Origin of the sequence: Mycobacterium sp. NPDC050041, assembly GCF_049541695.1 — a bacterium.
In the GTDB taxonomy this organism is placed as follows: Bacteria; Actinomycetota; Actinomycetes; order Mycobacteriales; family Mycobacteriaceae; genus Mycobacterium.
On the sequence record NZ_JBMVDG010000007.1, the window covers coordinates 224099 to 280600 of the forward strand.

At 69.9% G+C, this 56502-nt stretch carries 51 protein-coding genes (1 of these 51 running past the window's edge); 28 read left to right on the plus strand and 23 right to left on the minus strand.

All coding sequences use genetic code 11. The annotated features are described in order from the left end of the window. Positions 1 to 468: a VOC family protein gene (locus ACPCHZ_RS21545; protein WP_423486594.1), complete on the minus strand. Its 468-nt coding sequence runs from the start codon at positions 466 to 468 to the stop codon at positions 1 to 3. A 27-nt stretch (positions 469 to 495) separates the two neighbouring features. Here ACPCHZ_RS21545 and ACPCHZ_RS21550 point away from each other — a divergent pair, with 27 nt between their 5' ends. Further along, the gene (locus ACPCHZ_RS21550) at positions 496 to 1323 is read left to right on the plus strand and encodes a DUF6597 domain-containing transcriptional factor (protein WP_423486595.1); all 828 of its coding nucleotides are present in this window, start codon (positions 496 to 498) and stop codon (positions 1321 to 1323) included. Positions 1324 to 1327: 4 nt separating this feature from the next. Here the strand turns inward: ACPCHZ_RS21550 and ACPCHZ_RS21555 are convergent, their stop codons facing one another. Then, a complete protein-coding gene (locus ACPCHZ_RS21555) occupies positions 1328 to 1819 on the minus strand; it encodes a DNA-deoxyinosine glycosylase (RefSeq protein WP_423486596.1) in 492 nt (163 codons plus the stop codon). A gap of 43 nt (positions 1820 to 1862) precedes the next feature. On the opposite strand from ACPCHZ_RS21555, the gene ACPCHZ_RS21560 reads away from it, so the two are divergent. Next, positions 1863 to 2990 carry an adenylate/guanylate cyclase domain-containing protein gene (locus ACPCHZ_RS21560; RefSeq protein ID WP_423486597.1) on the plus strand — a complete coding sequence of 376 codons (1128 nt, stop codon included), beginning with the start codon at positions 1863 to 1865 and terminating at the stop codon, positions 2988 to 2990. A gap of 63 nt (positions 2991 to 3053) precedes the next feature. Here the strand turns inward: ACPCHZ_RS21560 and ACPCHZ_RS21565 are convergent, their stop codons facing one another. The 4 genes from ACPCHZ_RS21565 to ACPCHZ_RS21580 are packed head-to-tail and all read right to left on the minus strand — an operon-like array spanning position 3054 to position 7952. Beyond that, the gene (locus tag ACPCHZ_RS21565; RefSeq protein ID WP_423486598.1) at positions 3054 to 5249 is read right to left on the minus strand and encodes a heavy metal translocating P-type ATPase; all 2196 of its coding nucleotides are present in this window, start codon (positions 5247 to 5249) and stop codon (positions 3054 to 3056) included. Further along, positions 5246 to 5449, minus strand: coding sequence for a cation transporter (locus ACPCHZ_RS21570; protein WP_423486599.1), 204 nt, complete (start codon positions 5447 to 5449; stop codon positions 5246 to 5248). Before ACPCHZ_RS21570 ends, ACPCHZ_RS21565 begins: the two co-directional genes overlap by 4 nt. 38 nt (positions 5450 to 5487) lie before the next feature. Continuing rightward, positions 5488 to 7068, minus strand: coding sequence for a class I adenylate-forming enzyme family protein (locus ACPCHZ_RS21575; RefSeq protein WP_423486600.1), 1581 nt, complete (start codon positions 7066 to 7068; stop codon positions 5488 to 5490). Beyond that, on the minus strand, positions 7065 to 7952 hold the full coding sequence (locus ACPCHZ_RS21580; RefSeq protein WP_423486601.1) for an AIM24 family protein: 888 nt from the start codon (positions 7950 to 7952) through the stop codon (positions 7065 to 7067). The genes ACPCHZ_RS21575 and ACPCHZ_RS21580 overlap by 4 nt, the downstream gene beginning before the upstream one ends. Positions 7953 to 7980: 28 nt before the next feature. Between ACPCHZ_RS21580 and ACPCHZ_RS21585 the strand changes: the two genes are divergently transcribed. Together ACPCHZ_RS21585 and ACPCHZ_RS21590 are read left to right on the plus strand one after the other, a co-directional pair. Next, positions 7981 to 8196, plus strand: coding sequence for a hypothetical protein (locus ACPCHZ_RS21585; protein WP_364974022.1), 216 nt, complete (start codon positions 7981 to 7983; stop codon positions 8194 to 8196). Positions 8197 to 8274: 78 nt separating this feature from the next. After that, positions 8275 to 8841 carry a hypothetical protein gene (locus ACPCHZ_RS21590; RefSeq protein ID WP_423486602.1) on the plus strand — a complete coding sequence of 189 codons (567 nt, stop codon included), beginning with the start codon at positions 8275 to 8277 and terminating at the stop codon, positions 8839 to 8841. Here the strand turns inward: ACPCHZ_RS21590 and ACPCHZ_RS21595 are convergent. The 3 genes from ACPCHZ_RS21595 to ACPCHZ_RS21605 are packed head-to-tail and all read right to left on the minus strand — an operon-like array spanning position 8838 to position 14699. Further along, a complete protein-coding gene (locus ACPCHZ_RS21595) occupies positions 8838 to 11003 on the minus strand; it encodes a molybdopterin-containing oxidoreductase family protein (RefSeq protein ID WP_423486603.1) in 2166 nt (721 codons plus the stop codon). The genes ACPCHZ_RS21590 and ACPCHZ_RS21595 overlap by 4 nt on opposite strands. A 58-nt stretch (positions 11004 to 11061) precedes the next feature. Next, positions 11062 to 12966 (minus strand): ABC transporter ATP-binding protein, encoded by a 1905-nt coding sequence (locus ACPCHZ_RS21600; protein ID WP_423486604.1) that lies wholly within the window; start codon positions 12964 to 12966, stop codon positions 11062 to 11064. Next, entirely contained in the window at positions 12963 to 14699 is a 1737-nt protein-coding gene (locus tag ACPCHZ_RS21605; protein WP_423486605.1) for an ABC transporter ATP-binding protein, read from the minus strand. Before ACPCHZ_RS21605 ends, ACPCHZ_RS21600 begins: the two co-directional genes overlap by 4 nt. Before the next feature lie 78 nt (positions 14700 to 14777). Here ACPCHZ_RS21605 and ACPCHZ_RS21610 point away from each other — a divergent pair, with 78 nt between their 5' ends. Both ACPCHZ_RS21610 and ACPCHZ_RS21615 read left to right on the plus strand, forming a co-directional pair. Continuing rightward, complete coding sequence (locus ACPCHZ_RS21610) at positions 14778 to 15362, plus strand: DUF3558 domain-containing protein (protein WP_364974012.1); 585 nt, start codon at positions 14778 to 14780, stop codon at positions 15360 to 15362. Beyond that, positions 15359 to 15919, plus strand: coding sequence for a DUF3558 domain-containing protein (locus tag ACPCHZ_RS21615; RefSeq protein WP_423486606.1), 561 nt, complete (start codon positions 15359 to 15361; stop codon positions 15917 to 15919). Before ACPCHZ_RS21610 ends, ACPCHZ_RS21615 begins: the two co-directional genes overlap by 4 nt. Before the next feature lie 6 nt (positions 15920 to 15925). Here the strand turns inward: ACPCHZ_RS21615 and ACPCHZ_RS21620 are convergent, their stop codons facing one another. Then, positions 15926 to 16444 (minus strand): SixA phosphatase family protein, encoded by a 519-nt coding sequence (locus tag ACPCHZ_RS21620; RefSeq protein WP_423486607.1) that lies wholly within the window; start codon positions 16442 to 16444, stop codon positions 15926 to 15928. Positions 16445 to 16569: 125 nt separating this feature from the next. On the opposite strand from ACPCHZ_RS21620, the gene ACPCHZ_RS21625 reads away from it, so the two are divergent. The 4 genes from ACPCHZ_RS21625 (at position 16570) to ACPCHZ_RS21640 (ending at position 23084) form a co-directional block, all read left to right on the plus strand. Next, positions 16570 to 17718, plus strand: a complete 1149-nt coding sequence (locus ACPCHZ_RS21625) for a metallophosphoesterase family protein (RefSeq protein ID WP_423486608.1) — start codon at positions 16570 to 16572, stop codon at positions 17716 to 17718. Continuing rightward, entirely contained in the window at positions 17715 to 20354 is a 2640-nt protein-coding gene (locus ACPCHZ_RS21630) for an AAA family ATPase (RefSeq protein ID WP_423486609.1), read from the plus strand. Before ACPCHZ_RS21625 ends, ACPCHZ_RS21630 begins: the two co-directional genes overlap by 4 nt. 229 nt (positions 20355 to 20583) lie before the next feature. Then, positions 20584 to 21399 carry a hypothetical protein gene (locus ACPCHZ_RS21635; protein ID WP_423486688.1) on the plus strand — a complete coding sequence of 272 codons (816 nt, stop codon included), beginning with the start codon at positions 20584 to 20586 and terminating at the stop codon, positions 21397 to 21399. A gap of 92 nt (positions 21400 to 21491) precedes the next feature. Further along, a complete protein-coding gene (locus ACPCHZ_RS21640) occupies positions 21492 to 23084 on the plus strand; it encodes a GMC family oxidoreductase (RefSeq protein WP_423486610.1) in 1593 nt (530 codons plus the stop codon). An 80-nt stretch (positions 23085 to 23164) separates the two neighbouring features. On the opposite strand, the gene ACPCHZ_RS21645 is transcribed toward ACPCHZ_RS21640, so the two are convergent. The 6 genes from ACPCHZ_RS21645 to ACPCHZ_RS21670 all read right to left on the minus strand — a co-directional run bounded on the left by ACPCHZ_RS21645 (position 23165) and on the right by ACPCHZ_RS21670 (position 31342). Beyond that, complete coding sequence (locus tag ACPCHZ_RS21645) at positions 23165 to 24520, minus strand: LLM class flavin-dependent oxidoreductase (protein WP_423486611.1); 1356 nt, start codon at positions 24518 to 24520, stop codon at positions 23165 to 23167. Positions 24521 to 24588: 68 nt separating this feature from the next. Continuing rightward, positions 24589 to 25812, minus strand: coding sequence for an acyl-CoA dehydrogenase family protein (locus tag ACPCHZ_RS21650; RefSeq protein ID WP_423486612.1), 1224 nt, complete (start codon positions 25810 to 25812; stop codon positions 24589 to 24591). Between the two features lie 63 nt (positions 25813 to 25875). Next, entirely contained in the window at positions 25876 to 27555 is a 1680-nt protein-coding gene (locus ACPCHZ_RS21655; protein ID WP_423486613.1) for an ABC transporter family substrate-binding protein, read from the minus strand. A gap of 30 nt (positions 27556 to 27585) precedes the next feature. Continuing rightward, positions 27586 to 29436: a dipeptide ABC transporter ATP-binding protein gene (locus tag ACPCHZ_RS21660; protein WP_423486614.1), complete on the minus strand. Its 1851-nt coding sequence runs from the start codon at positions 29434 to 29436 to the stop codon at positions 27586 to 27588. Continuing rightward, complete coding sequence (locus ACPCHZ_RS21665; RefSeq protein WP_364973989.1) at positions 29433 to 30368, minus strand: ABC transporter permease; 936 nt, start codon at positions 30366 to 30368, stop codon at positions 29433 to 29435. The genes ACPCHZ_RS21660 and ACPCHZ_RS21665 overlap by 4 nt, the downstream gene beginning before the upstream one ends. Then, positions 30365 to 31342: an ABC transporter permease gene (locus tag ACPCHZ_RS21670; RefSeq protein ID WP_423486615.1), complete on the minus strand. Its 978-nt coding sequence runs from the start codon at positions 31340 to 31342 to the stop codon at positions 30365 to 30367. Before ACPCHZ_RS21670 ends, ACPCHZ_RS21665 begins: the two co-directional genes overlap by 4 nt. A 253-nt stretch (positions 31343 to 31595) precedes the next feature. On the opposite strand from ACPCHZ_RS21670, the gene ACPCHZ_RS21675 reads away from it, so the two are divergent. From ACPCHZ_RS21675 to ACPCHZ_RS21705, 7 genes are all read left to right on the plus strand, one after another. Beyond that, entirely contained in the window at positions 31596 to 31784 is a 189-nt protein-coding gene (locus ACPCHZ_RS21675; protein WP_423486616.1) for a hypothetical protein, read from the plus strand. Positions 31785 to 31888: 104 nt separating this feature from the next. After that, complete coding sequence (locus ACPCHZ_RS21680; RefSeq protein ID WP_423486689.1) at positions 31889 to 32593, plus strand: response regulator transcription factor; 705 nt, start codon at positions 31889 to 31891, stop codon at positions 32591 to 32593. Next, entirely contained in the window at positions 32571 to 34175 is a 1605-nt protein-coding gene (locus ACPCHZ_RS21685) for a sensor histidine kinase (RefSeq protein WP_423486617.1), read from the plus strand. The genes ACPCHZ_RS21680 and ACPCHZ_RS21685 overlap by 23 nt, the downstream gene beginning before the upstream one ends. Positions 34176 to 34197: 22 nt before the next feature. Beyond that, a complete protein-coding gene (locus ACPCHZ_RS21690; protein WP_423486618.1) occupies positions 34198 to 36102 on the plus strand; it encodes an ArnT family glycosyltransferase in 1905 nt (634 codons plus the stop codon). A gap of 55 nt (positions 36103 to 36157) precedes the next feature. After that, positions 36158 to 37441 (plus strand): glycosyltransferase, encoded by a 1284-nt coding sequence (locus tag ACPCHZ_RS21695; RefSeq protein ID WP_423486619.1) that lies wholly within the window; start codon positions 36158 to 36160, stop codon positions 37439 to 37441. A gap of 25 nt (positions 37442 to 37466) precedes the next feature. Continuing rightward, entirely contained in the window at positions 37467 to 39332 is a 1866-nt protein-coding gene (locus tag ACPCHZ_RS21700) for an ArnT family glycosyltransferase (protein WP_423486620.1), read from the plus strand. 112 nt (positions 39333 to 39444) lie between these two features. After that, positions 39445 to 39936 (plus strand): beta-class carbonic anhydrase, encoded by a 492-nt coding sequence (locus ACPCHZ_RS21705; RefSeq protein WP_423486621.1) that lies wholly within the window; start codon positions 39445 to 39447, stop codon positions 39934 to 39936. Between the two features lie 6 nt (positions 39937 to 39942). On the opposite strand, the gene ACPCHZ_RS21710 is transcribed toward ACPCHZ_RS21705, so the two are convergent. Next, positions 39943 to 40332, minus strand: coding sequence for a PaaI family thioesterase (locus tag ACPCHZ_RS21710; RefSeq protein ID WP_423486690.1), 390 nt, complete (start codon positions 40330 to 40332; stop codon positions 39943 to 39945). 58 nt (positions 40333 to 40390) lie between these two features. After that, positions 40391 to 42520, minus strand: coding sequence for an FUSC family protein (locus tag ACPCHZ_RS21715; protein WP_423486622.1), 2130 nt, complete (start codon positions 42518 to 42520; stop codon positions 40391 to 40393). Positions 42521 to 42980: 460 nt separating this feature from the next. Here ACPCHZ_RS21715 and ACPCHZ_RS21720 point away from each other — a divergent pair, with 460 nt between their 5' ends. The 11 genes from ACPCHZ_RS21720 (at position 42981) to ACPCHZ_RS21770 (ending at position 52601) form a co-directional block, all read left to right on the plus strand. Then, positions 42981 to 43310 carry a heme-binding protein gene (locus tag ACPCHZ_RS21720; protein ID WP_423486691.1) on the plus strand — a complete coding sequence of 110 codons (330 nt, stop codon included), beginning with the start codon at positions 42981 to 42983 and terminating at the stop codon, positions 43308 to 43310. Next, positions 43310 to 43606, plus strand: coding sequence for a hypothetical protein (locus ACPCHZ_RS21725; RefSeq protein ID WP_423486623.1), 297 nt, complete (start codon positions 43310 to 43312; stop codon positions 43604 to 43606). Before ACPCHZ_RS21720 ends, ACPCHZ_RS21725 begins: the two co-directional genes overlap by 1 nt. A 225-nt stretch (positions 43607 to 43831) precedes the next feature. Then, positions 43832 to 44047 carry a ferredoxin gene (locus ACPCHZ_RS21730; RefSeq protein ID WP_423486624.1) on the plus strand — a complete coding sequence of 72 codons (216 nt, stop codon included), beginning with the start codon at positions 43832 to 43834 and terminating at the stop codon, positions 44045 to 44047. After that, a complete protein-coding gene (locus tag ACPCHZ_RS21735; RefSeq protein ID WP_423486625.1) occupies positions 44044 to 45441 on the plus strand; it encodes an NAD(P)/FAD-dependent oxidoreductase in 1398 nt (465 codons plus the stop codon). Before ACPCHZ_RS21730 ends, ACPCHZ_RS21735 begins: the two co-directional genes overlap by 4 nt. 12 nt (positions 45442 to 45453) lie before the next feature. Beyond that, complete coding sequence (locus tag ACPCHZ_RS21740) at positions 45454 to 46731, plus strand: cytochrome P450 (protein WP_423486626.1); 1278 nt, start codon at positions 45454 to 45456, stop codon at positions 46729 to 46731. Between the two features lie 6 nt (positions 46732 to 46737). Then, entirely contained in the window at positions 46738 to 47778 is a 1041-nt protein-coding gene (locus ACPCHZ_RS21745; protein WP_423486627.1) for an NAD(P)-dependent alcohol dehydrogenase, read from the plus strand. A 161-nt stretch (positions 47779 to 47939) separates the two neighbouring features. Next, complete coding sequence (gene cysD / locus ACPCHZ_RS21750; protein WP_364973965.1) at positions 47940 to 48869, plus strand: sulfate adenylyltransferase subunit CysD; 930 nt, start codon at positions 47940 to 47942, stop codon at positions 48867 to 48869. A 1-nt stretch (position 48870) separates the two neighbouring features. Continuing rightward, positions 48871 to 50715, plus strand: a complete 1845-nt coding sequence (cysN, locus tag ACPCHZ_RS21755; RefSeq protein ID WP_423486628.1) for a sulfate adenylyltransferase subunit CysN — start codon at positions 48871 to 48873, stop codon at positions 50713 to 50715. After that, entirely contained in the window at positions 50712 to 51449 is a 738-nt protein-coding gene (locus ACPCHZ_RS21760; RefSeq protein WP_364973960.1) for a 3'(2'),5'-bisphosphate nucleotidase CysQ, read from the plus strand. The genes cysN and ACPCHZ_RS21760 overlap by 4 nt, the downstream gene beginning before the upstream one ends. Beyond that, a complete protein-coding gene (locus ACPCHZ_RS21765) occupies positions 51446 to 52111 on the plus strand; it encodes a pyridoxamine 5'-phosphate oxidase family protein (RefSeq protein ID WP_423486629.1) in 666 nt (221 codons plus the stop codon). Before ACPCHZ_RS21760 ends, ACPCHZ_RS21765 begins: the two co-directional genes overlap by 4 nt. Positions 52112 to 52121: 10 nt before the next feature. Next, complete coding sequence (locus ACPCHZ_RS21770; protein WP_269892194.1) at positions 52122 to 52601, plus strand: Rrf2 family transcriptional regulator; 480 nt, start codon at positions 52122 to 52124, stop codon at positions 52599 to 52601. Here the strand turns inward: ACPCHZ_RS21770 and ACPCHZ_RS21775 are convergent. From ACPCHZ_RS21775 to ACPCHZ_RS21795, 5 genes are all read right to left on the minus strand, one after another. Then, positions 52598 to 53671: a dihydrodipicolinate reductase gene (locus ACPCHZ_RS21775; protein WP_423486630.1), complete on the minus strand. Its 1074-nt coding sequence runs from the start codon at positions 53669 to 53671 to the stop codon at positions 52598 to 52600. The genes ACPCHZ_RS21770 and ACPCHZ_RS21775 overlap by 4 nt on opposite strands. Continuing rightward, the gene (locus tag ACPCHZ_RS21780; RefSeq protein ID WP_423486631.1) at positions 53668 to 54057 is read right to left on the minus strand and encodes a VOC family protein; all 390 of its coding nucleotides are present in this window, start codon (positions 54055 to 54057) and stop codon (positions 53668 to 53670) included. The genes ACPCHZ_RS21775 and ACPCHZ_RS21780 overlap by 4 nt, the downstream gene beginning before the upstream one ends. A gap of 107 nt (positions 54058 to 54164) precedes the next feature. Then, positions 54165 to 54938, minus strand: a complete 774-nt coding sequence (locus ACPCHZ_RS21785; RefSeq protein WP_423486632.1) for a hypothetical protein — start codon at positions 54936 to 54938, stop codon at positions 54165 to 54167. A 343-nt stretch (positions 54939 to 55281) separates the two neighbouring features. Continuing rightward, positions 55282 to 56172 (minus strand): hypothetical protein, encoded by an 891-nt coding sequence (locus ACPCHZ_RS21790; protein WP_423486633.1) that lies wholly within the window; start codon positions 56170 to 56172, stop codon positions 55282 to 55284. A 22-nt stretch (positions 56173 to 56194) separates the two neighbouring features. Then, a protein-coding gene (locus tag ACPCHZ_RS21795; protein ID WP_423486634.1) for a response regulator transcription factor crosses the window boundary here: on the minus strand, positions 56195 to 56502 show its 3' end. Its footprint extends 337 nt past the window's final position; only the last 308 of its 645 coding nucleotides appear in the window; its start codon lies beyond the right edge, outside the window — the gene reads right to left on this strand; the stop codon is at positions 56195 to 56197.

Consider the following 56502-nt stretch of genomic DNA (forward strand, 5'->3'; position numbering starts at 1 on the left):
TCAGATGTTGTCCTTGGCCCACTCGGCCAGCCGCCGGTCGCGCTCCTCGGCCGAGACGTCCTCGACGCGGGTCATCACCGCCCACCGCTGACCGAACGGATCGAGGATGGACGCGAAGCGGTCGCCGGTGACGAAGGTCTGGATCGGTTCGCGGATCGTCGCGCCTGCGGCCTCGGCGCGCGCGACGACCCCGTCGGCGTCGGCGCAGTACAGCACGAGTGAATGGGTGACGGACTCCGAACGCGGCGGCGCCTCGAGCTGGTATTCGGGGTTCGGGTCGCCCAGCTGCAGCCGGCCGTTGCCGAAGTCCAGCTCGGCGTGCGGGACGGTGCCGTCGGGGCCGTCCATCTTCTCGACGATCGCGGCGCCGAACACGTCGACGTAGAAGTCGATCGCCTTCGCGGCGCCGTCGATCACCAGGAACGGGGTCAGGCTGGTGTAGCCCTCCGGAATGGGTTGGACGCTCATGGCGTCGAGTTTCGTAGGTTGGTGGACATGGGCGCTTGGAAAAACACGCCAGCGACCCCGATCCGCGGGTTGGTCGGGCGGGCGGCGTCCGCGTCGGCGTTCGATCTGCACCGCTGGGCCCCGTCGGACGGCGCCGCCCGGTTCGTCGAGCACTTCTGGTCGGTCACCTGGGACCTGCGCGGTCGTCCGTCCTTCGACAGCACGGTGATCACCTTCCCGTCGATGCACCTCACCCGCGAGTGGGGCACCGACGGCGCCCGGCACGGGCACCCGCTGCCTGCCACGCTTCTGCACGGCGTGGTTGACCACGTGTTCCAGGTGACGATCGCCGAGTCGGGTGCGGTGGTGGGGGCGCGATTCCGCCCGGGTGGCTTCGTCGCCCGGTTCGGCGGCGACGCCGCGACACTCACCGGCCGGGTTCAGCCGGTGCGCGAGTTGGCCGGTGCCGCACTGGATCTCGTGGATGACGTGGCTGAGGCGGGCCGTCGTCTCGACCAGGTGATCGCCGCGCACCCCGGTCCGGTGGATCCGACGTTCGGCGCGCTGTGCGACCTGGTGGACAGGATCCGTGACGACGCCCGGTTGCATCGCGTCGAGCAGGTGATGACGGAGTCGCCGTGGAGCGCCAGGACCACGCAGCGGGTGTTCCGCCGTTACGTCGGGGTCCCGGTGAAGTGGGTGTTGTGCCGGTACCGGTTGCAGCAGGCGGCACTGGAGATCGAGACCCGGCGTGGCGTCGACTTCGCCGACCTCGCCGTCCAACTCGGGTGGTACGACCAGGCGCACTTCATCAACGACTTCCGCTCGATGCTCGGCTGCACCCCGGGCGAGTACGCATCACGGTACGGCGGATGACGGGTCAGCCGACCGCCCGCCGCCACGCCGCCAGCTTGTCGGCGTAGCGCATCGTCTGGGCGGGGCTGGTCGACGGTGCCCGCACGTAGGACAGGTCCGGCGGTGCCGTCACCAGCCGCTGGAAGTTCTGTTCGGCCGCGGCGCCGTTGAACACCACCCGCGAGATCGACGGCTGCCCGGCGAAGAACGCCGGGAAGTCGTTGGCCACCATGCTCGTCCGTTCGACGGCGGAGTCCAGGCTGCCCGCCCGGCGGCAGGAGCGCAGCACGTCCCACACGGCGACGCCGTGACCCAGCAGGGCGGCCACCCGCTCGTCGTATCCGGCGTCGGCGTCGAACCCGAAGAGGTCCGCGGCGATGCGCCAGAACGCGTTGCGTGGATTCGCGTAGTACTGCTGTGCCCCGAGCGACAGCACGCTCGGCATGTTGCCGAGCACCAGAAGCCGCGGGCGTGCACCGACCAGCGGCGGGAAGCCGTGCGACACCGGTGTGGTCATGTGTGCTGTATAGCAAGCCGGACCGGCGGTATACGTTGGCCGGGTGGCCGACGAGGTGGACATCGAAGCCTCGGGGCTGCTCGAGGGACTTGAGGGCAGAGCCCGGGCCGAACGTGCGGAACTGATCGAGTGGCTGCTCGGACGCGGCATCACGGTGGCCGAGATCGCCGACGCCTCCGCGCCGACGGTGCTGGCGTCGCGCCGGTTCATCGGCGACGACGGCACGTACGTGTCGGCGCGGGAGACCAGCGAGAAGTTCGGGATCGACCTCGAGCTGTTGCAACAGGTGCAGCGCGCGATGAGTCTGCCGCGGGTCGACGATCCGGATGCCGCCGTGCACATGCGTGCCGACGCCGAAGCCGCCGCGCATGCCCAGCGGTTCATCGACCTCGGCCTCACGCCGGAGCAGATCGTCATCACCGTGCGGCAGCTGTCAGAGGGACTCTCGCGGGCCGCCGAGGTGATGCGGGCGGTCGCGCTGGCCGCGGTGCTCAAACCCGGTGCGACGGAACTGGACATCGCCAAGGGATCCGAGGCGCTGACCCGCGAGATCGCACCGCTGCTCGGGCCGATGATCCAGGACATGCTGATGCTGCAGTTGCGGCACACGATGGAGACCGAGGGGGTCAGCGCCAGCGAGCGGGCCGAGGGACGACCGCTGCCGGGTGCCCGGGTGGTCACCGTCGCTTTCGCCGACCTCGTCGGCTTCACCCGGTTGGGCGAGGCGGTGCCGCCCGAGGACCTCGAGCGGTTGGCGAACCGGCTGGCCGACCTCGCCCGCGACGTCGCGGTGCCGCCGGTGCGGTTCATCAAGACGATCGGTGACGAGGTGATGCTGGTCAGCACGTCGGCGGCGGCGTTGCTGGAGGCGGTGCTGGATCTGGTCGACGCCACCGAATCCGACGACGACCTGCCGTCCCTGCGGGTCGGTCTGGCGACCGGTCCGGCGGTCAGCCGTGCGGGGGACTGGTTCGGCAGTTCGGTGAACCTCGCGAGCCGGGTGACGAGCACCGCCCGCCCCGGCGCGGTGCTGGCCGCCGAATCGACCCGCGATGCGATCGGCGACGACGGCGCATTCGCCTGGTCCTTCGCCGGCGGCCGGCATCTCAAGGGCATCAAGGACGAGGTCAAGCTCTTCCGCGCCCGCCGCGCGGCGGGCGATGCCCCGTGAGTGTGAACGTGACGACGGATTCGGCCCGAAATCGTCGTGAGAGTCACACTGGCGCAGGCGGACTCACCGCAGCGGCGTGAAGCCCCGCAGTCGCAGGCTGTTGGTCACCACGAACACCGAGCTGAACGCCATCGCTGCGCCGGCGATCAGTGGGTTGAGCAGGCCGAGCGCGGCCAGCGGCAACGCGGCCACGTTGTAGGCGAACGCCCAGAACAGGTTGCCCTTGATAGTGCGTAAAGTGCTGCGGGCCAACCGGATCGCATCGGCTGCGGCACGCAGGTCGCCGGTGACGAGGGTGAGGTCGGACGCCTCGATCGCGACGTCGGTGCCGGTGCCCATGGCCAGCCCGAGGTCGGCCTGAGCCAGGGCCGCGGCGTCGTTTACGCCGTCGCCCACCATGGCCACCGTTCTGCCCTCGGCCTGCAGGCGCTTGACGACGTCGACCTTGTCGGCGGGCAGCACGTCGGCGATCACCTCGTCGATGCCGACCTGAGCAGCCACCGCCTCGGCGGCGCGGCTGTTGTCACCGGTCAGCAGCACCGGCGTAAGACCCAGGTCCGTGAGTTGCGAGATCGCCTGCGCCGCAGATTCCTTGACGCTGTCGGACACGACGACCACCCCGGCGACGCGGCCGTCGACCGCGGCCCACACCGGCGTTCGACCCTCGGCCTCCGCGGCGCCCGCGGCGTCGAGGAGTCCCGGCGGCGCGTCGGCGGCCAGCCAGCCGAGCCGCCCGACGGCCACCGTCCGGCCTTCGACGACACCGGTGACACCGCTGCCGCCGTGGTTCGCGAACTCCGTCACCGCCGGGAGCGGACCCGCCTCGGCGGCGGTCGCCGCCACCGCCCGGGCGATCGGATGCTCCGACGCGTCCTCCACGGCGCCGACGAGTCGCATCAGCTCGGCCACTGTCGAACCGTCGGCGGGGTGCACCGCGGCCACCGCCATCCGGCCGGTCGTCACGGTGCCGGTCTTGTCCAGCACGACCGTGTCGACCCGCCGCGTCGACTCGAGGATCTGCGGGCCCTTGATCAGGATGCCCAGCTGGGCGCCGCGGCCCGTCCCGACCAGCAGCGCGGTCGGCGTCGCCAGCCCCAGCGCGCACGGGCAGGCGATGATCAGCACCGCCACTGCGGCGGTGAATGCCGCTCCCGCGGCGGCGCCGGCGAGCAGCCAGCCCGCCAGCGTGAGCGCCGCGACGGCCAGGACCACCGGGACGAACACCGCTGACACCCGGTCGGCCAGCCGCTGCACGTCGGCCTTGCCGCTCTGCGCCTCGGCGACCAGGCGTGCCATCTGCGCGAGTTGGGTGTCCGCGCCGACGCGGGTGGCGCGCACCTGCAGGCGGCCGCCCGCATTGACCGTCGCCCCGACCACCGCGTCACCGGGCGCCACCTCCACCGGCACCGGCTCTCCGGTCAGCATCGAGGCGTCGACGGCCGAGGAGCCCGACACGACCACGCCGTCGGTGGCGATCTTCTCGCCGGGGCGCACCACGAACTCGTCGCCGACGGTCAGACGGTCGACCGGCAGCCGCACCTCCTGCCCGTTGCGCAGTACGGCGACGTCCTTGGCGCCCATGTCGAGCAGCGCCCGCAACGCCGCGCCGGACTGTTTCTTCGCGCGCGCCTCGACGTAGCGGCCGGCCAGGATGAACGTCGTCACCGCGGCCGCGACCTCGAGGTAGAGGTGCGGTTCGAAGGCGCCCGACGGCAGCAGGTCGAACGACATCCGCATCCCCGGCGTGCCTGCGTGGGTGAAGGCCAGCGCCCACACCGACCACCCGTAGGCCGCGGACACCCCGACCGAGATCAGGGTGTCCATGGTCGCCGCACCGTGCCGCAGATTCGCCAACGCCGCGCGGTGAAACGGCCACGCCCCCCACACCGCGACCGGGGTGGCGAGTGCCAGGGCCAGCCACTGCCAGTAGTCGAACTGCCATGCGGGCACCATCGACAACAGCACCACCGGAACGGTCAGCAGGGCGGACGCGACCAGGCGCCGTCGCCACCCGGTCGCCTCGTCGTCGCGCGCCGGGTCGTCGGTGGCGGTGCGGGGCAGGCTCGCCGTGTAGCCGGTGGCCTCGACGGCGGCGACGAGGTCGTCCGCGCTGACGGTGTCCGGGTACTCGACGGTGGCCTGCTCGGTGGCGAAGTTCACGGTCGCGGACACACCGTCGATCCGGTTGAGCCGCTTCTCGACCCGTGCGGCGCACGACGCGCAGGTCATCCCGCCGACGGCGAGGGTGACAGCAGTCATGCCGCGCGGTCGACGTCGTAGCCGGTGTCCTCGATGGCGGCCACCACCGACGCCCCGTCCGCAGTCCCGTCCACCGTGACCAGTCCGCGTTCGAGGTCGACCGTGACTTCGGTGACGCCCGGAAGCGGCGATACGGCCGAGGTGATCGCCGCCACGCAGTGGCCACAGCTCATCCCGCGGACGTTCAGCGTCATACCCATGCCCCGAGTATATACCCATGGGGGGTATGGGTGGCGGGCTACGTCCCGGTCAGGAACTCCTGCAGCAGCCTCTTCTTGTCGACCTTCTCGCCGGCGAGGGTCGGCAGCGGTTCGGTGCGGATGCGCCACCGCGTCGGGATCGCGAAGTAGGAGACCACCCCGTCGAGGTGGCGACGCATCTCCTCCTCGGTGGGCGGCGGCGCCTCGGTCCGGTACACCACCACCGCGGCCAGCTCCTCGCCCAGTTCATGGTGGGGCACTCCGAGCGCGGCGACCTCGATCACGTCGGGGTGCGTCGCCAGAGCCGCTTCGACGTGTGGGCATGCGATGTTCTCACCGCCGCGGATGACGACGTCCTTGCTGCGGCCGTCGATGAACAGATATCCGTCGGGGTTCAGATGGCCGAGGTCGCCGGTGTGCAGCCAGCCGTCGGCGTCCACGTCTCCCGCGGCGTCAGCGGAGCCGCCGCGCAGGTATCCGCGCATCACCGTGGGGGAGCGGGTCAGCACCTCGCCGGTGCCGTCGGCGTCCGGCTCGGCGATCTTCAGCTCGACCACCGGGTAGGGCCGCCCGACGGTGCCGGGATGGTCGAGCAGGTCGCGGCCGTCGGCGACCGTGAGGAATCCGCCGGCCTCGGTCATGCCCCAGGTGTTGCTCAGCCCCCGCGACCGCAGATTCGGCAACCTGTCCCTGATCCGGTCGAGCAGTTCGGTGGTGACCGGCGCGCCGCCGAGGGGCCACGACCGCAGGCTCGACAGGTCGTGGCGGCCGAAGTCGGGATGCTCGAGCACCCTGACCGCCATGGTCGGCACCGCGCCCCAGATCTGCACGCGCTCCCGCTCGATGAGCTCCATCACCTGTTTCGGGTCGAAGCGGCCTTCGGTGAGGACGATCCGGCCGCCGGTCAGGAAATGGGTGAGCAGGCTGGACATTCCGCCGATGTGGAACATCGGCGTGCACGCCAGGCTGACGGCCTGCGGTGAGTCGGCGTCGAGCAGGTGCGGGAAACGATTCGTGCGGCCCAGGATGTTGTGCTGGTTCACGATCACCGAACGGCGGGAGAGCTCAACGGCTTTCGGCAGCCCCGAGCTTCCCGAGGTGAACAGCACCGCGGCGGGCCCGTCCTCGTCGGTCTCGGGAAGGGGTCCGGGTTCGGCGGTCGGCGTGGCGTCGAACGCCGCACCCAGTTCCACCAGTGCGCTGCCGGGCACGTCGGTCGTCAGCGGCGTGTCCGAGAAGACGTGCCGCGGCCGGACGAGCCCGACGGCGTGGTCGATCTCGGCGTCGCTCCACCAGCGGTTGGCCAGCACCGGCACCGCACCCGCCAGCCACAGCGACCACAGTGCCAGCACCCATTCCGGGCTGTTGTAACCGAAGACCATCACCCGGTCGCCGGGCTTTATCCCAGTGTCGCGCAGCGTATTCCGGCATGCGGACACGGCGGCGCGGAACTGCTCGAAGGAGATCCGCCGGTCGCCCTGCACCAGGAAGGTGCGGTCGGTCCAGCGCGTCGTCGCGTCGACGAGTTCGCCGAACGTCGACGGCGACCGGCGGTACGTCAGTCCGTCGTGGCCGCCGTAGCGGCCGGCCACCACGTCGCTGTCCCACGGCGCGGTCATGCCTGGGTCGGGATCTGGATTCCCTCCGACGGCTGGACGATCACGAAGCCCTGGCCGTAGAACGACACCTGCACCGCTTCGCCCGAGCCGCGGCCGATCAGCGCCGCCGCCTTGAAGCTGGTCTTCAACTGGGTCTGCAGATTGGCCGACCAGGCCACCACGGCGTTGGTGTCGGCGAAGGTCGGCGCCTCGGCGGCGTTGAGCACCACCGGGGGGCCGTCGGTGGTGAGCGCCACCCAGCCGGTGCCGCGCAGCGTGGTGTTGAACAGGCCACCGGTGGCGATGCTGCCGCCGCGGACGCGCTCGATGTTCCAGTCCAGACTGGACGAGAAGGCGAGCACGTTCTTGCCGCTGATCGACAGCCCGGAGTTGTTCAGGTTCAACAGGTGTACGTCGTAGGCCCGTTCGGCGAGGAACACGTCGCCCTGGCCCTGGCAGCGCATCAACGGCAGGCCCTCACCGGTCAGCGCCTTCTTGATGAACTTCGACGCGCCGCCACCCTCGAACGCGAAGTCGACGTTGCCCTGATAGGCGACCATCGAGCCCTGCCTGGCCATGAACGGCTCGCCGAGGCGCACCCTCAGCAGCTTGGTGTTCTGGTTGCCGATCGGCTTGGCTTCCTTCTCGCTGAAGCGGCCGTCGACCAGATCGCCGGTGATGCCCGCGAAGCCGTCACCGGCCTGCTGCTGGGCGCCGCCGTACTGCGGGCCGCCCTGAGTGGTGGCCTGGGGCTGCTGGCCCTGGTCCGGTGGCGCGCCGGAGCCGCCGCCGAGTGGCGCCCGGCCCACCTGGCCCTGGTGGGAGACCTGATCGGTCCAGTTCTGTCCGTCGAACCAGCGGTACTGGTAGCGGCCTTCGGGGTCCGGTAGCCATTGCGCAGTCACCGTGACGACATTAGGGCATCCTTGTGCCATGGCGGGCAAGGAAATAGACCGGGACCGGGCCAGGGGCGCGATGGCCGTTTTCAAGCAGCACCCGGGCATGGTGCTGTTCGTGGTGTCCCCGGCCGTCGTCGCACTGGGTCTGGTGTGGTGGCTGGCGGGCGCAGGCTGGGCCGCGCTGCTGCTGGTGGCGCTGGTGCTCGCGGGCGGCGCGGCGGTGTACTCGCTGGTGTCCAAGCGCAGGTAGAAGCAGGTTCGAACCGGGCGGTGTTCGCCCGCGGAGAAACGCGGCCGCAGGCCGTTGTAACGGTGTAAGCATGTAATCATGCGACATCAACACACCCACGGCCGACGGGGACGATCCGGCGGCTGGCAGCAGTCACAACAACCCGATGCCGGCGACGCCTCCGACTGGTTCGCCGGGCGCATGCCGGAAGGCTGGTTCGCCGGCGAAACCACCGTGGTCGTCGACCGCGAGGAGATCACCGTCATCGGGCGGCTGCCCGAACCCGACGGCGGAGAGAGCGACGCTCACGCCTCGGGCCGGGCGGCACGGTTCCGCGAGGAGACCCGGCAGGACCGGATGCGGATCGCCGACGAGGCCGAGGCCCGGTACGGCCGCAAGGTGTCCTGGGGCGTCGAGGTGGGGGATCCGGCCGATCCCGAGCGAATCCTGTTCACCCACATCGCCGTTCCGGTGATGACCCGGCTGCGGCAGTCCGAACGCCAGGTGCTCGACACACTGGTCGACGCCGGTGTGGCGCGCTCGCGCTCCGACGCGCTGGCCTGGTCGGTGCGTCTGGTCGGCGAACACACCGACGAGTGGCTGGCCAAGTTGCGCGCGGCGATGACCGCCGTCGACGACGTGCGCGCCGAGGGCCCCGGGGTCTAGAGCCGCTCCACTCCGACGTAGCAGGAACTCAGCGTCGCGGTCTGCGACAGCGGGTCCACCGTCGAGCCGTCGACCAGCAGATTGCGGTTGACGCCGAACGAGTCCGGCGCTGCGCCGCCGCGCGGGTCGAAGATGCGCGAACCCCAGCCGTGATCGATGATCACCATGCCTCGCCGCGGCCGGTCGGACAGCGTCGCGGCCAGTTCCACGGCGCCGATCGGGGAGTACACCCGGACCCGGTCGCCTTCGCCGATGCCGAGCGTCGCGGCGTCCTCGGCGTTGATCATCACGTCGTTGCCCTTGCCGGAGCGGTGCAATCCCGGCAACTCGTTGAGCCAGGAGTTCATCGAGTGCCGGTTGCGCCGGTTCCCCAGCTGGAAGGGAAACCCCTGAGGCGCGACGCGGATCGCCTCCGCCAGTAGTTCCCTGGCGCGGGCGATGAACTGGGGCGGCGCCGCGTGCACCTTCTTGTCGTCGGTGCGCAGTGCGCCCCTGAAATGGCCGAACTCGCGGGGTCCCAACACCATCCCGTGCGGGTGGGACATCAGGTCGCGCCAGGTCAGCCTGCGGCCGTTGAACTTTCGCGACATCCGGACGATGAGACGGTCGAGCCAGTGCGGGCCGAAGGCCAACGTGGGGCGACGGGTCAAGGCCGCCGCCCGTCGGGTCGCCTTGACGAACCCGTTGAGGCCCTTGGCGCCGAACAACGGTCGGTCCATCGCCAGGGCGAGGTCGACGAAGATCTCCCATTCCTGGCGGGTGTCCGGCGGCGGTTCGACGACCTTGCGGCCGTACTGGACGAACGGTTCGTCGTGCATGTTGCTGGTGAACGCCAGCAGGTCGTCGCGTTCGAGCCAGTGCACGGCCGGCAGCAGCCAGTGGGCGTGCCGATGGCTTTCGCGTTGTACGAGGTCGATCACCACGAGCAGGTCGAGTTGTGCCAGCGCCTCGTCGAGCTTGCCCCCGTCGGGACCCGACACCACCGGGTTGCCGCAGTTGATCAGCATCGCCTTGATCTGACCGGGGCCGGGGGTGGTGATCTCGTCGGGCAGTTCGGCGAGCCCGTGCGCACCCGCCACCATCTCCCGTCCCGCCACCCGACTCGTGTGGGGTTTGGTCTTGGCCAACTCGGCCAGTTTCAGCGCGTCGAAGTAGCCCGGCTCGAACCGCCGCCCGCCCGGTCGGTCCATCCGGCCGGTGATGACGTTGAGCACCTGACCCAGCCATTCGCCGACGGTGCCCGCTGCATGCAGCGATATCCCGGTGCGGGTGACCACCATCGCGCCCCGGGCTGCGGCGAAGTCCCGTGCCGTGCTGACGATCCGGGACCGTTCGATGCCGCAGCGGATGGCCAGGTCATCGAGGTCGGCGTCGGCCACCAGGCGGCGCAACTCGTCCACACCGGTGGCGAGATCGGCGCAGTCGCGACGGTGCTCGAGGCCCTCGTCGAGGATCACCTTGAGCAGCGCGAGCAGCAGCGCCCAGTCCTGGCCGGGCTGCACGGCCAGGTGCACATCGGCCTTCTCCGCGGTCTCGGTACGCACCGGGTCGACGACGACGATGGTCGCGCCGCCCTGCTGGCGGGCCAGCGCCCGGCGCCAGCCGCCCGGCACCGTCTCGAGCCAATTCCAGGCGCTCACCGCGGGATTGGTGCCGATCAGCAGGAAGTAGTCGCAGTTGTCGACGTCGGACACGGGCACCATCAGCGACGATCCGTACATCGCTTCGGCGACCACGTGCAGTGCGTTCTGGTCGACCGAGCCGACGGCGTAGCGGCTGCGGGTGCCGATCGCGTCCATCCAGGCGTTCATGAACATCACGTTCGACGACGAGTGTCCCGACGGGTTGCCGTAGTACGCGCCGATGGCGTCCGGTCCGTCCTGCTCGATCAGTGCGTTCATCCGCGCGGCGATGTCGCGGATCGCCACGTCCCAGCTCTCCTCGACGTAGGAGTCGCCCACCCGGCGCATCGGCCGCACGATCCGGCGCGGGTGCTCGACCAGTTGGTTGGCGGTGCGGCCCTTGGCGCAGAAGTCGTGCCAGCTGTGCGGGTTCTGCTTGTCGGCGGAGATCTTCTGGATGCGGTTGTCCTCGACCGTCACCTCCAACCCGCAGGACGCCATGCAGTACCTGCAGAAGGTGTGGACGGTGTTCGTGTTCATTACGGCGAGCCTACGGTTTGTAACGCGGCTGGGGCGCCGTTAAGCGGAACGCCTAGTCTCAGGCCCTGGTCATCGCCCAGTACTCGCCGTGGCGGGCGAGCAGTTCGGCGTGTGTGCCGCGTTCGACGATCCGGCCGGCCTCCATCACCAGGATCAGGTCGGCATCGCGGATCGTCGACAGCCGGTGGGCGATGATGAAACTGGTTCGGTCGCGCCGGAGTTCGGCCATCGCGTGCTGGATCTGCTGCTCGGTACGGGTGTCCACCGCGCTGGTCGCCTCGTCGAGGATCAGCAACTGCGGGCGCGCCAGCACGGCGCGCGCGATGGTGATGAGCTGCTTCTCGCCTGCGCTGATCGAGCCGCCGTCGTCGCTGACCACGGTCTGGTACCCGTCGGGCAGGCTGTGCACGAACCGGTCGACGAACGCGGCCTTCGCCGCGGCGACCACCTCGTCCTCGCCGGCCCCCGGCCTGCCGTAGGCGATGTTGTCGTAGATGGTGCCGGCGAACAGCCAGGTGTCCTGCAGCACCATGCCGACCCGCGACCGCAGCGACTGCCTGCTGACGGTCGAGATGTCCACACCGTCGACGAGGATGCGGCCGGAGTCCACCTCGTAGAACCGCATCAGCAGGTTGACCAGTGTGGTCTTGCCCGCGCCGGTGGGCCCGACGATCGCGACCGTGCTGCCCGGTTCGGCGACCAGCGACAGGTCCTCGATCACCGGGGTGTCGGGGCGGTAGCCGAAGGTGACGTGCTCGAACTCCACCCGGCCGGGCCGGTCGGCCGGGCCGGGCAGGCCGGCTGCGGCGTCGGGGGACTGCTCGTCGGCGTCGAGCAGTTCGAAGACCCGCTCCGCGCTGGCCACGCCGGACTGCAGCGTGTTGTACATGCCTGCGACCTGGGTCAGCGGCTGGTTGAACTGACGGACGTACTGGATGAACGCCTGGATGCTGCCGAGGGTGATCTGACCGGTGGCGACCTGCAGGCCGCCGACCACCGCGACCGCGACGTAGCTGATGTTGCCGATGAACACCGTCGCCGGTGACACCAGGCCGGAGAAGAACTGCGCGCCGAACCCGCTGTGATACGCGTCGGCGTTGAGCTCGTCGAACCGGTCCTGCGCGGCGGCGCGATGGCCGAAGGTCTTCACGACGGTGAAACCGCTGTAGGTCTCCTCGATGTGGGCGTTGAGCCGGCCGATGTTGCGCCACTGCGCGACGAACATCCGCTGCGAGCGACGGGTGATCCAGCGGATCGTCAGCAGCGACAGCGGCACCGTGACCACGGTGAGCAAGGTGAGTAGCGGCGAGATCGTCAGCATCATCACCAGCACCGCCACCACGGTCAGCACCGAGGTGAGCAGTTGGCTGATCGTCATCGACAGCGACGTGGAGATGTTGTCGATGTCGTTGGTGACCCGGCTGAGCACCTCGCCGCGCTGACGGGCGTCGAAGTACGACAGCGGCAGCCGGTGCACCTTGTCCTCGACGTCGGAACGCAGCGCCACCATGGTGCGCTGCACGGTGACGTTGAGCAGCCGGGCCTGCATCCAGACCATCAGCGCGGCAACGAGATACAGTCCGAGCGCGAGGAGCAGGGTCCGCGCCACCGCGTCGAAGTCGACACCGCGGCCGGGGATCACGTCCATCCCGGAGAGCAGGTCGGCGAACGTGGCGTCGCCGCGCGCCCTGGCCGCCGCGACGGCCTGCTCCTTGGTCAGCCCGGCCGGCAGCTGCCTGCCGATGACGCCGTTGAACAACAGGTCGGTGGCGTGGCCGAGGATGCGTGGGCCGATGACCCCGATGGCGATGCCGCCGACACCGAGGCCGATCACCAGCGCGGCCAGCCCGCGTTGCGGCGTCAGCCGTTTGACCAGTCGCACCGCCGACCCGCGGAAGTCGCGGGTGCGTTCGGCCGGCGCGGCCATGGCGCCGCGAAACGGGCGGCCGAGCGGGCCGGTCATGGCGTGCCCCCCACACCGATCGACTGGGAGTCGGCGAACTCCGCGTAGGTGGGGCAGTCCGTGAGCAGCGATTCGTGGGTGCCGACGCCGATCACCCGGCCGTCCTCGACGACGATCACCTGGTCGGCCTCGGCGACCGTCGAGATGCGCTGCGACACGATCAGTACCGTCGCGCCCGCCGACACCACGCGCAGCGCCGTCCGGACCCGGGCGTCGGTGTGCACGTCGAGTGCCGAGAACGCGTCGTCGAACAGGTACACGGCGGGCCGGCGGATGACGGCGCGGGCGATCGCCAGCCGTTGCCGCTGACCGCCGGAGAAGTTGACACCGGCCTGGGCGACGCGCATCCCGAGCCCGTCGGGGTGCGCGCGGACGAAGTCGTCGGCGGCAGCCACCTCCAGCGCCGCCCACATCTCCGCGTCCGTGGCATCGGCCTTGCCGTAGCGCAGGTTGTCCGCGACCGTGCCCGAGAACAGGTATCCGCGCTGGGGCACCAGCCCGATTGCCGACCACAGCCGTTCGACGTCCCAGTCGCGCACGTCGACGCCGTCGACGCTGACCGATCCGGCCGTGGCGTCGTAGAGCCTGCAGATCAGCGCGATCAGCGTGGTCTTGCCGGAGCCGGTGGAGCCGACGACGGCGGTGGTGCTGCCCGGCCGCACGGTCAGCGAGACATCTTGGAGCACCGGGCGGTCCGCGCCGGGGTAGGTGAATGTGGCGGCGTCGAACCGGATCTCGCCGGCGACGGTGTCGGGTCCGGCCGGATCGTCGGGGCTGGCGATGCCGGGCGTGGTGGACAGCACCTCGGTGATCCGCTCCGCGCAGGCCGACGCCCGGGGGAACATGATCAGCAGGAAGGTCGCCATCAGCACGGCCATCAGGATCTGCATGAAGTAGGACAGGAACGCGATCAGCGAGCCGACCTGCATCTGCCCGGCGTCGATGCGCAGCCCGCCGAACCAGATGAGCGCCACGCTGGAGATGTTGATGACCAGCGTGGTGACCGGCAGCATCAGCGCCTGCCAGCGGCCCGCCGCCAGCGCGGTGTCCGACAGTGCCGCGCTCGCCCCGGCGAAGCGTTCGCGCTCGAACGGCTCGCTGGCGAAGGCACGGATCACCCGGATGCCGGACAGCTGGTCCCGCATCACCCGGTTGATGTTGTCGATCAGCCGCTGCATGCTGCGGAAGATCGGCATCAGCCGCGTGACGATCCAGTAGTTCGCCGCGGCCAGCACCGGCACGCTGATCAGCAGCAGCCACGACAGACCGGCGTCCTGGTGCACGGCCATGAAGATGCCGCCGACCGACATGATCGGCGCGGTGATCAGCATGGTCGCCGTCACCTGGACCAGCACCTGGATCTGCTGGACGTCGTTGGTGGTCCGGGTGAGCAGCGACGGCGCGCCGAACCGGGCGGTCTCCTCGGCGGAGAACCCGATGACGTGGCGGAAGATCGCGCCGCGCAGGTCGTGACCGAACCCCATCCCGGCCCGCGAGCCGAAGTACACCGCGCCGACGGCGCACGCCACCTGCAGTGCGCAGACCGCCAGCATGATCATGCCGAGGTCGACGATGGTCGCGGTGTCGCCCTTCGCCACGCCGTCGTCGATGATCGCCGCGTTGATGGTGGGCAGGTAGAGCGAGGCCAGCGTGCTGACCACCTGTAGGGCCGCGACCACCCCGAGCAACCCCCGGTACGGCCGCACGAACCGTCGCAGCAGCGCCCAGAGCATTTCGATACTGTCGCACACGGTGTGATAGCTGCAGGTCAACCGGCATGTCGGTGGTTGTGGCGGAACGCTGCCGCTACAGTGCATGGCGTGACCCCCAGCACGAGCGCGACAGGACGCGCCCGCCCTGCCAGGGCGCTGGCCGCATTGGCCGCGGCGACGATTCCGCTGTTCGCGGCATGCAGCGACCCGGAGCCGTCCTCGCCCGAGCAGTCCGGGCCCACCCAGACCCAAGAGGACGTGTCGCACGGGCCGTTCTTCCCGGAGTGCGGCGGGATCAGCGATCAGGTGATGAACCAGCTGACCGAGCGGCCCACCCTGGTCAACACCGCCAAGACGTCGGTGGGGTGCCAGTGGCTGGCCGGCGGAAGCATCCTCGGCCCGCACTTCTCGTTCACCTGGTTCCGCGGCAGCCCGATCGGGCGCGAGCGCAAGACCGAGGAACTCTCGCGCGACACGGTCGAGGACGTCAACATCGAGGGCCACGACGGCTTCATCGCCAGCAGCCAGGACCTGATCGAGGGCGGGATCAATCTCTGCGAGATCGGCATCCAGTTCGACGACGACTTCATCGAGTGGTCGGTCAGCTACGACCAGAAGCCGTTCCCCGATCCGTGCCAGGTGGCCCGCGAGCTCACCCGTCAGTCGATTGTGAATTCCAAATGAGGCGCTTTCCCCACGGCAGGCGCGTGCTCGCCGGCACCGGCGCCGTGCTGGCCACGCTGTCGATCCTGACCGGCTGCAGCCGCACCGTCGACGGCACCGCCGCCAAAGAGGGCACCGGCGGCGGGCCCAGCAACAACAACTCCGAACGGCAGTACCCCAACCTGCTCAAGGAGTGCGACGTGCTCACCGAGGACATCCTCGCCGAGACGGTGGGCGCCGACCCGCTGGACATCCAGAGCACCTTCGTGGGCGCGGTGTGCCGCTGGCAGGCCGCCAATCCCGCGGGCCTGGTCGACATCACCCGGTTCTGGTTCGAGCAGGGCGACCTCGACAACGAGCGCCGCACGGCACAGGAACTCCAGTACGGCATCGAAGAGCGCTCGGTGGCCGGGGTGCCGTCGATCGTGATGAAGCCCAACGACCCGAACGGCGCGTGCGGCGTGGCCAGCGATGCCGGCGGTGCGGTGGGCTGGTGGGTCAACCCGCAGTCGCCCGGTATCGACGCGTGCGGGATGGCGATCAAGCTGATGGAGCTGACACTGGCCACCAGCTCGTAGCCACCGCTACCGGGCTTTGTGGAAGGTGACCAGCGTGGCGCCCTGCAGCGCCAGTTGATCCCAGCTGTGCGCGGTGCGCAGCACGGCGATCGCCGAAGTGGGGAACTTCTCCGAGACATGCTGCGCGGCAACGCTGTTGCTGCCCTCGGAGCTGGCCAGTCCGAGCGTCACCGCGGACATCGCGGGTTCGTGGCCGATCACCAGCAGGGTCTCGACGTCCACGTCGAAGTGTGACCCGACGCCGTTGATCTCGTCGATGACGGTGCCGGGTGTGGCGTCGTAGAGGCGGTCGGAGAACTGCACGGGTGCGGTGACGAGCGTGCGCTGCAACGTCTCGCGGGTGCGGGTGGCGGTCGAGCACAGCACCGCGTCGACGGCGGGCGCGTGCGCGCGCAGCCAGTCGCCGGCCAGCCCGGCCTCGCGCTGTCCCCGCGGCGCGAGCGGCCGGCCGTGGTCGGCCACGCCGGGCGGGTAGTCCGACTTGGCGTGCCGCAGCAGCAGCAGGGTGCGGTAGCGGGTGCTCACCCGCCCCACGGTAGGCCACCGGGCAACGTGCCGGTCGAGGTCCGCCGACTTGTCGGAGCGCGGTCATACACTCGCCATGCTCTCGAAAACGAGGACCCATCACGAGCCGGAAAGGACGGGCCGACATGCGATTCGTGCACAGCGCCGACTGGCAGCTCGGGATGACCCGGCACTTCCTCAACGGCGAGGCGCAGCCCCGGTATTCGGCCGCGCGTCGCGACGTGGTGGCCGCCATCGGCCCGCTCGCCGCCGATGCGGGCGCAGAATTCGTGGTCGTCGCCGGTGACGTGTTCGAGGACAACCAGCTGGCCCCGCAGGTGGTGAGCCAGTCGCTGGAGGCGATGCGCGCCATCGGGATTCCGGTGTACCTGCTGCCGGGCAACCACGATCCTCTCGACGCGTCGTCGGTGTACACCAGCGCCCTGTTCCGCGCCGAATGCCCGGACAACGTCGTGGTTCTCGACCGGGCCGGGGTGCACCAGGTGCGGCAGGGGCTCGAGATCGTCGCCGCGCCGTGGCGGTCGAAGCGGCCCACCACCGACCTGACCGGCGACGTGCTCGACGGTCTGCCCGCCGACGGCGTCACCCGCATCGTGGTGGGCCACGGTGCGGTCGACATCCTCGACCCCGGGCACGACAAGCCGTCGCTGATCCGGCTCGCCGCCGTGGAGGCCGCCCTGGCCCGCGGCGCCGTCCACTATGTGGCGTTGGGCGACAAGCACTCCCGCACCGACGTCGGCGCCACCGGGCGGGTCTGGTACTCCGGCTCACCGGAGGTCACCAACTACGACGACGTCGAACCCGATCCCGGCCACGTGCTCGTCGTCGAGGTCGACGAGGCGGATCCCGCACGGCCGGTGCGGATCGACGCCCGCCGGGTCGGCCGGTGGCGGTTCGTGTCGCTGAACCGGTCGGTCGACGACACCCGCGACATCGCCGACCTCGACATCAACCTCGACCTGTTGCCGGACAAGGAGCGCACCGTGGTGCGGCTGGGCCTCACCGGGTCGCTGACCGTCACCGACAAGGCCGCGCTCGACGCGTGCCTCGACCGGTACAGCCGCCGGTTCGCGGCGCTGACGGAGTGGGAACGCAACACCGACATCGCCGTGATGCCCGCCGACGGAGAGTTCGCCGACCTCGGCATCGGCGGATTCGCCGCCGCCGCCGTCGATGACCTGGTGGCCACCGCGCGCTCCGACGGCGAGGACGCCGAGGACGCCCGCGCCGCGCTGGCCCTGCTGTTGCGTCTGACCGACCGGGGAGTGGCGTGAAACTCCATCGGCTGGTGCTGACCAACTATCGCGGGATCGCCCATCGCGAGATCGACTTCCCCGACCACGGGGTGGTGGTGGTCACCGGCGCGAACGAGGTCGGCAAGTCGTCGATGATCGAGGCGCTGGACCTGCTCTTGGAGGCCAAGGACCGGTCCGCCAAGAAAGAGGTCAAGCAGGTCAAGCCGACGCACGCCGACGTCGGTGCGGAGATCACCGCCGAGATCTCCGCCGGAGCCTACCGGTTCGTGTACCGCAAGCGGTTTCACAAGCGGGCCGAGACGCAATTGACCGTTCTGGCGCCGCGCCGCGAGCAGCTCTCCGGCGACGAGGCGCACGACCGGGTCCGGTCGATGCTGGCCGAGACCGTCGACCTCGAGCTGTGGCAGGCGCAGCGGGTGCTGCAGTCCGCGTCCACCGCGGCGGTCGACCTGTCCGGCTCGGACGCGCTGGCCCGCGCGCTGGACGTCGCCGCCGGTGAGGCCGCCACCCTGTCGGGCGCCGAACCCCTCCTGGTCGACCGCATCGACCAGGAGTACGCCCGTTACTTCACCGCCACCGGACGGCCCACGGGGGAGTGGGCCACGGCCACCAAGCAGCTGAACGCGGCCGACGCCGAGGTGGCCCGGTGCGCGGCGCGGGTCGCCGAGGTGGACGACGCGGTCACCCGGCACAGCGCGCTCACCGCTGAACTCGCCGAGGTCGCCGCGCAGCGGGCACAGGCACACGCGCGACTCACCGCGTCCCGCGCGGCGGCCGAGGCGGTGGCCGCGCTGCGCAGGCAGCTCGCCGAGGCCGACGTCGTCGCCGGCGCCGCGAGCAAGACGCACGCGGCTTCCCTTGCGGCGCTGACGGAACGGCGCCGGTTGCGCGCCGACGTCGAGGAACGCGGGACGGCGGTCACCGCGCTGCACGCCGCTGTCGCCGAGGCCGCCGAGGACGAGTCCACCGCGCGCGAGGTGCACGAGGCGGCCGAGGTCGCCGCCGAGAAGGCCCGCGAGGCGGTGACGGCCACTCAGGCACGCGTCGAGTCGGCCCGCGGGGTCGTCGACCGGCTGACACAGCGCGACGAGGCCGACCGGCTGGCGGGCCGGGTGGCGAAGATCGACGCCGCACGACGCGAGCTCGACCGGACCGCTGCGGAATTGGCCGGCATCACGGTGACCGATGCGACGATGCGGGCGGTCGAGCAGGCCGTGCTGGCCGTCGAACGGGCCGCCGGTCAGGCCGAATTGGCCTCGGCCAGAATCGAACTCGCAGCACTGGCCGACGTGACAGTCGCCGTCACGGGGGAGCCGGTGACGCTGGGGGCCGGCGAGACATGGGCGGTGAACACCACCGCCGACACCGCGGTCGAGCTGCCGGGTGTGCTGACGCTGCGCGTGGTGCCAGGCACGCCGGCCGCGCAGACGCAGGCCACCCTCGACGCGGCGCAGGGGTCGCTTGCCGAGGCGCTCTCGGCCGCGGGCGCCCAGGACGTGGATACCGCGCGCGCGCTCGATCTGCGGCGCCGTGAGTTGGTGGCGGCGCGTGACCGGCTGACCGCGACGCTGGAGGCGGTGCTCGGTGACGACACCGTCGAGCACCTGCGGGCGCGGCTGACCGAACTGCTGGCGACGCAGCCGGCGGAGGACGGGCTGTTCGACGTCACCGGCGATAGTGCCACCGACCCGGTGGCCGCCCGCGCCGAACTCGCCGCGGCGGTGGCCGCCCACCAGCAGGCCGTGGTGGACTGCGAGACACACCGCAAGGTCGCGATCGTGGCCTCGAAGCGGCTGGGGGACAGGGCGACCCAGGCGTCCGTGCTGAAGGAGAAGCTGGCCGCCGCCCAGGCCGAACGCGCGGCGGCGACCACGCGTTTGGAGGCGCAGCGGGCGCAGGCGGCGGACGACACCCTTGCCGTCGCGGCCGAGGCCGACGGCGACGCGGCCCGGGCTGCCGCCGCGCGCGCTGCCGAGACCCGGGCCGAACTGGAGCGCAGCGCCCCGGACGCCGTCGCGGCCGCGCTGGCCGACGCCACTCGCGGCGCCGAGGCGCTCGGCCGGCGACACGACGAGTTGGCCGAGGTACTGCGTGAGGTGACCACGCAGCTGAAGGTGTTCGGCACCGAGGGCCGCAGGGGCAGCCTGGACGCCGCGGAGGCCGAGCGTCAGCACGCCGAGGGGGAGTACCTGCGGGTGCACCGGCGGGCGCGGGCGGCGCAACTGCTGCGGAAGGTGATGGCGCGCCACCGCGACGCCACCCGGTCGCGCTACGTCGACCCGTTCCGCAATCAGGTGGAACGGCTGGGCCGCATCGTGTTCGGCGACACCTTCGAGGTCGAGGTGGACACCGACCTGCGCATCTGCAGTCGCACGCTCGCGGGCCGAACGGTGCCCTACGAGTCGCTGTCCGGCGGCGCCCGAGAACAGCTGGGCATTGTGGCGAGGCTGGCCGGCGCGGTGCTGGTCGCCAAGGAGGACGGCGTCCCGCTGCTCATCGACGATGCGCTCGGCTTCACCGACCGCGACCGGCTGGCGAAGATGGGGGCGGTCTTCGACGTGGTGGGCGGCGACGGTCAGGTCATCGTGCTGACCTGCGACCCGCAGCGCTACGCCGCCATCGGCGGTGCCCACCACATCGAGCTGGTGCCCTAGCCCTTTTCCGGCGGCAGCTCCTTCCGCGAGCAGACGCAAATTGCGCCCTTCTCGCGGCGTGTCGCGGCAATTAGTGTCTGCTCGCGATCCGGCCATGGCGATCTATCCACAGATTGATCACCGCCACTTTCGCGAGACACGGTTGGCCGAACATTGTGACGAGGTGTTCATCGACGAATTGTTCGAGGCGAACGGCGGGCTGGCGAAGAGGAATCAGCTGCTTTCGGTCATGTCCCGCTCTGCGTTGGACGCCCACGTACGTGCCGGCGCGATCATCCGGGTCTGGCACGGAGTGTATGCACTCCGCCCGCCCACCCTGCGCGACCAACTCGCAGGCCTGGATCTGCTCGCCGCCAGAAGAACCGTCGCCTGTATGGGGACGGCGGCAGCCCTGTACGGCTTCGACACCGAGAACGACGGTCGGATTCACATCCTTGACCCCGGCGTGCGGATGCGGCCGAATGCCGAGCTCATGGTGCATCAACGCAGCGGCGCTCCGTTACGGCGAGTCGAGGAACGCCTGGTGACGACTCCGGCGTGGACAGCGGTCGAGATCGCGCGGACGTTGCGGCGTCCACGTGCGCTCGCCACCCTCGATGCCGCACTGCATTGTGAATCCTGCTCGGTCGCCGAACTCGACACCGCCGTTCGCGAACAGAGGGGGCGCCGTGGGATCGTCGCAGTGCGTGAGCTTCTGGAACATGCCGACGGTCGCGCCGAATCACCGATGGAAAGCGAGGCCAGGCTGCTCTTCATCGACGGCGGACTGCCGAAGCCCGAACTTCAGTTCGAGATCCGCGATCGGTGCGGGCAGCTGTGGCGAGTGGATTTCGCATGGCCGACCGCCATGGTCGTTGCGGAATACGACAGCATGGAATGGCACGCCAGTCCCGAAGCGCTCAAGCACGATCGCATCAAGACGGCTCGACTCCAGGAGTGCGGGTACACGGTGGTGCCTATCGTCGTGGATGACGTGCGACGACGCCGGTTTGATCTTGTTGCCAGGATTTTCGGCCACTTGAACGGCGCCGTCCTCGCGAGCTGATGAGCCCGCGAGCAGACGCGAAGTGCTCGCAAATCCCGGCGTGTCGGAGCATTATGCGTCTGCTCGCGCAGGGGAAATCTAGACTTCGCCCGATGGAAGCCGACTATGTCGTCATCGGAACCGGCTCGGCCGGCGCCGTCGTGGCCAACCGCCTCAGCGCTGATCCCGGCGTCGAGGTGGTGGTCCTCGAGGCGGGCCCGCCGGACAAGGACAAATTCGTTCACATCCCCGCGGCGTTCTCCAAGTTGTTCCGCAGCGAGATGGACTGGGACTACTCCACCGAGCCGCAACCCGAGCTGGGCGGCCGCCGCATCTACTGGCCGCGTGGCAAGGTGCTGGGCGGGTCGTCGTCGATGAACGCGATGATGTGGGTTCGCGGATTCGCCGCCGACTACGACGAGTGGGGCGAGCTCGCCGGCTCCCAGTGGGACTACGCGCATGTCGTCGAGTACTTCCGTCGCATCGAGAACACCAGCGACGCGGCGCAGGCGGTCGAGGGCGGTTGCAGCGGCAATGACGGGCCGCTTCACGTCTGTCGGCAGCGCAGCCCGCGCAGCTCCACCGCGGCCTACCTCACCGCCGTGCAGGAGTGCGGCCACGCGCTGGCGAAGCCGAATGCGCCACAGCCCGAGGGTTTCTGCGAAACGCTGGTCACCCAGCGCCGCGGCGCGCGGTGGAGCACCGCCGACGGATACCTGAAGCCGGCGGCCCGCCGGAAGAACCTCACCGTGGTCACCGGTGCGCACGCCACGCGGGTGGTGGTGGACGGCGGCCGGGCCGTCGGCGTCGAGTACCAGTCGGGTTCCGGTCGCCAGGAGGTCCGTGCGCGGCGTGAGGTCGTGCTGTGCGCGGGCGCGGTCAACAGCCCGCAGCTGCTGATGCTGTCCGGCATCGGCGACCGCGACCAGTTGTCCGAGCACGGCATCGACGTCGTGGCGCACGTGCCCGAGGTGGGCCGCAATCTCTCCGACCACCTGTGCACGCCGATGGGCTTCGAGGTCCGCCACGACAGCCTCTTCACCGCTGAGAAGCCGCTGGAACTCGTCCGCTACCTGGTGCGCCGGCGCGGCATGCTGACGTCGAACGTCGGCGAGGCGTACGGCTTCGTGCGCAGCCGCCCCGACCTCGAATTGCCCGACCTCGAGTTGTTGTTCGCCCCGGCGCCGTTCTTCGACGAGGGCCTCGGCGACGCCTACGACGGGCATGCGATCGTGATGGGGCCGATCCTCGTGCGCCCGGAGAGCCGCGGCACCGTCACCCTCGCCTCGGCCGACCCGTTCGCCAAACCGGTCATCGACCCGCGATACCTGTCCGACCCGGCAGGCCGCGACCGCGCCGCGATGATGGCCGGCCTGCGGATGACCGCCGACATCGCCAAGGCGCCCGCGATGCGCGACGTGCTCGGCAGGGTGGCGCGGCCGCTCGACGTCGAGGACACCCGCGAGGAGACGCTCGAGGAGGCGTTGCGTGTCACGTCGCAGACGCTGTACCACCCCGTGGGCACCTGCCGGATGGGCGCCGACGAGGGCAGCGTCGTCGACCCGGACCTGCGGGTGCGTGGTGTCGAGGGACTACGCGTCGCCGACGCCTCGGTGATGCCGGCGATCATCCGCGGCCACACCCACGCGCCGTCGGTGGTGATCGGCGAGAAGGCCGCCGACCTGGTGCTGGCCGCGCACTCCTAGCCGCGGTCAACGTTGCGATTTGTGGAGGCCTGGCCGCGCTCAGCGCGGCTGCGGCTCCACAAATCGCAGCGAAGTCGCCGTCAGCTGACGGACTTCAGCCGTTGCGCCGCGGTGAACGTCGCGGGATCGAGGCCCAGGTGGTCGCGCAGCGTGGTGCCGGTGTACTCGGTGCGGAACAGCCCGCGCCGCTGCAACTCCGGCACCACCGCGTCGACGAAGTCGTTGAACGTGCCCGGCGTCTGCGCCGCCGACACCATGAAGCCGTCGGCCTCACCGGCGTGGAACGACTCCTCGATCTGATCGGCCACCTGCTCGGCGGTTCCCACGAACTGGGGCAGCAGCACACCCTGGGCGTACCACCTGCCGATGTCGCGCAGCGTGAGGTTGTCGCGGTCGGCCACCCGCCGGGCAGTGTCGAACAGCCCCTGCGTGCCGGACACCTGCACGTCCTCCACCGGCGCATCGAGGTCGTACACCGAGAAGTCGTGGTCGGTGTGCACCGACAGCGTGATCAGGCCGGACACCGGGTCGGCCAGCTCGTTGTGGAACGCCTGCTTCTCACGGGCGATCGACTCGGTCTCGCCGATGAACGGGATGAAGGCCGGGAAGATGAGCACCTGATCCGGATCGCGGCCGTAATCCGATGCCCGCGACTTGATGTCGTCGTAGTAGGCACGCCGGCCCTCCGGCGTCGGGTCGATCTCGAAGATCGCCTCGGCCCAGCGGGCGGCGAAGTCCCTGCCGGTGTTCGACGAGCCCGCCTGGATCAGCACCGGCCTGCCCTGCGGGGAGTGCGGCACGTTGAGCGGTCCGCGGGTGCGGAAGAACTCGCCGTCGTGGTCGACGTGCCGGATCCGCGACGGGTCGGCGAAGACACCGGTGGCCTTGTCGAGCACCAGCGCGTCGGGCTCCCAGCTCGCCCACAACTCCAGGGCCGTGCGGACGAACTCGTCGGCGCGCTCGTAGCGGTGCTCGTGGCCGAGGTGCTCGTCGCGGCCGAAGTTCTGCGCCTCACCCTGGGTGAGCGACGTGACGATGTTCCACGCCACCCGGCCGCCGGTGATGTGATCGAGGCTGGCGAAGATCCGGGCCAGCTCGTAAGGGTGGAAGTACGTGGCCGACTTCGTGATCGCGACACCGAGCTTCGTGGTGACCGCGGCGATGCTGGCTGCCACGATCGACGGGTCGAGCGTCGCGGTGGCCTGCGTGCCGCGGCGCAAGGGCTCGGCGATCCCGTCGCCGTACCGCACCGGCGCGGCCAGCAGGTCGGCGAAGAACACGAAGTCGAACTTGCCGCGCTCCAGGATCCGGCCGAGGCGGTGGTAGTACTCCGGCGTGGTGAACCGGGTGTCGCTGGCGGGATGTCGCCACGCGGCGTGCGAGTGGGTGACCTGCGACGCGATCTGGAAGCCGCCGAGGTGCAGTTGACGAGTCACGAGTGCTCCTTGGTTGTGATTTGTGGAGTCCTGGCCGCGCTCAGCGCGGCTCAGGTTCCACAAATCGCTCAGAAGTAGGCGTTGGCCGGAATGGGCGTGCCGTGCAACAGGTTCTGACCGATCACCCGGGCCTTGTACGCCACCGGGTTGTGCAGGGTGATGGTGCGGATGTTGCGCCAGTGCCGGTCCAGGTTGCGCTGCCGGCTCGCGGCGCTGGCTCCGCCGAGTTCGAGCAGCCGGGTCGCGGCCTCGGGCGCCACCTGATCCAGGTGCACCTTGACCTTGGCGGCCCGCAGCTGCGCCTCGGTCGCCAGCCGGGCGTCGGGCACACCGTCGATCTCCGACGCGTCGGCCGCATCGATCGCCGCGGCGGCGTCGAGCACGGCCGCCCGCGCCACGGATGCCGTGCTGGCCAGTTCGCCGAGCTGACGCTGCAGCAGGGGATCGTCGGACGGCCGTTCGGCGAGCGCATGGTTGAAGTTGCGGTCGCGCGACTCCAGCAGCGCCACACCGTCGTCGACGACGTTGGCCAGCACGCCCGCGACAACCGCGTGGATGTAGAGCTGCAGCGCCGCGTACTGCACCGTCGGCGCGGGCTCTGCGTCATAGGGCGTGTCGCTGAGCACCTCGTCGGCGGACACCGCGACGGCTGTGAACGTCGTGGTTCCGGTGCCGGTGCGACGCTGGCCGAAGCCGTCCCAGTCGTCGACCAGCCCCACCCCCTCGCGGTCGGCGGGCACCACGACGGTGGCCACCGAGTCGTGGTCGGTGGTGGTCGCGACGGTGAGGTGATCGGAGAACAACGTGCCTGTGCTGTAGTACTTCTCGCCGTCGAGCCGGTACCCGTCGCCGTCGGGTGTGAGCCGTGTCTTGAACACCAGGCTGCCGACCGCGAGTGAGCCCTTCTCGCTGAACGCGTTGCCGAACACCTTGCCCGCGGCGACCTCGTCGAGCCACCGCAGCGACACCGTGTCGGCGGGGTCGGCGCGCAGCGCGCGCAGCCGCTCCTCGACGAACCAGAAGTGAGTACGGAAGATGTGGGCGACGATCGGGTCGGCGCGCGCCAGGTCGATGACCGCCGAGAACAGTTGCGGGACGGTGAGTCCGGCGCCACCGAGCTCGACAGGCAGGCGCAGCGCACCGAATCCGGCGCGTTTGAGCGCAGCGACCTGGTCGAAGGGATTCTGGTCCTCGAGGTCGCGGTCCTTCGCGCCCGCGGCGATCTGTGCCAGCAGGATCGCGAACTCCGGCGAGTCGGGCAGCAGCGGGTTGACGCGCTCAACGGTGGTCATGGCGCAGTTCTACCGACGGCGCCGGCAGGGGGCACTGCTTTGGATCAGTCGGAACCGAACGCGCTACTGCGTGAAGCCGATCGTGGTGTAGTTGAGGTCGCCGATCCCCGCCGGGCCGTAGTTGGCCAGATCGCTGCGGACCGCGACGTTGCCCGCCGACTGGAACAGCGGCAGGCTGTGCACCGTCTCGAAGATCATCTTGTCGAGCTCGTTGGCGTTGTCTCGGGCCTTCGCGGGATCCAGTTCGGACAGCGTCTTCTCGATCTGCGCGTCGATCTGCGGGCTGCCGATCTTGCCGACGTTGCCCTCACCGGTGGACGCGTAGATCTGGGTCAGGCTCGACAGCGGGAAGGCGTCCCCGCCGTAGGCGAACTGGACGAGGTCGAAGTTGCCGGGTGTGACGAACTCGGTGAACAGCCGGCCGCCCGAGGCGGGCACCAGCTCGAGGTTGACGCCGATCTGCGCCAGGTTGTTCTGCGCCACCTGGGCGATCTGCCGGGTGCTCAACGCGTCGTAGAAGACGTCGCGGATGCGCAGTTGCCTACCGTCTTTCTCCCGGAACGGGCCGTTCTGCCGCCAGCCCAGCGCGTCGAGTTCCTGCTTGGCCTTCTCCGGATCGAAGGCCACCACCCCGCTGTTGTCCTGATAGCCCTCCTGGCCGGCGAGGTAGATGTGGTTGTTCAGCGGTCGCGGCTCGTTCACCAGGCCGTTCTGCGACACCGTCGCGATGGCCTGCCGGTCGATGCCCTTTGCGACGGCGAGCCGCAGCCTCGGGTCGGACAGGATCGAACCCGGTGCGCCGTTGACGGTGAAGTGGTACCAGCTCGCGGCGGGCGCGCGCCGGATCGAGATGCCCGCCGTGCCGCGGGCGATGTTCAGCTCGTCACGGGTCGCCAGCCCCATCGCGTCGAGCGCGTTGTTCTGCAGGGCGGGAATCCGGGCCGCGTCGTCGAGCACCGTGAACGTGATCGAGTCCAGCCTGGGCTTGGCGCCCCACCAGTTCGGGTTGCGGGTCAAGATGATTCGCTGCGCGGCCTTGTCCACGGTGGAGACGATGAACGGGCCCGCCGACGGACCCGGACCGTTGAGCTGGCCGCGGTTGAACGCCTCCGGGTCGGCGGTCGTGCTCTTGGGGTAGAGCATCGTGTTGCCTGCGAAGAATCCCTTCCAGTCGGCGTAGTGCGCCTTGAAGGTGACCACGGCCTGCCGTTCGTCGACCCCCTTGGTCACCGACTCGACGCGCTCGGTGCCGTTCGGGGAGGCGATCAGGTAGCGCTTGTCCTTGCCGCTGGTCGCGTTGATCTGGGAGGCGATGTCCTCCCACGTGATCGGCGTGCCGTCGGACCATGTCGCCTTGGGATTGATCGTGTAGGTGACCTGTTGCGGGTCGGTCTTCGTCAGTTCGACATTCGTGAAGTAGTCGGTGTTCACGGTGGTCTGCCCGTCGGGGGCGATGATGAACGACCGCGGCATGGTGGGTCGCAGCAGCCCACCGAGCTCGCCGAGGTTGCCGTCGATGTGCAGGGTGTTGAAGTTCGGCGGGAAGCCGGTGAGCGCGAGGCGCAGGTTGCCGCCGTCGCGCAGTGCCGCCGGGTCCTGCGGATTGATGTCGCTGGTGGTGCCGAGTTCGGCGTTGCCGCCGGGCGACGGCGCAGAATCGTCGCGGCTGGAACAACCGGCCAGGGTGAGGACCAGTACGGCCGCGGCGGCGATGGCTCGTCGGGCGCCGAACGTGTGCGTCATCGCACCGATGCTAGCGGCGCGCCGCACCGATCAGCGGTTGCCGTGCAGTTCCGCGGGCGGTCGGGGCACCGCCGCCAGCAACGCGCGGGTGTACTCGTGCTGCGGTTCGCCGAGCACCGCGTCGGCGTCGCCCTGCTCCACGATCGCGCCCCGGTGCATCACGGCCACCCGGTGGGCCAGGTGCTTCACCACCGACAGGTCGTGCGAGACGAAGAGGTAGGACAGCCCGAACCGGTCCTGCAGGTCGAGCAGCAGATTGATGATGCCGGCCTGGATCGACACGTCGAGGGCCGACACCGGTTCGTCGAGCGCGAGGATCTTCGGCTGCAGTGCCAGCGCGCGGGCGATGCCGACGCGCTGCTTCTGGCCGCCGGAGAACTCCGCGGGGAAGCGCGCGGCGTCCGAGCGGTGCATGCCGACGGTGGTCAGCAGATCGGCGACCCGGTCTTCGATGTCTGCCTTGCCGAAACCATTGGCCGACAACGGTTCGGCGAGCACCTCGTACACCGGCAGTCTCGGGTCGAGGGAGGCGACGGGATCCTGGAACACCACCTGCAGCTCACGGCGCAGCGAGCGCCGCGTCGCCTTGTCCGCCGCGGCCACGTCGTGACCCAGTACCTCGATCGATCCGCCCTGCGGGCCCGCGAGTTCGAGGATCTCGTGCAGCGTCGTGGACTTGCCGGAACCGGACTCGCCGACGATGCCCAGGGTGCGCCCGGCGGGCAGGTCGAAGCTGATGCCGTCGACGGCGCGCACTTCCCCCACCTTGCGGCGCAGCACGACGCCCTTGGTGAGCGAGTAGGTGCGGGTCAGATTCCGGACACGCAGCGCCACAGCGTCTTCGGGTTCCGCATCGGCCACGCGGACGGGTTGGATGCTCACCCCGTAGAGATCGGCGGCGCTGCGTCCGGCGACGTCCTCGGTGCGGATGCAGGCCGCGGTGTGGCCCGGCGCGACGGGCAGCAGGTCGGGTTCGGCGGCGCTGCAGTCGTCGATGGCCAGCGGACAGCGTGGCGTGAACGGACATCCCGGCGGCAGCGCGTCGAGTGCCGGCGGCGCACCCGGGATCGGCACCAGGCGGGTGCCCTGGCCGGCGTCGAGGCGCGGGACCGAGCCGAGCAGCCCTGCGGTGTAAGGCATCCGGCGGTCGGCATACAGCGTCCTGACGTCGGCCACCTCGACCGCACGCCCGGCGTACATGACCAGCGCCCGGTTCGCGAACTCCGCGACCACCCCGAGGTCATGGGTGATGATGATGACGCCGGCGCCGGTGACGTCGCGGGCGGTGCGCAGCACGTCGAGGATCTGTGCCTGCACGGTCACGTCGAGCGCGGTGGTCGGCTCGTCACAGATCAGCAGGTCGGGATCGTTGGCGATCGCGATCGCGATGACGACCCGCTGCCGTTCACCGCCGGACAGCTCGTGCGGGAAGGACCGCGCCCGCCGGTCCGGCTGATGGATGCCGACCAGCTCGAGCAGCTCGACCGCCCGTCGCCGAGCCGCGGCCCGGCCGAGGTCGCGCTGATGGATCCGCAGCGCCTCGGCGATCTGGTCGCCGACGGTGTAGACCGGCGTCAGCGCCGACATCGGGTCCTGGAACACGGTGCCGATGCGGGCGCCCCGGACGGCCGACATGGCCCGGTCGTCGCGGTCGAGGAGTTCCTCGCCGTGCAGTCGCACCGACCCGGTGACCTCGGCGTACTCGGGCAGCAGACCGACGACGGCCATCGCCGCGGCCGACTTGCCGGATCCGGACTCGCCGACGACCGCCAGCACCTCGCCGGGCTCGACGCGGTAGGTCAGCCCGCGCACGGCGTGCACCGACGCCTGCTCGGTGGGGAAGGACACGTGCAGGTCGGTGACCTCCAGCAGCGGGCTCACCGGGCACCGCCCCTGGTCCGCCGCGCACGTCGCAACGCACGGCTGCCGGGGTCGAGGGCGTCGCGCAGGCCGTCGCCGGTGGCATTGGCGCACAACACGATCAGCACCAGCACGGCGGCCGGGAACAGGAACACCCAGGGGAACGTGATCGCGGACTTCGTGCCGTCGGCGATCAGCGTGCCCAGCGACACGTCGGGCGGCTGCACGCCGAAGCCGAGGAAGCTCAGGCCGGTCTCGGCCAGGATCGCGACGCCGACGTTGAGTGCGGTGTCGATGATCAGGATGGAGGCCACGTTGGGCAGGACGTGGCGGACGATGATCCGCGGTGTCCGGACCCCCATGTAGCGCGCGGCGACGACGAATTCGCGCGTCCGCAGGCTCATCGTCAGGCTGCGCACGATGCGCGAGCTGATCATCCAGCTGAACACCGAGAACAGCACGATCAGCCAGAACACCCGCGCGTCGGGGTCGAGCCGCGGCGTGACGATCATGATGATCACGAAGCTGGGCACCACGAGCAGCAGGTCGACGATCCACATCAGCGCCGAGTCGCGGAACCCGCCGAAGTAGCCGGCGATCGAGCCGACCGTCGCGGCGATCAGCGTGGAGATGAACGCCACGCACACCCCGATCAGCATCGACTTCTGCATGCCGCGCAGCGTCAGTGCCAGCAGGTCCTGGCCGAGCGCGTTGGTGCCGAACCAGTGCTCCGGACTGGGCGGTTGCTGCAGCGCGTAGTAGTCCAGTTCGGTGTAGTCGTAGGGCAGCAGCGGTGGCAGCGCGTAGCAGGCGACGAACAGCGCGGCGAGCAGCACCAGCGAGAGGACCGCGAGCCGGTTGCGCAGGAACCGCCGGGTCACCAGGGTGCGGCGGGACGCGAACGAGGCGGCGTCGACGCCGGACTGGGTGGAGGAGAAGCCTGGTTGCGTCATGTCACCCGCACTCTCGGATCGAGTGCGGCGTAGATGACGTCGGAGAGCAGTCCGGCCAGCAGCACCACCGCGCCGGTGAACACCGACACCGCGGCGATGATGTTGGTGTCCTGGGTGGCGATGCCCTGCACCGCCCATTCGCCCATGCCGTGCCAGCCGAAGATCTTCTCGATGAACACCGCGCCGGTGACCACGCCGCTCATCCCGTACGCGAAGAGCGTCGCCATCGGGATCAGCGCGGTGCGCAGGCCGTGCCGGAACAGCGCCTGCCTGCGGGTGAGGCCCTTGGCCCGTGCGGTGCGGATGAAGTCCTGACCGAGCACGTCGAGCATGGCGTTGCGCTGATAGCGGCTGTAGCTGGCGGCGAATCCGAGCGCGAGGGTGAACGTCGGCAGCACCAGGTGCTGCACCCGGTCGACGAACTGGTTCCACGCCCCGCCGACCGCATCGGCGGACGTCTCGCCGGTGTACTCGAACAGCTGCACCCCGAGTACCGAGTTGATCTGCAGCGCGCCGAGGATCAGCACGTTGGCTACCACGAACGTCGGCGCGCTGAGCAACAGCAGCGACGCCACGGTGATCACCCGGTCGGACAGCCGGTACTGGCGCACCGCGCTCCACGCGCCGAGCACCACCCCGATGAGCGCGCCGAGCACCGACCCGACGATCAGCAGCCGCAGACTCACCCCGACGCGGCGCCACAGTTCCTCGGCGACGGGCTGGCCGGTGACCGTGGTGCCGAAGTCGCCCGTCACCGCGCCGGTGACCCAGTCGGCGTAGCGGACCGGTATCGGCGCGTCGAGGTTCAGTTCGGCGGCCTTGGCGTCGATCGCGGACTGCGGTGGGCGCGGGCTGCGTTCCAGCAGGCTGTCCAGCGGCTGAAAGGTCACCGAGGTCAGCGTGAACGTCAGGAAAGACGCCAGCGCCAGCAGGATCAGGTAGTTGAGCAGCCGGCGCGCCAGGAAGCGCGTCATCGGCGCATGACCTCCCCGGCCTTCGGCTGCATGGGCACAGGGTAGAAGAGCCACGCCGGTGAGGTCGTCATGGCCGTGCCCCCGGCGCGTCCACGCGCGGCGCAGAGCAGGCCGGATGGGGCGGCGTTTCGGCTCCGGCGCGATCGGTTACATCCTCCCGGAGGGGTCACCGGGCCTCCTGCGAACTGTCCGACAGACCGAACGGAGTAACCGAGCGATGCCGTCGAATCGAATCAGACTCGCGTCCGCTGCCGTGGGCACCAGTGCGTTGCTCGCCATGGGTGGTCTGACCGTCGCCTTCAGCACGACGAGTGTGGCTCAGCCCCCGGGGCCGGTGGACTCGGGGTCGACGACCACGACGCAGGCCAGCGAGGAGGCCCCGCCCGAGGAGGCCCCCGCCGTGACGCCGAGCAGCGCGCCTCCCGCAGTGGGCAAGAACTAGCGCCCGGTTTCACAGCCCGCGCATAGACAGCGCACAGCCTTCCCCTACGCGGACCTCTGATACTGGTGTCCGTGGTGAACAAGAGCGACGCCGAGCGGGTCGTCATGCGTCGTGCCGACGGCGCACCGATCCGCGTCCTGGTCGTCGACGACGAACCGGTCCTCGCCGAGCTGGTGACGATGGCGCTGCGGTACGAGGGCTGGGACATCGCCACCGCCGGGGACGGCGCGACCGCGATCCGGCTGGCGCGGGAGAACCCGCCCGACGTCGTGGTGCTGGACGTGATGCTGCCCGACATGAGTGGACTCGACGTGCTGCAACGTCTGCGCGAACAGATCCCCGGGCTGCCGCTGCTGCTGCTCACCGCCAAGGATTCCGTCGAGGACCGCATCGCCGGTTTGACCGCCGGCGGCGACGACTACGTCACCAAGCCGTTCAGCCTCGAGGAGGTGGTGCTGCGGCTGCGGGCGCTGTTGCGGCGCACCGGGGTGGCCAGCGAGTCGGGCGGCGCGCAGATCGTCGTCGGCGACCTGGTGCTCGACGAGGACAGCCACGAGGTGACGCGCGGCGGCGACGTCATCTCACTCACCGCGACGGAGTTCGAGCTGCTGCGCTTCATGATGCGCAACGCCCGGCGGGTGCTGTCCAAGGCGCAGATCCTCGACCGGGTGTGGAGCTACGACTTCGGCGGCCGGTCCAACATCGTCGAGCTGTATGTGTCCTACCTGCGCAAGAAGATCGACAGCGGCCGTGAGCCGATGATCCACACGCTGCGCGGCGCAGGTTATGTCCTCAAGCCCGCTCGCTGACCCGGGCGTCGACGGCCGCACCCACATCTGGTCTCCGCGCACCTGGTCGCTTCGCGTCCGGCTGCTGGTCACTCAGGTGGTGCTGCTGGCGCTGGTCTGCGCCGTCGTCGGCATCGGCACCGTCGTCGTGTTGCAGCGCTTCCTGTCCAATCAGCTCGACGCCCAGGTGGTCGAGGCGGGCCGGCGGTCGGTCGGTCTGTTCGGTCCGCCGCCGCCGGGGTTCCCTCCGCCGGGCATGCGACCACCGCCGGGGTTCCCTCCGCCGCCGCCGTTCCCGCGGCGCATCATGATCCGCGACGAAGCCGGCCCCGGCCCGGCCTTCCTGAACGCACCAGGGCAGGCCGCCGGGACGGTCGGCGCCGTGATCGGCCGCAACCGGCTGGACGCCGGGGTGATCACTGCCGACGGCACCCCGGCGCAGATCAGTCCCGCCGCGGCCGCCCAGCTCGCCGACGTGCCGGCGAACGAGACTCCGACCACCGTCGAGCTCGACGGGCTGGGCAGCTACCGCGTCATCGCCAGCCGCGCCCACGGCCCGCGTGGGGTCATCGTCGCCGGGCTGCCGACATCGGCGGTCGACGACACCGTGCTGTCGGTGCTGCTGATCTTCGGTGTCGTCGGCGCGGTGGCGCTCGGCGCGGGCACCGTGGTGGGCATCGTCGTCATCCGCCGCCAGCTCGCCCCGCTGTCGCGGGTGTCGACGGCCGCCCGCGAGGTGGCCGATCTGGAACTCGACCGCGGCGAGGTGCGGCTGCCCACACCGATCGTCGAGGTCGATCCCGCCGGCGCGCACACTGAGGTCGGCCAGCTCGGCACCTCATTGAACCGGATGCTCGATCGGATCTTCGACGCGCTGTCGGCGCGGCACGCCAGCGAGACCCGGGTGCGCCAGTTCGTCGCCGACGCCAGCCACGAGCTGCGCACCCCGCTGGCCGCCATCCGGGGTTACACCGAACTGGCGCAACGCAAGTCCGGCGAACTACCCGACGACGTCGCGCACGCGATGAACCGGGTCGAGTCCGAGACGCAGCGGATGACCCGCCTCGTCGAGGACATGCTGCTGCTGGCGCGCCTCGACGATGGCCGCCCGCTGGAGCGTGAGCCGGTGGACTTGTCGCGGCTGACCGTCGACGCGGTCAGCGACGCTCATGTCGCCGGCCCCGAGCACAGGTGGTCACTCGACCTGCCCGACGAGCCGGTGCTGGTCACCGGCGACGAGGCACGCCTGCAGCAGGTGCTGGCGAACCTCTTGGCGAACGCCCGCACCCACACACCCCCGGGTACGTCGGTGACCGCGTCGCTGGCCGTCGATGCGGGTGACGCGGTGCTCACCGTCCTCGACGACGGGCCCGGCATCCCGCAGTGGCTGCAGCCCGAGGTCTTCGAGCGGTTCGCGCGCGGCGATTCGTCCCGCTCGCGACGCGGCGGCAGCACCGGCCTGGGGCTGGCGATCGTCGCCGCCGTCGTCCGCGCGCACGGCGGCACCATTGCCATGGACAGCGAACCGGGCCGCACCCGCTTCGTCGTTCGGCTGCCCGGGTCCACACAGCCGACCCACAGCGCGGCCTCATCGCACACCTAGTCCGGGTCACCAGGATTGACGGGTGACCCTGGCACCTCCCCACGAAGAGACGCAGACAACCACGCCGAGCCGGGATTTTCGGACGCCTCGGGCCGCAGCGCAGCGGATCGCGCACGCGGTGCTGCTGCTCGGTACCGCCGCGCTCTACCTGTGGAACCTGTCCGCCAGCGGATGGGCCAACGCCTTCTACTCGGCCGCCGCACAGGCCGGCGGCTCCGACGCGACGGCGATGCTGTTCGGATCGAGTGACGCCGCCAACGCCATCACCGTCGACAAGACTCCGGCCGCCCTGTGGGTGATGGATCTGTCGGTGCGGCTGTTCGGGCTGCACCCGTGGAGCGTGCTGGCGCCGCAGGCGATCGAGGGGGTGGCCGCGGTGGCACTGCTGTACGCGGCGGTGCGGCGGGTGAGCGGGCCGGGCGCGGCCCTCATCGCCGGCACTGTCCTCGCGCTGACGCCCGTGGCGGCGTTGATCTTTCGCTTCAACAACCCCGACGCCCTGCTCGTCCTGCTGCTGGTCGCGGCGGCCTACTGCGTGCAGCGGGCGTGTGAGCCCGACAGCAGCCGGTGGTGGCTGATTGCCGCGGGCGTCGCCGTCGGCTTCGGGTTCCTGGCCAAGATGCTGCAGGCGCTGCTGGTGCTGCCCGGTTTCGCCGCGGCCTACCTGTGCACGGGTCACCGGTCGCTGGGCCGTCGTACGGCAGACCTGCTCGGCGCCGGAGTGGCGATGGTGATCGCCGCCGGGTGGTATCTGCTGCTGGTCGAGCTGTGGCCTGCGTCGGAGCGGCCTTACATCGGTGGCTCGCAGCACAACAGCATTGTCGAATTGGCATTGGGCTACAACGGTTTCGGCAGGCTCACCGGCGCCGAGACGGGCGGGCTGGGAAACCTGAACCACGACGTCGGCTGGGGGCGGCTGTTCGGTGCGGGCATGGGTGCCGACATCGCCTGGCTGCTGCCCGCCGCGATCGTCTGCCTGGTGGCGGCCGCCGTGCTCAGCCGCCGACGCGATGTACGCGCCGCGATGCTGCTCTGGGGCGGCTGGCTGGTGGTGACGGCGGTGGTGTTCAGCTTCATGCACGGCATCGTGCACTCCTACTACACCGTGGCGCTCGCACCGGCGATCGGCGCGGCGATCGGCATCGGCTCGATACTGTTGTGGCGCAACCGCTCCGATCCGCGAGTGGCGGCGGTGATGTCGGCGACGGTACTCCTCACGGCGGGGGTGGCGGCGGTGCTCCTCGGCCGCCAGGACACCTTCCTGCCGTGGCTGCGCACGGTGGTGGTGAGCGCGGGAGTGGTGGCAGCGGGTCTGTTACTGGTCAACCGGCGACTGCCGGAGCGGCTCGCGCGGGCGGCGGCGGCCATCGCCGTGGCCGTCTGCCTGACCTCGCCCGCGGTGTGGTCGATCGCCACCGCCGCCACACCGCACACCGGCGCGATACCGACCGTCGGCCCCGACCGCGGCTTCGCCGGGCCCGGCGGCCCGGGGCACGGATTCGCCGGGCCGGTCGGCCCTGGCCACGGTTTCGCCGGGCCGGTCGGTCTGCTGTCCGCGCCGACGCCGGGACCGCGGCTGACCGCCGCGCTGTCCGCCGATGCGCAGCACTACACCTGGGCCGCCGCGGTGGCCGGGTCGAACAACGCCGCCGGCTATCAGTTGGCCACGGGCGCACCGGTGATGGCCGTCGGTGGGTTCAACGGCACGGACCCGGCGCCGACCGTGGCGGAATTTGAGCAGCTGGTGGCCGCACACCGGATCCACTACTTCGTGGAAGGCCGGCTGATGCGGGGCGCCAAGGCCGGAGGCGACGGCGGCAGCCGCGACGCGGCTCTGATCGCCGAGTGGGTCGCGGCGCATTTCCGGCCGACGGTCCTCGACGGTGTCGTGATCTACGACCTCGACGCACCGGCCGCCGACTCATAGCCGCCGCACAGGTTGTGCCCACATCGAACACACCCCACGACCCGACGATGGAGCCATGACAGACACCGCCCTGGAACCCGGCGCCACCCGCGCCGCAGCGCCCGCCGCGGAGCGCAACACGCGCTTCGCCTGCCGGCCGAACGCCGCGCTGGCCGCCCGTGCCGCAGGCGTGCCGGCCCTCGATGTCGTCGTTCCGGTGTTCAACGAGCAAGCAGCGCTTACGGATTCGATCCGCCGCCTGCACCGCCACCTGTCGGAGGACTTCCCGTTCCCTGCGCGCATCACGATCGCCGACAACGCGAGCACCGACGAAACGCCGCGCATCGCTGCAGAACTCGCCGTCGAACTCGGCGATGTCCGCGTCGTGCGCCTGGAGGAGAAGGGCCGCGGGCGGGCGCTGCACGCGGTGTGGTCGGCGTCGGATGCGCAGGTCCTGGCGTACATGGACGTGGACCTGTCCACCGATCTGGCGGCGCTGGCTCCGCTGACGGCGTCGCTCATCTCCGGCCATTCCGATCTCGCGATCGGCACCCGGCTGAATCGCGGTGCCCGGGTGGTGCGCGGCGCCAAGCGCGAGATCATCTCGCGCTGCTACAACTTCCTGCTCAGGTCGACGCTGTCGGCGCGATTCTCAGACGCGCAGTGCGGCTTCAAAGCGATCCGCGCCGACGTCGCGCACGAGCTGCTGCCCTACGTCACCGACACCGGGTGGTTCTTCGACACCGAACTGCTGGTGCTGGCCGAGCGCAGCGGCCTGCGCATCCACGAGGTGCCGGTCGACTGGATCGACGACGAGGACAGCCGGGTGGACATCGTGGCGACCGCCGCCGCCGATCTCAGGGGGATCGGCCGACTGCTGCGCGGCTTCGCCGACGGCTCGATCCCGGTACATCTGCTCGCCGCGCAGCTGGGCTCGTCACGGATGTGCGCGCCGCGGACGTCGCTGCTGCGGCAGGTGGTCAGGTTCGGTGCGGTCGGCGTCGTGTCGACCGTCGCCTATCTGGCGCTGTTCATGCTGACCCGAGGAGTGTTCGGCGCGCAGGCGGCCAATCTGGTGGCGTTGCTGGTCACGGCGATCGGCAACACCGCGGCCAACCGGCGGTTCACCTTCGCGGTGGCCGGGCGCGCCTCGATGGTCCGCCACCACGTTCAAGGCCTGCTCGTCTTCGCCGTCGCGTTGGGTGTGACGAGTGGATCGCTGGCCCTGCTGCATGGGCTGATTCCGCAGCCGCATCGCGCTCTCGAGCTCGCGGTACTGGTCGCGGCCAACCTGGTCGCCACCGTGATGCGCTTCCTGCTGCTCCGCGGCTGGGTCTTCCATCCCCGCCGAACCCGCTGACTCCGAACACGATCGAGGACTTCCGATGACACTCACCGCTCCCCAGCCGGTCGCCGGCTCCATCACCGCCGCCGAGAAGCCGCGCTGGCAGCGGCTGGCCCTGCCGGCACTTCTGGTCGCCACGGCCGTGCTCTACCTGTGGGGCCTGGGCCGGTCCGGCTGGGCCAACCACTACTACGCGGCCGCCGCGCAGGCCGGCACCCAGAGCTGGACGGCCTGGCTGTTCGGTTCGCTGGACGCGGGCAACGCCATCACCGTCGACAAGCCGCCCGCCGCGCTGTGGGTGATGTCGCTGTTCGGTCGGCTCTTCGGGTTCAGCCCGTTCACCATGCTGCTGCCCCAGGCGCTGATGGGGGTGGCGACCGTCGCGCTGCTCTACGCCGCCGTGAAGCGCACCAGCGGACCCGCCGCAGGCCTGGTCGCCGCCGCAGTGATGGCCGTGACACCCGTCGCCGCGCTGATGTTCCGCTTCAACAATCCCGACGCGCTGCTGGTGCTGCTGCTCGTCGCGGCGGCCTATGCCATGGTGCGCGCCATCGAGACCGCGGGTACCCGCTGGCTGGTACTCGTGGGGTGCGCGCTGGGTTTCGCGTTCCTGACCAAGATGCTGCAGGCGTTCCTGGTCGTCCCTGGCCTCGCGCTGGCCTTCCTGGTCGCCGCACCGGTGGGGTGGTGGCACCGCGTCCGCCTGCTGTTCGTCGGAGCCGTGTCGATGGTCGTGTCGGCAGGCTGGTACATCGCACTGGTCGAGTTGTGGCCGGCGGGCTTACGGCCCTACATCGGCGGCTCGACGGACAACAGCCTGTTGCAGTTGGCATTGGGCTACAACGGGATCGAGCGTATCGCCGGCGGCGAGAGGCCGGGCGCCGGTGGACCCGGCGGCGGCCCGGGCGGCAATCTGTTCTTCGGCGGCCAGGCGGGCATCGGCCGGTTGTTCGGCGCGTCCATGGGTGTCGAGGCGTCGTGGCTGCTGCCCGCCGCGTTGATCGGCCTGGCGGCGGGCATCTGGTTCACCCGCCGCGCGCCGCGCACCGACGGGGTGCGCGCGGCGCTGCTGCTGTGGGGCGGCTGGCTGGTGGTGACGGGTGCGGTGTTCAGCTTCATGGACGGCACCATCCATCCCTATTACACGGTGGCGCTGGCGCCGGCCGTCGCGGCGCTGGTCGGCCACTCGGCCGCCGAACTGTGGCGGGACCGTGCGCACCTGCTGCCGCGGATCGTGCTGGCCGCGATGGTGGTTGTCACGGGGGTGTGGGCGTTCGTCCTGCTCGACCGCACACCGGACTTCGTGCCTGCGCTGCGATGGGCCGTGCTCGCCGTCGCTGTCGCCGCGACCGTGGTGCTGGCGCTGCGCGTGCACCGATTGCGGCGCGCGACCGCGGTGGTGGTGCTGGCGGCGGCGTTGTCCGCGCTCGCCGCACCGGCGGCGTTCGCGGTCTACAACGTCGCCCATCCGTCCAGCGGTCCGGGCACCATGTCCGGACCGGCGCGTGATGGCGGGTTCGGCGGTCCGGGCGGACGCGGTCCCGGCGGCGCACCGCCCGGTGCGGCGAGCGACAACGAAGCGCTCGAGTCGCTGCTGACGTCGGTCGACCGGCGTTGGGCCGCAGCGGGAATCGGGTCGATGAGCGTGAGCGGGCTCGAACTCGAAACGGGCACGTCGATCATGGCGATCGGCGGGTTCACCGGATCTGACGACTCACCGACGCTCACCCAGTTCCAGCAGTACGTCGCCGACGGCCAGGTGGGCTACTTCCTCGCGAGCAATGAGCACGGCGGGCCGCCCCGGCACCGCGACGGCAGCGCCGCCGAGATCACGGCGTGGGTCGAGCAGAACTTCCCGGCCGGCGACGTCGGCGGGACGACGGTCTACGACCTGCGCACCCGCTGACCGCCGCTTCTCCGCCCGAGAAGACAGAATCGTGCTGATTCCCAATGCAGTCATGCGCATGGGTGTGTTGTTATCTTCTGGGCGTTTGGCTGCCGCGACCGCAGGAGGACCCATGTCCGCGACCGACGAGTACCTGAAGAACAACGAGGACTACGCCAGGGACTTCAGCGGGCCGCTGCCGCTGCCGCCGAGCCGGCACGTCGCCGTGGTGGCGTGCATGGACGCCAGATTGGACGTGTACCGGATCCTCGGCCTGGCCGAGGGGGAGGCGCACGTCATTCGCAACGCCGGCGGCGTGGTCACCGACGACGAGATCCGCTCGTTGGCGATCAGTCAGCGCCTACTCGGCACCACCGAGATCATCCTGATCCACCACACCGACTGCGGCATGCTGACGTTCACCGACGACGACTTCAAGCGGTCGATCCAGGAGGAGACGGGCCTCAAGCCGCAGTGGGCCGCCGAGGCCTTCCCGGATCTCGAGGAGGATGTGCGTCAGTCGATCCGCCGTATCGAGGCCAGCCCCTTCGTCACCAAGCACGAGTCGTTGCGCGGCTTCGTGTTCGACGTCGCCACCGGCAAGCTGAACGAGGTCACGGTCTAGCCTGCGTCAGCCCACCTTGTAGGTGGCGATCGCCTTGGCCACCGCGATGCCGTCGGGGGTGACGACGTCGACGTCGCAGTTGACGAGGGTCTTGCCGCGCCGCAGCACCCGGCCGACGCCGACCAGATCGGTGGCCCGCGCCGGCGCGAGGTAGTGCACGGTCATCGACGTGGTCACCCCGCGCAGATCGTCGGGTACGTCGGCGCCCGCCCATGCCGCGGCCATCACGGTGACGTCGGCCAGCGCCGCGATGGCCCCGCCGTGCACCATGTCGCCGATCGTGGTGTTGGTCGGGTCCCACGGCAGCAGTAGCCGCACCTCGTCAGGGTCCAGCCGCTCCGCAACGATGCCCAGCTTGACGGCGAACGGGGACTGCGGGATGAAGGCGGCCATCACCTCGGCGCCGGTGCGGGGCTGAATCGTCGTCATGTCTCCAGTGTGAGAGGCCGGGCAATTACCTCCGGGGTAATCGTGTTGCGTCAGCCCGGCCGTTGAGCACCGCGGCGAGGCTGTTCAGATCGGACTCGAGCTGATCCACCCGCCGGAGTGAGTCGGTCAATTCGAGGGTGCCGTCGGTCTCGGGGACGACGGGGTCCTTGGCATCCGACTCACCCTCCACGGGGGCATCGCCGCGCGCTGCGGCGATGGCCTCGCGCAGCTGCCGTATTCCCGTGCAAACCCGGTCGTCGGTCCACCCGTGCAGTCGCCGTGACCCGTCGGACAACAGCGGGGTGAGCCGCAGATAGGCCTCGTGCACGGCATCGATGTGCACAGCCTGTTCGTCCCGCACGGCGTCGGGTTGCGAGAAGACGCTGATCTCCGTCGCGGCCGATGCGACTTTCGTCAGCACTGCAGCGTGAGTGCGGTCCAGTTCCGCTTCGGCCGCCGGGACGTCGGATTCCCGGCCCGGCAGATGCGATTCGAGCGCACCATCGAGAGCTTTCAGGTACGTGAGAACAGCCGGACGGATTTCGCGTGTGTCGCGAATCGGCGCGATGGTGAGTGCCACGACCGCCGCGACGCAGCCACCGATGAGGGCCGCGACCGACTTGTCCCTGACCAGATCGAGGTAGCGGCCTTCGGTGGCGAAGAGCGGCACGAACGCGATACTCATCCAGAACACCATCGCGGGGTAGGAGACAGGCGCGCTGACGATGGTCAGGAACACGCCGATGGCGACCACGGCGACGGTCCAGAACACCCCCTGGGGCACACAGGCGGCGATGGCCACTCCGCCTACTGCGCCGAGAATTGTTGCAGGCAGGCGTGAGAAGGCTCGGCGCGCCGAGAGCCCCGCGGATCCGGCGAGGACGACGAACGCCGTCCAGGCCACCACGAGGCTCTGTTCGTTACCGACGGCCTTGGCGATCAGGCCGGCCCCCACCGCTGCGACGACGGCCTGGATCGCGAGTGTCATGGTGGGCGAGACGAGTCGAGCTGCTGGATCGGTCTGCGGAGCGTCGGCGGCCGGAGTCGTGGCCGTGCCGACCGCCGCGGACGCCGCGCTTACCAAATCCTGTGTCCGCGTCAGGGATTGCGCGATGACCTCGCCGGCGGAGAGCAGCGACAGTGCCGCGAGGAGCGTTCGCGGCGGGAACGGCGCCGCGCCGCATTCGGTCGTCTCGGTGAGCGCGCCGTGGATGTGGCCGCGAAGCACCCGGGCCCTGCCGGCTACGGTGTCCCTGGCGCTGTCGTCGGAGTCGTCGCCGAACGCAACGGCGAGCCCGTGCAGGGTGCTGGTGACAGACCAGGCGATCTCATCGGGCAGCGACCGCAGCCACCCCGGATCTTCGGCCTGTGCGACCAGGTCCTCGAGTCCCTTCTGGACCGAATGCAGCGCAACCCGTAGCCGATCGACGTCCTGCGGCGACATCCCGTGCGCGACGGCGCCGGCGAACTGCGTTTCGGTCGCTCTACGGCAGGACTTCGCCCGTTCGAGACGCGTATGCAGTGCTCTCGCCGCACGGTCGGGGGGCGTTCCGTCGCGGGACGTGTTGAGGACGTCGACGGCGGCGGCGACGGTTTCGGCGGCGCGGCGAGCGAAGGCGTGCACCGAACGGGTCAGCGACCGCACCGGAACATCGCGCAAGATCACCGATTCCCAGATGGCCAGCCAGCCGAACCCCAGAGCCAGGGCGACGACGAACCACCCGACCCTGCCGACGGTGATGTGCCCGGCGCCGGTGACATAGACGGTGATCGCACCCATCAGCGCCAGACTCGCGATCCGGGTGCTCCACGCCCGCAGCGCATACGACGAGAACATCAGCAGCACAAGCAGCATCGCACCGAGCCAGACTGCCTGGCGGGTGAGGGCGACCGTCAGGATGACGGCGAGCGTCGACACCACGACCGCCCAGCCGAGGGTGCCCGCACGGTCCCGGGGTCGCGGATCGGGCGCCAGCAACGCGCCCTCGAAAGCGGCACCCGCCGCGAACAGCGTGATACGCACCGGATCCGCGACGTCGAACGCGGACGTCACCGCGACCATGGTGGCCCATGCGAGCACGGTCGCGCCCACGGCCCGGGCGCCACGGCGCGTCCGCACGTAACCGGGGTCGAAGATCTCTACGCGCGCCGACACACGGCGGATCATGGACACGGCGGCAACCTCATCGAAGAATCCTCACGAGCAGCGGCTGGTCACCGTTATCGACGTTCGGGAACATCGTATGGACGCGTGACTCGTTCCGCACGAGAACTCCTTTCGCTCATGACAGCGGATCGATCCCAAGGGATCCAGTTGACCTTTGGTCGGCTTGGCGCGGGCCCCAAGGTTGAAGCGTCAGCGCGCGTCGGACCAGCCATTCGTAAGCGTTCGTCACAGTCGTCGGCTGCGCGCTTCGGCAGTCGACGGCGCTGCGATGCCTGACGGCGAACTGCCAATCGCGTCAATACCGTTCGGGTGGTCCGCTGGTAGTGCTTAGCTTCAGGTGTCAGTAACCGTCCGGTTGCGATCCAGACCAGAGGAAAGGCGGTCACCCATGTTTTTGTCGGGCTCTTCCGCACGCCGTGCGGTGACCGGATTGATCGGCAGCGGGGTGATGGCCGGTGCGTTGTTGTTCGGCGGTGCCGCATTGGCGTCCGCGCAACCTCTGCCCCCTCCTCCGCCCGCGCCGCCTGGCTGTACAGCCGGGGACCTTGCCCAAGCCTCGGGCACAGTAGGAACCGCGATGGGGGTGTATCTGTTCAGCCACCCGGACGTCAACAACTTCTTCACCAGCTTGCGTGGGCTCCCGAACGAGGAAGTGCGCGGCAGGGTCCAGACCTATATGGACGCCAACCCCCAGGTCGAGGCCGAGATCAACGGGATCCGTCGGCCGGTTTCCGACCTGCGGGCACGCTGCGATGCACCAGCCCCTGTGGGTGGCTGATGACTCACTCGACACGGACGTGGGCCGCCGCCTCGGTGTGCGTCTTCGCCCTCGCGACCATCCCTGGAGCGATCGTCACCGTCGCCGGTCCCGGGATCGCGAACGCCGACGTGTGCGTCAGCGCCGGCCGACGGGTATCGGTGAGCGGCTGTGCCAACGTCGCCGACGCGGTCGCGCCGTATGTTCCGCCGCCTGCCTATTACGCGCCCATGCCGTACGACCCGCCGCCGCCTCCGAACGTCACCGGGTGCGTGAGCTACAACGGCCGGTGGGTCAACGCGGGCGGGTGCAACTGAGCCTCTCGGATTGAAAGGCCGCGCCCCACGGCCGGGTCGCCCGAGAACCACAGAAGCTCGTTTGCCGAATCCAGGGTTCAATTTTGCCCCACGTTCACATCCCTCCGAAGCTCTTTCATTACCGCAGCACACGCGTCGGATTTACCGTACCGTCAGCACAATCGCTCCGAGCTCGGGAGCAGCGCTGACCAGCCCTCGGCGCCGGTTGAGAAGGAGCCGAAAAGCATGCGCATTGTCGTGGACTTGAACAGGTGCCTGGGATATGCGCAGTGTGTCCCGCTGGCACCCGACGTGCTCCAGCTGCAGGGCGAGGAGGCGCTCGCCTACGACCCGAACCCCGACGATTCGCAGCGCCAGCAGGTCGCTCGAGCGGTCGCTTCGTGCCCGGTGCAGGCGATCATCGCGGAGATGAACCCGCCCTCGGATCGGGTGACACTGTGAGGTCGCTGATCGACGACCTGGTCAGGACATTCAAAGCCGAGGGCCGGATCGTCATTGTTGGGGCATCGCTGACGGGCTTGCGCGCCGCAGAAGCCCTGCGCGACGAGGGCTTCACCGGCTCGCTCACCATCATCGGCGACGAAGTGCACGAGCCGTACGATCGCCCGCCGCTGTCCAAGCAGGTGCTCAAGGGATGGGTGCCGGCCGAGAACACCAAGCTGCCGCGCCTGCGCGAGGTCAATGCCGACTGGAAACTGGGGGTGGCGGCCACCGGTCTCGATCGCGACAACCGGGAAGTGCTTCTCGCCAACGGCGACAAGGTGCCCTATGACCGGTTGTTGATCGCCACCGGCGTCCGCTCCCGCGGGTGGTTCAACCCCGAAGAGGCGAAGCTCAAGGGCCTCTACACCCTGCGCACAAGCGACGACGCCGCGCGGATACAAGCGGCTTTCAAGGCTCGCCCGAAGCGGGTGCTCATCGTCGGGGCCGGGTTCATCGGGTCCGAGATGGCTTCGGTCTGCCGGGATCTCGGGCTCGATGTGACGGTCGCGGAGCGGTCCAGCGCACCGCTGGTCGGACCGCTGGGCGGGGTGATCGGCGACATCGCCGCCAAGATGCAGCGCGACGCCGGTGTCGATCTGCGCACCGGGGTGGCGGTGGAGGCCCTCAAGGGTGATGCCGACGGTCATGTCCGGCAAGCTCAGCTCTCGGACGGCACCCTGCTGGACGTCGACGTCGTGGTGGCGTCGCTGGGGTCCGTCCGCAACATCGAATGGCTCGAAGGCGCAGAGCTCGCCAGCGGGTTCTGGGGTGTGGCGTGCGACGCCGGCTGCCGCGCCTTCGACATCAACGGCGTGGTGACCGACAACATCTTCGTCGCCGGTGACATCGCGCGGGCCCCGCACGTCCTCTACGAGTACCAGTTCATGGCGATCGAGCACGTCGACGCCGCTGTGCTGGGCGCCCGGACCGCGGCGCACAACATGGTCAACCTCGAGAAGGGGCGGCGTCCACACCTGCCGCTGCCGCAGTTCTGGTCCGGCCAGTTCGGAGTGAACATCAAAGGGGTCGGCGTGTGTTCCTTCGGCGACGAGATCGTGTTCACCCAAGGCTCGGTGGAGCATCTCCGCTTCGCTGCGGCCTTCGGCAAGAACGGCCGCATCGTCGGTGCCATCACCTTCAATCACGGCAAGTGGCTGGAGTACTACGCCCGGCTCATCGAGCAGTCGGCGCCGTTCCCGCCGCCGCCACCCGGTTACGACGTGCCCACCGACGCCGAGCCGATGTCGGCGCGGTTCGGCGATCCGCGCGCACCGACCGGGATCCCGGATGTCGTTCTCACCGGCCATGATCCGACGTCACGGGGCGCCGAGTACCGCCCCAAAGCCCGCTAGGACTGGAGGCGCATGACCACCGCAGAGACCGCCTGGACCGAGGCGATGAGGTACGAGAACCGCCACGATCCCTACCGGTTCTTCGACGAGCTACGAAAGACACCCGTGGTGCAGGTGGCCGACAAGGTCTATGTCGTCACCGGATACCGCGAGCTGCTGCAACTCGCGCACGACCCGCACGTCAGCTCGGACATCTCGAAGAGTCCGATCTCGGCCCAGCCGGCGGCCCATACGCAGGCCGACGTCGGCGCCGAGCACATGCAGGCATACGGCCGGGAGCCGAGCCTGATCGTGTCGGATCCAGCCAAACACGACAGGCAGCGCCGGCAGGTGATGCGGCACTTCGCGCCGCCGCACTCGCCGAACGTGATCCCCGCCATGGCCGCCGACATCCAGTCGCTCTGCGACACATCGCTGGACAAGACCAAGGCGAAGGGCGGCAACACCTTCGACGTCGTGGATGACTACGCCTACCCGGTTCCGGTGGCCGTCATCTGCCAGATCCTCGGCGTTCCGCTGAAAGACGAGCCCACGTTCCACGGCTGGATCTTCGATTTCATGGCGGGCGCCGACATGGGTCCGGACGCCGCCACCGAAGAGGGGCAGGCCCGCAAGCAGAAGGGCAAGGAGAGCACCGCGGCGCTCACCGCGTACATGGCCGACCTGATCCAGGGCTTCCTGACGGACCCACAGGACAACGTGCTGTCGAAGATGGTGAACGACCACGACGGTCCTGACGGACCGATGACGCCCGAGGAGGCCGCGGCCAACGCGATGCTCCTGCTGATCGCCGGACACGACTCGACGGTCAACACCATCGCCCACTGTGTGTTGCTCCTGTTGCGCAACCCCGAATCGCTCGACCTGCTTCGCGAAAAGCCGGAACTGATTCCCAAGGCGATCGAAGAGGTGTTGCGGCTGCAGTCGGCGGTCCAATTCTTTCCCAGCCGCAGTGTCACCGCCGACGTGGAGGTCGGGGGCACCGTGATCCCGGCGGGATCAGCGGTGCATCTGCTCTACGGGGCCGCCAACCGCGACCCGAAGCGATTCCCGGACCCCGAGAAGTTCGACATCGAGCGGCCCGACAACCAGCACGTGGGCTGGGGCCGGGGAGTGCACAGCTGCGTCGGTGGGCCACTGGCGCGACTCGAGGTCAACATCGCGGTCGAGACGTTCCTGCGCCGGGTCGAGAATCCCCGACTGGTCGTGGATCCGCCGCCCTATCGCCAGAATCAGGTTTTCCGCGGACCGCTGCATCTCGAGGTCGAGTTCGACCGGATCGCGGACTAGCTCGCTGTGAAGGCCTTTCAGTTCGTCGAATGGCAGCAGCCCGGCCGACTCCGGGACGTGCCGGTGCCGGAACCCGGCCCGGGGGAGGTGCTGATCAAGGTCGGCGGCGCCGGCGCCTGCCACTCGGATCTGCACGTTCTGGAGTCGCCACCCGACACCACGGCCTTCACGCTCCCGTTCACGCTGGGACATGAGAACGCCGGCTGGGTCGAGAAGATGGGTTCGGGTACAACGGGTTTCGCACCGGGGGACCCCGTCATCGTCTACGGCCCGTGGGGGTGCGGTCTGTGCATGAACTGCCGCAAGGGCATGGAGAATTACTGCCAGACACCGGGCAAGCCCAGCCCGGGTGGCCTCGGCGGCACCGACGGCGGCATGGCCGAGTACCTGCTCGTGCCGTCGACGCGCTACCTGATTCCGTTGGGCGATCTCGACCCCCGGGACGCCGCGCCGCTCACCGACGCTGGGCTCACCAGCTATCACGCGGTGAAGCGCTCCGTTCACCTCCTCGGCCCGGGATCGACCGCGGTCGTCATCGGCGCCGGTGGACTGGGACAGATGGCCATTCAAGTGCTCGAGGCGCTGTGCTCGGCGACGACCGTTGTCGCCGTGGACACCTCGGACGACAAGCTGGAGATCGCGAAGACACTCGGTGCCGACGAAGCCCTCGTGTCCGGTGACGGTGCGGTCAAGCGAATCAAGGACATCACGAAGGGGCACGGCGCGGAGGTCGTCCTGGATTTCGTCGCCGTGAACCCGACGTTGACGATGGCGGCGCAGGTGGCGCGGGTGCTCGGCCACATCACGATCATCGGTGTGGGCGGCGCGGCGCTGCCGGTGAACTTCCACAGCCCGCCGAACGAGTGCTCGGTGGCCGCACCGTTCTGGGGGTCCATTCCGGAGTTGATCGAGGTGATCGACCTCGCGCAGTCCGGCAAGATCAAGATGCTCGTCGAGCACTTCCCTCTCCATGACGCGGCCCACGCCTACCACCTGCTCCACGAGGGCAAAATCCACGGCCGCGCCGTCATCACGCCGAACGACTGAAGCACGTCAAACGTCCGGCGCGTCGTCGGCGAATCGGCCGCACATCGGCGACTCGCCGCGCAGTCGGGCCGGTACCGGGCGTTGACACACGCGCCGTCGGCTGGTTCCATAACGCCTATGCAGATTAACCCGGTCAGTTCTACCAACTTAATGGGGAAGTGATGACCGCGACGCAGGAAACCCTCGCCCAGACGGCCCGGTACGAGCTGAGCCATCTGCGCGTGCTGGAGGCCGAGGCGATCCACATCATCCGCGAGGTCGCCGCCGAGTTCGAGCGGCCGGTGCTGCTGTTCTCCGGCGGCAAGGACTCCATCGTGATGCTGCACCTGGCGCTGAAGGCGTTCCGGCCAGGCCGCCTGCCGTTCCCGGTGATGCACGTCGACACCGGCCACAACTTCGACGAGGTGCTGCAGGCGCGCGACGACCTGGTCGCCTCGTCGGGTGTCCGGCTGGTGGTGGCCAAGGTGCAGGACGACATCGACGCAGGCCGCGTGGTCGAGACCATCCCGTCGCGCAATCCGATGCAGACGTTCACTCTGCTGCGCGCAATTCGGGAGAACAAGTTCGACGCCGCGTTCGGCGGTGCCCGCCGAGACGAGGAGAAGGCCCGAGCCAAGGAGCGGGTGTTCTCCTTCCGCGACGAGTTCGGCCAGTGGGACCCCAAGGCGCAGCGGCCCGAGCTGTGGAACCTCTACAACGGCCGCCACCACAAGGGCGAGCACATCCGCGCCTTCCCGCTGTCCAACTGGACCGAGTTCGACATCTGGTCCTACATCGGTGCGGAGAAGATCGCGCTGCCGTCGATCTACTACGCCCATCAGCGCAAGGTGTTCAAGCGCGACGGCATGTGGCTGGCCGTGCACCGGTACCTGCAGCCGCGTAAGGACGAGGACGTCGTGGAGAAGACCGTGCGGTTCCGCACCGTCGGCGACGTCACCTGCACCGGATGCGTCGAGTCGACCGCCGCCACCGTCAACGAAGTGATCGCCGAGACCGCGATCTCCCGGCTCACAGAGAGGGGCGCCACCCGCGCCGACGACCGGATCTCCGAGGCCGGCATGGAGGACCGCAAGCGAGAGGGCTACTTCTGACATGGCGACATTGCTTCGGCTCGCGACCGCGGGCTCGGTGGACGACGGCAAGTCGACACTGATCGGCCGGCTGCTCTATGACTCCAAAGCCGTGATGGAGGACCAGCTCGCAGCCGTCGAGCGCACCTCCAAGGAGCGCGGTAACGACTACACCGACCTCGCCCTGGTCACCGACGGCCTGCGCGCCGAGCGGGAACAGGGCATCACGATCGACGTCGCCTACCGCTACTTCGCCACGCCCAAGCGGAAATTCATCATCGCCGACACCCCCGGGCACACCCAGTACACCCGCAACATGGTCACCGGCACCTCGACGGCGCAGCTGGCGATCGTCCTGGTCGACGCCCGGCACGGCCTGCTCGAGCAGTCGCGCAGGCATGCGTTCCTGGCGTCGCTGCTGGGCATCCAGCACATCGTGCTCGCGGTGAACAAGATGGACCTGATCGGCTGGGACAGAGAGCAGTTCGAGAAGATCCGCGACGACTTCCACGACTTCGCAGCACGCCTGGACATCCACGACGTCACGACGATCCCGCTCTCGGCCCTGCTCGGCGACAACGTCGTGACGAAGTCCGCCGCCACGCCGTGGTACGACGGCCCGGCGCTACTGTCGCACCTCGAAGAGGTCTACATCGCCGGTGACCGCAACCTGATCGACGTCCGCTTCCCGGTGCAGTACGTCATCCGGCCGCAGACCCACGAGCACCAGGACCACCGCAGCTACGCGGGCACCGTGGCCAGTGGCGTGATGCGCACCGGCGACGACGTGGTGGTGCTGCCGTCGGGCAAGACGTCGCACATCACCGCGATCGAGGGACCCGGCGGCCCCGTCGACGAGGCGTTCCCGCCGATGGCGGTGTCGGTCAGCCTGGCCGACGAGATCGACATCTCGCGCGGCGACCTGATCGCCCGGCCGAACAATCAGCCGAGGGTGGCGCGCGATTTCGACGCCACGGTCTGCTGGATGGCCGACGAGGAGTCGCTGGAACCCGGCCGGGAGTACCTGATCAAGCAGACCACCCGCACGACGCGGGTGAAGGTGGTCGCGCTTGACTACCGGCTCGACGTGAACACCCTGCACCGCGACAAGTCCGCAACCGCGCTGAAACTCAATGAGCTGGGCCGCATCTCGCTGCGCAGCCAGGTTCCGTTGCTGCTCGACGAGTACAGCCGCAATGCGGCCACCGGCTCGTTCATCCTGATCGACCCGAACACCAACGGCACCGTGGCGGCCGGGATGGTGCTGCGCGACAACCGCAACGACGTCGCCAGCCCCAACACGGTGCGGCACGAGTCGCTGGTGAGCACCCAGGACCGGCTCACCCGGGGCAGGACGGTGTGGTTCACCGGCCTCTCGGGGGCGGGCAAGTCGTCGGTGGCGATGCTGGTGGAGCAGAAGCTGCTGGAGAAGGGCGTGCCCGCCTACGTTCTCGACGGCGACAACCTGCGGCACGGGCTCAACGCCGACCTCGGCTTCTCGATGGCCGACCGCGCGGAGAACCTCCGCAGGCTGTCACACGTCGCCACGCTGCTCGCCGATTCGGGGCAGATCGTGCTGGTGCCGGCGATCAGTCCGCTGGAAGAGCACCGGGAGCTCGCGCGCCGGGTGCACACCGAGGCCGGCACGGACTTCTTCGAGGTGTTCTGTGACACCCCGCTCGAGGATTGCGAGCGGCGTGATCCGAAAGGGCTGTACAAGAAGGCCCGCGCCGGGGAGATCACCCACTTCACCGGGATCGACAGCCCGTACCAGCGGCCGAAGAACCCCGACCTGCGGTTGACGTCCGATCACACGCCTGATGAACTCGCGGCCATGGTGATCGATCTGCTGGAGAGCCGCGAGTGAACGACCATGAGCTGGCCGCCCGGCTTGCGACCAGGGCGGGCGACCTGCTGCTCGACGTGCGGGCCGAGTTCGCCGACGCCGAGGTCGCCGAGCGGAAGGCCGCGGGGGACAAGCGGTCCCACGACTTCCTGATGACGGAGCTGGCATCCGCGCGGCCCGCTGACGCGGTGCTCTCCGAGGAGGGCGCCGACGATCCGGTCCGGCTGCGGTCGCAACGGGTCTGGATCGTCGACCCGCTGGACGGCACCCGCGAGTTCTCCGAACTCGGCCGCGACGACTGGGCGGTGCACGTGGCCCTCTGGCAGGACGGCGAACTGGTGGCGGGCGCCGTCGCCCTGCCCGCGCAGAACACCACGTTCGCCACACCCGAGGTGGCCCTGCCGGGCGCCGTAGACGGCCCGCCGCGCATCGTGGTGTCGCGCACCCGGCCGCCGGCGATCGCGCTCGCGGTGCGCGACGCGCTCGGTGGCGAGCTCGTCGAAATGGGTTCGGCCGGTGCGAAGGTGGCGTCGGTGGTGCAGGGCCGCAGCGACGTGTACGTGCATGCGGGCGGTCAGTACGAGTGGGATTCGGCCGCCCCGGTGGCGGTCGCGCGTGCGGCCGGTCTGCACACGTCGCGCATCGACGGGTCGCCGCTGCGGTACAACGCGGCCGATCCGAAGTTGCCCGATCTGGTGGTGTGCCGCCCCGAACTCGCCGCGGCCGTGCTGGCCGTCACTACGCTCGGAGAATGACGCAGCCCTCGACGAAGGTCACCCGGCTCAGCGGCAAGCAGACCACGTCGCGGGCCGCTCTCGACGAACTGCTGGCCGCCACACCGCTGGCCACCGTGGCGCTGGTGCGCGACGGGCATCCGGTGATGTTCCCGACGGGGTTCGCGCGCGTCGGTGACCATCTCGTCATCCACGGGTCGACGGGCTCACCGTGGTTGCGCGCGCTGTCGGCCGGCGCCCCGGCAGCGGTCTCGGTGACCACGCTCGACGGGGTCGTGGTCGCCCGCAGCGCCTTCGAATCGTCCTTCCGGTACCGCAGCGCCGTCCTCTTCGGCGTGTTCGACCGCGTCCCCGACGACGAGAAGCCGGCCTGCCTGGAGACGTTGACCGACACGTTCGTCCCGGGCCGGGTCGCCGAGCTGCGGCCCAGCACGCGGAAGGAACTGGCCGCGACCGTGGCACTGCGGATGCCGATCGGCACCGACAACTGGTCGCTGAAGGTCAGCGCGGGCTGGCCCGAGGACCCCGAGGACGACATCGCCGCAGGCGGCTGGGCGGGGGTCGTGCCGATGTCGGTGAGCTACGGCGCTGCCCTGACCGCGCCGGACTGTGACCCCGCCACGCCGGTGCCGGAGTCGGTGCGCACGCTGTCCGGGCGAAACAGCCCCGCCGGCGGCTACTAACGTGTCGGGCATGCGGATGTCGGCCAAGGCGGAGTACGCCGTCCGGGCCATGGTGCAGTTGGCCACGACGGACGAGGGCGTCGTGGTCAAGACCGACGATCTCGCCAAGGCGCAGGGCATCCCTGCACAGTTCCTCGTCGACATCCTGTCCGACCTTCGCACCGACCGGTTGGTGCGTAGCTATCGCGGCCGTGAGGGTGGCTACGAACTCGCACGCCCGGCAGCGGAGATCAGCCTGGCCGACGTGCTGCGCTGCATCGACGGACCGCTGGCCAGTGTGCGCGACATCGGCCTCGGCGATCTGCCGTACTCGGGCCCCACGGCGGCGCTCACCGACGTGTGGCGCGCACTGCGGGCGAGCATGCGTTCGGTGCTCGAGCAGACGACGCTGGCCGACGTGGCCTCCGGGGCGCTACCCGGGCACGTGGCAGCGTTGGCCACCGACTATCTCGGCCAGGAACGACAGCGGGGTCACCACCCGCCGGTCTAGTTCCCGAAGCCGCGGGCGCTGCGGATCAGCGGCAGTGTCGCCGTGGTGGCGAAGCCCGCCGGTGCCTCGCACACCGCGGGTACGGCGTTGAGGATCTGCATGCCGGTGGCGATGTTGGCGGCGTTGACGTGCTCGGCCATGGTGGCCGTGCGGTTGAAGCTCGCGAGCGAGATGAAGTGGGTGCGCATGGACGGATCGCCCTCGATGGTCAGCGTCCACCCGTGCTGCGGCTTCGGCCAGTGCGACGGGTACTCGTTGCCCACCGTCCACAGCGTCTCGATCTCGACGAGTGGCCGGCCGCCGCGGCGGCCGACCCAGTTCCAGCGCTGGCCCGCGGTGGTGCCGGCGCGCAGCAGGTGGTCGAAGATCTGATGGTCCTCGACGGCCCCGACGGCCTCGACGGTGGCCGTCACCTCGTCGACGCCCGCGTGTAGCGCGTCGGCCAGCAGCCACACCTGCTCGGTGAAGATTCCGCTGTTGAAGGCGAGGAAATCGGTTGCGGTGGGGCTGATCTCGTCGACCGGGCGGCCGAAGCACATGTTGTCGAACGTGATGGCCGTGCTGTCGTAGACCGACCAGTCGGCCCGCTCCTGCAGTGTGATCCGCTCGATGGTGCGGCACATGCCCGACAGCGCGAGCGGCAGTGCGCCCGAGAGATTTCCGGGGTTGATCCCACTGCCGTGCACACTGCTGGCGCCCTTCGTGCAGGCGTCGAGCAGACGGTCGCGGTCGGCGACGGGCATCCGGTCGGGGTGGAACAGGAAGGCGGTGGTGACCACGTTCTTGCCACTGGCCAGCAGCGCGCACACGTCGTCGAGGTCGACGATGCGCGGTGTGTAGACCACGCAGTCAGCGTCGAGGGCCACGATCGCCTCGACGTCGGTGGTGGCGGTGACGCCGACGGGTGCGCGACCGATGAGGGTGCCGGCGTCGGCGCCGTCCTTGTCCGTGGAGTAGACCCGCACGCCGACCAGCTCGAGGTCTGACCGGTCCAGGACGGCGGCGAGGATCTCGTTGCCCACCGCTCCGGTGGCCCACTGGATCACCCGGTAGGGCGGTCGGGTGGTCAACTGCCTGATCCGTATGGGCGAGTGATGATCTCGAGGTAGTGGCCGGACGGATCCTGGAAGTAGACCCCGCGGCCGCCGTCGTGGTGGTTGATCTCACCGGGGTGCGATCCCCGCGGGTCGGCCCAGTGCGGCATGCCCCGCTGCCGGATCCGGCCGTAGATCGCGTCGAACTCGTCCTCGGACACCAGGAACGCGTAATGCTGAGGGTGGATGTCGTCCTCCGGTGCGGCCTGTGCGTAGTCGAGGCTGACACCGTGGTTGAGCGTGACGGCGAGGAACGGTCCGAACTCCTGCGCGGCGGGAAGACCGAACAGGTCGGTGAAGAAGGTCGCCGACTCTTGGCGGTCCCGTGCGGCGACGATGGTGTGGTTGAACGTGATTGCCATGTCACATCAGTCAAGCAGTGCGGCGCCGCGGGGGCAAGGATGCACGAGCTCAGTGCCGACCGCAGGACATGCCGCTGTTCGAGATGGCGGTGCGCTGACGGGCGTGCCTAGATGTGGCCCGGCCCGCCCATGCCCATGCCCATCCCGCCCGCGTGCATGCCGCCGCCGAAGCCGCCGGTGTGGATGCCGCCGCCCATGCCGATGTGGCCGAGGCCGCCCATCCCCATGCCGCCGCCCATGCCACCGGGCGCGCCGATGTGGCCGATACCGGTAGGCCCGCCCAGGCCGCCGATGCCGGCAGGCCCGCCCATGCCCGGGATGCCCCCGGGTCCACCCATGCCGGGGATGCCGGCAGGTCCGCCCAAACCGGCCGGTCCGCCCATCGGCGGTGGCGCGATCGGCGGCGGTGCCAATGGCGGTGGCGCGATGGGCGGCGGCGGCGGCGCGACGGGTGGCGGCGCGATGGGTGGCGGCGGTGGCGCGACCGGTGGCGGAGCGACGGCGCCGCCCGGTGGTGGCGGCGGGGGAGGTGGTGGTGGCGGCGCACCAGGAGGTGGCGGCGGAGGTGGTGGTGTCGGGGGCGCGTATGGGCCGCCGGCACAGATCGGATTGGTGGGTTGGCTGATGCATGCGGTATCCGCAGGCCCAGTCGGGATGCCAGAACCGGGGGGAGGAGGCGGCGGCGGCGCGGGGTCGTCGGGCCCCGGTGGGTTGTCCAGGCACCTGGCCAGCCACGGCTTCAGCTGGCATTCCGGATCGTTCGGGTTCGGCTGTGCGTTCGCGGTGCCCATCGCGCTGGCGGCGGCGATGCCGATGCCTGCGACGACCACACTTGTTCTGGCCATCGCGCCGCGGAGTCCCGAAGTCGTCGCCCAACCCATCCACTGCTCCTCACGTGCGGACCCAACGAGCCGTCCCGGCGTTTGCCGATGTCGACGTAATTCCGCTTATCGTGGCACGCCGGCTCGTTGTTTGTTCAGGAAACAAGGTCAATTCGGCGCCGGCGTGCGGAGGTCGATGCCGGACGTCACCGCCGACGAATATTGACGGGGTGGTCGATATTTCGCCTGGTAGATGACCGGAACCTCCACGGGCCGGCGCTCACAGTCACCCGCATCGGATGCTTGAGTGGTCGGTCCAACCGCCGTCGCCGAACGCCGACAGCGCGTGAACGTGCCGGGCGGCGCCGAGTCCCTTGTCCGAGGCCTGGGTTTGCGGGACGACTCAGCGGCGGTGGAAGTGCACGCCCTCGATCACGACGTCGCCGGTGTCGGAACGCGCGGTGATGTCGCCGACGGCGGCGGTTGGGTCATCGGTCTCGGGCACTGAGACTGTCGCCGGCTCACCCGACTGTGCGCGCACCAGATAGGGGCCGCGTCCGGGCAGTCCGATCACCACGTCGCCGTTGCGGCTCACCGCGTCGACGATCCGCGGTGCGGTGTCTCGGAAGTCGACCGCGATGTCTCCGTCGGAGGTGACGGCGCTGAACTGCTCGCGTACCGAGATCGGGTCGTGCGCGGTCACCTCGCCGTCGACGGTGTGCACCTCGATCCTGCGCGCGGCACCGCTGAGGACGACCGCCCCGTCGTCGGTGCGTGCGATCAACTGGTCGACGTCGGCCTGCGCCAGCACCACGCCGGTCTTCTGCTGGGTCCGCACGGTGAGCCTGCGTGCCTGATCCGGCGGCAGGGTCACGGTGACCTCGCCGCCACGCGCCCACGGCAGCATCGGCGAGGGTGACCCATCGATCGTCACCCGCCGCTCGGCGCCGCCGCCGGTCACCGCGAGCCGGTGCTCGCCGCCGCCGTTGGTGTTGACCAGTCGCAGATCTACCCGCGGTTCGCGGGCCGCCCGATCCGCGGTGATGCGGATGGCGACCGGCACGTCGGCGGTGTCGATGACCAGCGAGCGCATCGCGGCCGGCAGGTTCTGGCTGTCGGCGACCACACGGACCGTGCTGACGCCCCACGCGGTGATGCCGAACGCCACCACGCTGCCGATCACCAGCAGCGCGGCGACGGCGATCAGGGCCCCGCGCAGAGCATTACGGCCGCCGGGCGTCATGGCGGGCGGCGGTCCGGCCGGTGCGGGCGTCGGGGGAGCGATGGTGGTCATGCGCAGGGTCCTTCCGGGTGGGTCATGACTCGAGGTAGCGCAGCACCGCCAGCACGCGGCGGTTCTCACCCTCGTCGGGCGTCAGGTTCAACTTGGTGAAGATCGACGCGATGTGCTTCTCGGCCGAGCCGACCGAGACGTGCAGCGCGGTGGCGATGGCGGAGTTGGTCCGACCCTCCGCCATCAGTTGCAGCACCTCGAGTTCGCGCGGTGTCAGCTGCTCGAGGACACTGCGCCGGTGCGAACGGACCAGGATCTGCGACACCACCTCTGGATCGAGCACGGTGCCTCCCCCGCCCACCACGTCGACGGCGTCGAGAAACGCGGGCA

Bases quoted from the DNA above. Each gene is read 5' to 3' on its own strand.
- ACPCHZ_RS21545 (WP_423486594.1), bottom strand. From the start codon at position 468: ATGAGCGTCCAACCCATTCCGGAGGGCTACACCAGCCTGACCCCGTTC.
- ACPCHZ_RS21550 (WP_423486595.1), top strand. From the start codon at position 496: ATGGGCGCTTGGAAAAACACGCCAGCGACCCCGATCCGCGGGTTGGTC.
- ACPCHZ_RS21555 (WP_423486596.1), bottom strand. From the start codon at position 1,819: ATGACCACACCGGTGTCGCACGGCTTCCCGCCGCTGGTCGGTGCACGC.
- ACPCHZ_RS21565 (WP_423486598.1), bottom strand. From the start codon at position 5,249: ATGACTGCTGTCACCCTCGCCGTCGGCGGGATGACCTGCGCGTCGTGC.
- ACPCHZ_RS21570 (WP_423486599.1), bottom strand. From the start codon at position 5,449: ATGGGTATGACGCTGAACGTCCGCGGGATGAGCTGTGGCCACTGCGTG.
- ACPCHZ_RS21575 (WP_423486600.1), bottom strand. From the start codon at position 7,068: ATGACCGCGCCGTGGGACAGCGACGTGGTGGCCGGCCGCTACGGCGGC.
- ACPCHZ_RS21585 (WP_364974022.1), top strand. From the start codon at position 7,981: ATGGCGGGCAAGGAAATAGACCGGGACCGGGCCAGGGGCGCGATGGCC.
- ACPCHZ_RS21590 (WP_423486602.1), top strand. From the start codon at position 8,275: ATGCGACATCAACACACCCACGGCCGACGGGGACGATCCGGCGGCTGG.
- ACPCHZ_RS21595 (WP_423486603.1), bottom strand. From the start codon at position 11,003: ATGAACACGAACACCGTCCACACCTTCTGCAGGTACTGCATGGCGTCC.
- ACPCHZ_RS21600 (WP_423486604.1), bottom strand. From the start codon at position 12,966: ATGACCGGCCCGCTCGGCCGCCCGTTTCGCGGCGCCATGGCCGCGCCG.
- ACPCHZ_RS21605 (WP_423486605.1), bottom strand. From the start codon at position 14,699: ATGCTCTGGGCGCTGCTGCGACGGTTCGTGCGGCCGTACCGGGGGTTG.
- ACPCHZ_RS21615 (WP_423486606.1), top strand. From the start codon at position 15,359: ATGAGGCGCTTTCCCCACGGCAGGCGCGTGCTCGCCGGCACCGGCGCC.
- ACPCHZ_RS21625 (WP_423486608.1), top strand. From the start codon at position 16,570: ATGCGATTCGTGCACAGCGCCGACTGGCAGCTCGGGATGACCCGGCAC.
- ACPCHZ_RS21635 (WP_423486688.1), top strand. From the start codon at position 20,584: ATGTCCCGCTCTGCGTTGGACGCCCACGTACGTGCCGGCGCGATCATC.
- ACPCHZ_RS21640 (WP_423486610.1), top strand. From the start codon at position 21,492: ATGGAAGCCGACTATGTCGTCATCGGAACCGGCTCGGCCGGCGCCGTC.
- ACPCHZ_RS21650 (WP_423486612.1), bottom strand. From the start codon at position 25,812: ATGACCACCGTTGAGCGCGTCAACCCGCTGCTGCCCGACTCGCCGGAG.
- ACPCHZ_RS21655 (WP_423486613.1), bottom strand. From the start codon at position 27,555: ATGACGCACACGTTCGGCGCCCGACGAGCCATCGCCGCCGCGGCCGTA.
- ACPCHZ_RS21665 (WP_364973989.1), bottom strand. From the start codon at position 30,368: ATGACGCAACCAGGCTTCTCCTCCACCCAGTCCGGCGTCGACGCCGCC.
- ACPCHZ_RS21670 (WP_423486615.1), bottom strand. From the start codon at position 31,342: ATGACGCGCTTCCTGGCGCGCCGGCTGCTCAACTACCTGATCCTGCTG.
- ACPCHZ_RS21680 (WP_423486689.1), top strand. From the start codon at position 31,889: ATGCGTCGTGCCGACGGCGCACCGATCCGCGTCCTGGTCGTCGACGAC.
- ACPCHZ_RS21685 (WP_423486617.1), top strand. From the start codon at position 32,571: ATGTCCTCAAGCCCGCTCGCTGACCCGGGCGTCGACGGCCGCACCCAC.
- ACPCHZ_RS21695 (WP_423486619.1), top strand. From the start codon at position 36,158: ATGACAGACACCGCCCTGGAACCCGGCGCCACCCGCGCCGCAGCGCCC.
- ACPCHZ_RS21700 (WP_423486620.1), top strand. From the start codon at position 37,467: ATGACACTCACCGCTCCCCAGCCGGTCGCCGGCTCCATCACCGCCGCC.
- ACPCHZ_RS21705 (WP_423486621.1), top strand. From the start codon at position 39,445: ATGTCCGCGACCGACGAGTACCTGAAGAACAACGAGGACTACGCCAGG.
- ACPCHZ_RS21720 (WP_423486691.1), top strand. From the start codon at position 42,981: ATGGCCGGTGCGTTGTTGTTCGGCGGTGCCGCATTGGCGTCCGCGCAA.
- ACPCHZ_RS21725 (WP_423486623.1), top strand. From the start codon at position 43,310: ATGACTCACTCGACACGGACGTGGGCCGCCGCCTCGGTGTGCGTCTTC.
- ACPCHZ_RS21730 (WP_423486624.1), top strand. From the start codon at position 43,832: ATGCGCATTGTCGTGGACTTGAACAGGTGCCTGGGATATGCGCAGTGT.
- ACPCHZ_RS21740 (WP_423486626.1), top strand. From the start codon at position 45,454: ATGACCACCGCAGAGACCGCCTGGACCGAGGCGATGAGGTACGAGAAC.
- cysD (WP_364973965.1), top strand. From the start codon at position 47,940: ATGACCGCGACGCAGGAAACCCTCGCCCAGACGGCCCGGTACGAGCTG.
- cysN (WP_423486628.1), top strand. From the start codon at position 48,871: ATGGCGACATTGCTTCGGCTCGCGACCGCGGGCTCGGTGGACGACGGC.
- ACPCHZ_RS21765 (WP_423486629.1), top strand. From the start codon at position 51,446: ATGACGCAGCCCTCGACGAAGGTCACCCGGCTCAGCGGCAAGCAGACC.
- ACPCHZ_RS21770 (WP_269892194.1), top strand. From the start codon at position 52,122: ATGCGGATGTCGGCCAAGGCGGAGTACGCCGTCCGGGCCATGGTGCAG.
- ACPCHZ_RS21780 (WP_423486631.1), bottom strand. From the start codon at position 54,057: ATGGCAATCACGTTCAACCACACCATCGTCGCCGCACGGGACCGCCAA.
- ACPCHZ_RS21785 (WP_423486632.1), bottom strand. From the start codon at position 54,938: ATGGGTTGGGCGACGACTTCGGGACTCCGCGGCGCGATGGCCAGAACA.
- ACPCHZ_RS21790 (WP_423486633.1), bottom strand. From the start codon at position 56,172: ATGACCACCATCGCTCCCCCGACGCCCGCACCGGCCGGACCGCCGCCC.